Genomic DNA, 57671 nt, shown 5'->3' with positions numbered 1-57671 from the left:
TTTATTATTTTATTAATCATTAATCATTAGTCATTTGTCATTTAACTTTTTTGTGTTCACCTACTTAGAACGAGACTTGGGCCAAGCCCAGCGATCGCGTCCTAATACTCCAAAGACGGCGGCTCCTACCATGAGGGTAATCTCCCGCTTGAGAGCTTCTAAACCCCAATACAAATTACCTACCTCTACGACACTCAATGCGACAATAACCAATAACCAAACCGCGACGATAACCCCAGCCATCCGGGTGAAAAAACCAAACCCTAAGGCAACACCCAAGCCCAGCACAAGGCTTATAGGTAATGTTCGATTTAATGGGTTTGCCATCACCCCTTCGGTGAACAAAGCCGACACGATGAGTGTATAGCTCAGACTCAGCCGCAGTAACAGCAGCACCGTATCTCGACGTTGAAAATTCCCCTGACTATCCCAAGCAGCCGGACCGGTGAGGGCGATTGCCAAACAGAATCCGGCTAGGGCAATATCTCGACTGAGACTGATCGCCCCCACCACAGGGTTAGCGATCGTAAACGACCAAAACATAAACCCCATCATCAGTCCCAGCATCGGTGTGTGGACACCCCAAAAGAGGTTCATCCCTGCCATCACTATCTCTAACCCCCCTTGAATCTGGAGAAAACGACTGATCGAAATTCCCAACCGATTAACAATTTGATCGGCAAAAAATGCTGAAATGAAGCCAGTTTCTGGGTCAATATAACGTTGCACCAAGGCTTGGGGGTCAGCCGGAAATGCTAACTGAACGCCTCCCAACAACAACGCAGCGCTAATCCCCCAACGCAATGCGGACATGGCAAGCATCCAAATTGAGCGCCCTGACTGTGACCAATTCTGAGCTGGAGTCAGGTGTGACAGACGGCTAAAACGCTGTAAACCTAGGCTTAAAAACAGCGATCGCCACATCATCCAGATTGAGTATTGCCATTGGTTGAGAGTCTGAACCACCACGCTTGTCGGATTCATCCAGGGTTCTAACGGGAGGGTGGAGTGCGAGTGGTGATTGGGATGAGATGACTCATGGCTCAAGGGCTGATCGGGCAACTCATAAACCCAAGTTTCAACGGAACCCAGGTCATCATACTGTTCTACACCCCTTTGGAACTGAATTGTCTCTGGAAATTTCAGATCTTGAGCCGCAGCCGTGGTGAGGAGGATATACTGACGAGCCATGACCGAATTTTTCAGCAGGCGATGGACGATAATCACATCAAGACTCGACAACTCCTCAAAACGGTCAAGCTGATAGAATAGAGCCTCCCCACTATGAACCACAATCTTGAGTCGAAGGATGTCTAGATTGCTACAGGCGGGACAATCACAGGTATTTCGGCGATGCAGTTCTTTCAGTTTCGCCATGAACGCCGCCATAAACGTTAACAGTTTGGGTCCTAACTCTTGAATACCGATGGGTTCGCTGCTGTCTGTCCCCACGCGATCGCCTTGCTTGAGACAATACATAAACACAGCATCTCCCTCTAGCTTGGCAATCTCTATCGGGATTTTTGCCTCCTTTAAGATCGAGCGCATCAACTCACTGATAATGATTTGGCTATGAAGAAGTGCCTCGCGATTCGAGAGCATGAACCGAGTATAGCCGCTGATGTCTGCAATGATAAAAATTGTCGGTTGAGGGGTTGAGGATAGCTGTCCCTGGAGTTTTTGCATAGGCTTATCCGCTGAGAGCATGGGTTGTATAGGAGTTGGAGGTGAGATGCACTCAATTGTTGTTAAAGTGGCAACAGGGGTATTAAAGTCTGATGCTTCTTTTCTAATGATTCTTGGATTACAAGGATTTCATCATTCAGGGGTTGTTTGTAGGTTGGTGAAAATACACTTAACTATGTTAACTTAGGGAAATATTACTCAAATCCTAACAAATGACAAATGACAAATGACAAATGACGATATTCACCGTTAACTTTCATACTGTCTTCCTACTGATGCCTTTTCAAAAAAATCGCTACTTCTGGGTAATTGCCGCAATTAGTGTAATTGTGGATCAACTGACTAAATATTTAGTGGTACAAAATTTTGCCTTATACGAAAGTTTGCCTCTGATTCCTGATATTTTTCACTTAAGGTATGTACTCAATACTGGGGCAGCATTTAGTCTATTTAGTCAGGGCGGCGTTTGGCTGCGCTGGCTATCTCTAGCGGTGAGTCTGGGGTTAATGGGGTTGGCATGGTTTGGTTCCCGGCTGAAACCGATTGAGCAGTTAGGCTACGGCTTTATTTTAGGTGGTGCATTGGGGAATGGAATTGACCGCTTTTTTAATGATTGTATCGTTAATGGAAAAGAGTTAACCTGTGTGGTTGATTTTCTGGAATTTCCAATCGTCAAGTTCCCTATATTAGTCGATTTTCGTCATATTCAACTCGCGCCTTTTCCGGTGTTTAATTTTGCTGATGTTTTTATTAATCTAGGGATTATCTGTTTGTTAATTATCAGTTTTCGCCAAAGCCCATCGGCGGCTAACTCAAACAAGTAGTCTGAGTGTGCCGTTTTCAAAGGTCAACTTAAGCTAAGCTACAGCCCTCACCCCCAGCCCCTCTCCATCCCCTCACAAGGGTAAGTAGCGTGGCACAGCTAATTTGATGAATTAGAATTACGCCCGGAAACTGTAGGGGCGCAAAGACTTGCGCCCGATTCAATGGTAAGATCTAATCCATCATTGTAGCTGTATCAGTCCAGTAATGGCGTGGCACACCTAAGCAAGATAAATTAACCCCACGCCCGGAAAACCTATAAAATCAGGGGCTAAAGCCTCTACTACGAACCTGCTTTTGTATTGATGCTATTTATCGTAATACATTGTCACTAAATGTATTACAAGCGTATGTTGCTTTGTATGACAAGTTTCTAAGCTTTTGCTGGATAAGTCGCAATTTTACATAGAGACTTATTCGGCTAAACCTAATTTTTTAATCCTGTTAACGTAAAATATACTAACTTAAATAATGGGTTTTATTTTTTATTCATAAATTATAAACAATTGATAAACTTGTTGCCGAAACTCAATCCAGTGCAATAGCATAGGAATGATGTAGACAATGGTCTGATCGGATAAAAAAACTGGGTGTCTCTAGTCGTCTGGGTTAAACGCTCCTCTAGAATCTATGTCAATCAAAGCCAGTACCTCGTCAGGTTATTTGGCTTAAACCTTGCTCAAACCCAGCATTTTTGAACAGGCTGACTTTCGATTCTCAATTCAGCCAAAAACGATGATAAGCTCTCGTCCTACAGATTGGCTAAACCAGGGTTATCTATGATTATGAGCAAATTTGGATTCAACTGAACTAAACAGCAAGTATCCTGCGATGACCTACACCTTGACAGACTTACGATTTTGCCGCATACGTTTGGCTTATCCTTTAGGAAAAAAATGCCCTGAGTGAATTTATCGGTAAAGACGTAACCAATTTATCCCTGTGCTAAGACGGGTGAAACTCCATCCCCCCTAATCTGGCAAAACAGAGGACTAGGGAGGTTTCCAAGGAAAGAAATGAATGGACTGTATTTTTTCGCCTCCCATCTCCTCCAAGGGAGATGGATTTGTTCAACGGAATCTAGAGTGATAGGTAACCAGCCATGTGGGCAAAATTTCTCAAAAATTTATCGAACCAGAAAAAACTTCAGAATCAAATCTTATTGCTGCTATTTTTAAGCAGCCTTATTCCCGTCTCAATTGTCGGAATTTATGGGATATTTTCGTCCTCGACTGCCTTATCCGAAGTCTCGGAAACCAAACTGGAGGACAGGGTTGCTGATGATGCCGAAAATATTGATGCTGTCTTAGAGGGGATTAATGAGGATGTCTTATTCCTGAGCAAAATTCCCGCTATTCAAGGGATTATTCGCTCAGAAACGGCTTCCGAAGGCAATCAATCGACTGATGTTTGGGTAGACCAAGCCCAGACCATTTTTGAGAGTCTAATGCAGGCGAAGTCTCAATATATGCAGCTTCGGTTTCTTGACGAAAATGGTCAGGAAATGGTCAGGATTGATTCCGATGGGACAACGACGACAGTTATTCCCAAATCCGAGTTGCAAAATAAAGGCGATCGCGACTATTTTGTTGAAGCGATGAAACTGGAGCCAGGTGAGGTTTATGTCTCCCCGGTTAACTTGAACCAAGAACGCGGAGAAATCGAAACCCCGTTTAAACCCGTGATTCGCTACGCCACACCTGTGGCTGATGCAGCCGGGGAAAAACAGGGAATTGTGATTGCCAATGTTTTTGCCAACAAATTTCTCCGATATATCGAAGATGCCAATTTAAGCAAGGGCGAAACAGCCTTACTGATTAATGCCGATGGCTACTATCTCTCCCATCCCAACGATGAGAAAGAATGGGGATTTGATCTGGGCAATGATGAAACCTTGGCGAAGGATTATTCTGACCAAATTGTTGAGCAAATTCTGCAAGGTGAACAGGGATTAATTGGTACAGGAAGCAATGATCTAATCAGCTACGCTCAAGTTGATCCAGATCCCAATCAACCGGGTTTTTTGGTGGCTATCCGTACCGTTCCCAAAAGCACAATTTTTGCGTCTGTGACGGCGTTTAAAGTGGTAGCGACGCTGATTATTTTAGTCTCCCTCGCCGCCGTGCTACCCGTGGGCGTTTTCCGGACAAGCCAACTGGCGAATTTAGTTAAACAAATTGTGACTCGTATCTCCACCGCTAGCCAAGAGATTTTCTCCACCTTAGAAGAACAAGAACGGGTGGCGAGTCAGCAAGCGGCTTCAGTGAATGAAACGACTACCACCATGGATGAGTTAGAAGCCTCCTCCCGACAATCCGCCGAACAAGCCAAGGCTGCTGTATCCGCCGCCCAGAAAGCGTTGGAACTGACTCAGGGAGGAACCCAAGCGGTAGGTGAAACCCTGGAAGGGATGTACACCCTGGAGAATAAAGTCGGCGCGATCGCACAACAGATTGTTCGTCTTTCTGAACAGGCAAATCAAATTGGTAGTATTTCCCAGTTGGTGTCTGAATTAGCCAACAAAACCAACATGTTAGCGCTTAATTCCTCCGTAGAAGCGGTGCGTGCGGGAGAACATGGCAAAGGCTTCTCAGTAGTTGCCAATGAAATTCGCAAATTAGCCGATCAAAGTCAACAATCGGCTGACAAAATTGGTCTTCTGGTTTCCGAAATTCAAAGCGCGATAAACTCAACGGTAATGGTGACAGATGAAGGGACAAAAACCGTGGCATCCGGTGTTCAAATTGCCCAAAAAACTAATGAAGCGTTCACCGGGGTAGCCGATGCGGTGGACAAAGTGGTGTTAAATAACCAACAAATCTCCCTGAACTTAAAACAGCAAGTCGATGCGATTCAGCAAGTCGTGGAAGCGATGGAAACCATTAATAAGGGGGCAAAAGAAACCGCCACAGGTATCAATCAAACCAAGATCGGGACTCAGCAACTGAACGAAACCTCTCTGGAATTGCAAGAGATGGTTTAACTGTGCCGAGTTGATGTAGAGACGCGCCATGGCGCGTCTAGGGAGCTTGTAGAGATGTTCCGGTGGAACGTCTGGAAGCAGAGGGAGCAAATAACTAATGACAAATGAAGAATGACATAAGACGAATGACAAATGACAAATGACAAATGACATAAGACGAATGACGAATCATGATCATAGACGATGAAGAATTGCGAACGTTGTATAAAACGGCGGGTGAAGAACGTCTAGAGAAACTTACTGTCGGTTTGCACCATCTACAAAAAAATCCAGAGAATGAAACAACCTTAGAACAGTTGCTGCGAGATGTTCACAGCTTAAAAGGAGACTCCAAAAGCCTAGGGGTTAAAGCTGTAGAAACCCTTGCCGATCGCATGGAATGGACTCTGGGACGGATTAAACGCCAAAAGCTGGTTTTTTCGCCGTCAGTGAGTCAATGTCTTGATCATGGATTAGATGTAATTCGTCTTTTAATTGCTGAAGCAATAACAGGTAAACCAAGTGGCGTCAATTTAGCTGAAATACTGGATCAATTTCAACAACTCGCTAGTGAATCAGCAGAAAACGCCGCAGGTAGAGACATTCCACCAGAACCTCTAGAGAGAGAGGATATGAGCGCTGAATCATCTGAATTAGCCGAAAGCTATATCGACGATGATGAACTCCGAGACGTTTATCAACTGGCTAGTCGTGAACGGTTACAAAGCCTAGAAGCTGGGTTGCGTCATTTGACAGAAAATCCAGACGATGAAGCTATCTGGGAACAGTTGCGCCGAGAAGCCCATAGTATTAAGGGCGATTCTCGTAGCGTTGGCGTGGAAACCGTGGAAATTTTGGCTCATCCCCTAGAGGAAATTATCGAAAGCTGCAAATCCCAACCCACTAGGTTTACCCCAGAGGTTAGCCAAACCTTACATCAAGGAGTAGAGGCAATTAGTCAATTAGTCCAGGAAGCCGTTACCGGTCAACCCAGTGCGGTGGATACCACTGAGGTACTAGAACAATTTATGCTAGTGCTGGAAAATTGCCAATCATCGACGGTTGCGTCTCCCGTTCAAGAGGAACCAGGGCTTGTAGGGGCGGGTTTTACCGATAACCTTGAGCCGACAACCCCTAACGGAACCAAACCCGCCCCGCCTCAACCGTCTCCCACACCCCAACTCGCCGAAAGCTATATCGATGATGATGAATTACGAGAGGTGTATCAACTTACCAGTGGTGAACGATTGCACAGCCTGGAAACGGGGTTAAATGATTTAGCCCAAAATCCAGACAACGATGCTATCTGGGAGGAGTTACGCCGGGAAGTTCATAGTCTTAAAGGCGATTCTCGCAGCGTTGGCGTGGAATCGGTGGAAATTCTGGCTCATCCTCTAGAAGAAATTATCGAGAACCTTAAATCTCAACCCACAGCGTTTACCCCAGATGTTAACCAAACCTTACATCAAGGAGTAGAGGCAATTAGCAAATTAGTCCAAGAAGCGATAACCGGTCAACCCAGTGCGGTGGATACCACTGAGGTACTAGAACAATTTATGCTGGTGCTGGAAAATTGCCAACAGTCGGCTGTAGCATCGCCAATTCAAGCCGAACCCGGGCTTGTCGGGGCGGGTTTTACGGATAACCTGGAACCGACAATCGATAACGGAACCCAACCCACCTCGCCTCAACCGTCTCCCACACCCCAACTCGCCGAAAGCTATATCGATGATGATGAATTACGAGAGGTGTATCAACTCGCCAGTAGCGAACGGTTGCAGATTTTAGAAGCCGGGTTACTGCATTTAGAAAAATATCCCGATGATACAGCAACATTAGATCAATTATTGCGGGAAGCCCATAGTCTCAAAGGCGATTCTCGTAGCGTTGGCGTCGAATCAGTGGAAACCCTTGTCCATCATATCGAAGAAGTCTTTGATCGCATCAAACATCGACAACTTGGTTTTACGGTCAAAGTCAGTGAAAGCCTCTATGATGCATTAGAAGCCATTCGTGGCTTAGTCGATGAAGCGGTAACGGGTCAACTGCAGGGTGTGGATACGGCGCAAGTGCTGAACCAATTAATCGAAGCGATTGAAGCATCAGCCCAATCTCCCCCGGTGATACCTGTCTCCAAAACTCCCACGCCATTATCATCCAATCCCGTCTCTCGTCCGGATTCGGTAACGATTGTCGGGTTACCCAATGTCCCATCTTCACCCTCTCAACCTCCCCTCAGCGCCACGTTTATTGACGATGAGGAAATGCGGGATGTTTATAAACTCGCCAGCCTTGAACGCTTACAGAAGCTAGAAGCGGGATTACTGCAATTAGAAAAGCAGCCCGATGACTCAACTATCTTAGATGAGTTACTGCGCGAAGCCCATAGTTTAAAAGGCGACTCCAGAAGCGTCGGCGTCGAACCCGTGGAAGCCTTAATCCACCACGTTGAAGAGATTTTAGGCGGGATTAAACTCCAGCCTACTATCTTAACCCCAGATATTAGCGATCGCTTGTATCGAGGATTGGATGCGATGGGTAAGCTGGTACAGGAAGCGGTGACGGGTCAATATCAGGGTGTGAATACTACGGCGGTTCTGAACCAATTACTGGAAGTGTCTCTTCCCACCTTACCGGAGACAGTACCGACTCCCGCCCAACCGCCAGCGCCAGTACCCAAAACCCCAGCCCTGAGTGACACTTACCGAATTGATACAATTCGGGTTCCCACTCGTGATTTAGATGCATTAATGGCGCAAGCGGAAGAATTAAATGTGACGAAACTTCGCATCGCTTACGCCGCGTCAGAAATTGAGGAACTGGTGACACTTTGGCAAGACTGGAAAGCCTTTTATCGTCAATCCGGTGAGGCGACAGCTACAGAGGTTAACCCATTCCAAGAACGCTTAGATGAAAAGATTACCGCCTTACGCACCGCCACTCAGGAAAATACCTCTAACCTGGATTTAATTGCAGAGGATTTACGGGAGAGAATTCAAACCCTACGTCAATTACCTCTGTCTACTATCTTCCAGTTGTTTCCGCGTATGGTGCGGGATTTAGCCCGCAAACAGTCGAAACAGGTGGAGTTAATCATTGAAGGGGGAGATACGACGGCGGATAAAACTATTCTAGAAGATATTAAAGATTCTTTAACCCATCTGATTCGGAACGCGATCGATCATGGGATTGAGACACCCGCAGAACGGGAAAAATTAGGTAAACCGCCAGTGGCAAAAATTTGGCTGCGGGGTAGTTTAATTGGGAATACGATTATCATTGAAGTCGCTGATGATGGGCGAGGACTGGATATCGACCAAATTAAGCAAACGGCAATTAAACGGAAGCTTTACCAACCCGATGAACTAGAGAGGATGAATCCCAGTCAAATTTATGACCTAATTTTTGCCCCAGGATTCTCCACCCGCAGCTTTATTACCGAAATTTCGGGTCGCGGGATTGGCTTAGATGTAGTAAGAACAAACATTGAACGACTCAAAGGCGCGATCGCGATTGAATCAACTCCCAATCAAGGAAGTAAATTCCGCATCCAACTTCGCACCACCTTAGCCACCGTTAATGCCTTATTTGTCGAGGTTCAGGGAATTGTTCAAGCCATTCCGATTGAATTCGTCCAAACCAGTTTACTCCTTTCCCCCGATGAAATAGAAACCATTGATGGGCGAGAGACGTTAAACTGGCAAGGTCAAAGGGTTCCCGTCGCCAATCTTGTCAATGTCTTGGAACTCTCGAACTCCCCCGCCTACGCCCTGATCGCCAAAAAAGAAATACCGCTATCTGACTTGCGATCGTGTATTTTACTCAAGGTTGGTGATGAAGTTTCGGGATTTTTAGTCGATCGACTTTTGGATACCCAAGAAATCCCCCTCAAACCTCAAAGTACGTTATTAAAGCGGGTCAAAAATATTTTGGGTGCAACGATTCTCCCCACTGGGGACGTTTGTATGATTCTCAATCCGGCGGATTTAGTTAAGTCGGGACAACAACAAAATCCCGCAACAGTTTCGGTTAAAGCCAATACGGTTCTACAAACGAAACCGACAATTCTCTTAGTCGAAGATTCTCTCCCAGTGCGGACGCAAGAACGGCGACTTTTAGAAGGGGCGGGGTATGAAGTGGTAATTGCGGTTGATGGATTAGATGGCTATACCAAACTCAAAAGCCGTCATTTTGATGCCGTAGTTTCTGATGTGGAAATGCCTCATTTAGACGGGTTATCTCTAACCGCCACGATTCGCCAGCATTCCGAATATCAAGACTTACCAATTATTTTGGTTACCACCTTGGATTCAGAAGCTGATCAACAACGGGGTGCAGAAGCGGGGGCAGATGCTTACATTATTAAAGGTAAGTTCAACCAAGCGTTTCTATTAGAAACCATCAGCCGATTGGTTTAATTTAAGACAGAAGGGGAGCAATGTAGAGACGTGCCATGGCACGTCTGGGAGCAGAGGGAGAGTGTGTAGGGGCGGGTTTTACCGCTAATAGGAAGGTTTTCACCCTGATGTCATTAAACCCGCCCCGATTAAAGTGCAAGTCATTTTCAGCAAATGACATAAGACCAATGACCAATGACTAATAAAAAATGACGATTAAAGTTCTATTAGTTGAAGACTCCAAAATATCCCTAGTCATTCTCAGACGAATTATCAATGAATTCCCTCAATTTGAGGTTGTCGGAGAAGCGCAAAATGGTTTAGAAGCATTGAGCCTAATACATCAAGTTAAACCCGATGTGATTTGTACAGACTTACACATGCCACAGATGGATGGGTTGGAATTAACCACTGAAGTCATGAGTCATAATCCCATACCCATCTTGGTCTTGAGTGTATCAGTCCAACAGGAAGATACCCATCATATCTTTGATGTCCTCGAAGCGGGTGCCGTCGAGATTTGTCCCAAACCGCTAGCTGGCTTAACCACAGAAAACCAACAGTTTAAACGAGAATTAGTTAATAAAATTAGTGTCATTTCTGGGGTTAGAGTTTTCAAGCGAAAACGCAGATATTCGCTGCAACACCAAGCCGTTAATCTGAACAATCTGACCACGGCTCCCACCAAATCATACCCGAAGCCTAAAATAATTACCATTGGCACATCAACGGGCGGACCTCCAGCGTTGCAGGAAATTTTTTCCCAACTTCCCGCTAATTTTTCGGTTCCAATCCTTTGTGTGCAACACATTTGTAATGGATTTTTACAGGGCTTAATCGATTGGTTATCTTCCACCTGTAAATTGCCGATTAAAATTGCCGAGTCGGGAAAGAGACCGCAACCCGGAATCATCTATTTTCCTCCAGAACAACATCAGCTAAAATTAGATAAGCAGGGTAATTTTGTTTGTTCAGATACCGTACCTTTCGACGGACATTGCCCATCAGCAACGGTCACATTTGAGTCTGTCGCCAAAGTTTATGGTAAGAAAACAACCGCCATATTATTAACCGGAATGGGCAGAGACGGTGCCAAAGGAATGCTAACCGTTACCCAAGCGGGTGGTTTGACGATTGCTCAGGATGAAGCCACCTCAATCATCTTCGGAATGCCCAAAGAAGCCATTGAACTAGGGGGCGCTAGAGAAGTCTTACCTGTGGACGCGATCGCGCCAATGTTGCTAGAACTTTTACAAAAACAGTCGATTCTACAGTAAACCGATTAGGTAATAAATGTGTCAAAACCCAATGAGTTAAGTCCTAAAATAAAACAAGCCTTTATTCGCTTAATTGCTCAACATACGGGTTTGGTGATTCGAGAACGCGATCAAGCCAGCTTAACGGACAAACTATTCGCCCGAATGAAAGCAATTAAACTAACCTTTCCGGAAGATTATTATCTGCTGCTCAATTGTCAAACCAGAGAAGCCAAGCAAGAGTGGAAAAAATTGGTTGTCTTGCTGACGAATCTGGAAAGTTACTTTTTTCGGGATAAAGAACAATGTAAATTGCTCAAAACTAAAATATTACCCGAACTGATTCAGCGTCATCAGGTCGATAAAACCCTGCGGCTTTGTAGTGCGGGATGTTCAACCGGAGAGGAACCCTATTCCCTGGCGATTATGCTGAATGAACTGATTCCGGATATTGATAGCTGGAATTTAGTTGTTTTTGGCATCGATATTAATCAAGAGGCGCTAGACAAAGCCAAAAAAGGAATTTATCGGGCTTGGTCATTAAGAAGTATTGATCCCAAAATCAAACACGAGTATTTTAAACGTATTGATAATCACTACCACATTGATGACAAAGTTAAATCATTAGTCAAATGGCAACAGGTCAACTTAGTCAAAGATCCTTTCCCTCAAGCTCACTTAGATTTACAGGCGTTTGATTTAATTATTTGTCGAAATGTCTTTATCTACTTTGAATCTTCCGCCATTGCCCAAGCCTTGGATAAGTTTTACCACGCCCTCCAGCCTTTAGGCTATCTAATTACCGGGCATTCTGAACTGTATGGTCAACTTTTAAAGCAGTTTAAAACCAATATTTTTCCCGAATCCTTGGTGTATCAACGTCAAACTGAGAGTTTAGTCTATACCCCTTTAGGCGATGTCCCTAGTCCGTTGACTTGGGATACTGAAGACGAGTATACCTTAGCCTTTAATCCGGAAACACTCGAACATGACTTAGAGAAAAACACGATTAAAATGCAGCATGTGGCGTTGAATCTGCTCAAACAGTTACCGCCCAATACTCCCCTACAAAAATTAGGCAATTTGACGCCATCTGAACTGATTAAACAACTCCAATCCTCCTTAGACAACATTATCGAGCCAGACTCCCCATGACAGACAACTCCTATTTTAGTTTTGGTTTAAATGATCGGCTGTATGGTATCAGTACAGCTTACGTGGAGGAAGTTTTTCCTCTCCCCGAATTAATCTCCATTCCCGAAGCGCCGCGTGAAATGATTGGCGTGGTCAATTTGCGGGCAGAAATGATACCCGTTATCGATTTTAATCAGAGTCTTGGCTTACAATCATCCAACTACCGTTTAACCGACAGTATTATCGTTCTAAGACGAGAAAAAACCAAAGTTGGAATTATTGTGAATCAGGTTTGTGAAGTCCTGACAATCGCCCCAGATGAAATTACCACTGAACTTGAGCCGAATCAAACCGTTAGCGAAAACGGCGTCATTGGTGGACTCACCCGCCATGCAGGTGATATCGTTATTTTAAGTGATCCAGAAAATTGGTTAAACTCGATAGATAGCCACACCTTTAAATTAGTAGAGAACTATCTCAGCCAAGAACTTAACCGGAATCAATCGAGTGCAGACATTCCCGCCGAACAAGCCGTATTTGCGGCAAATGCGACACCCGAAGAACGAGACATTTTCCGAGAACGAGCGAATAATCTCAAGCTTCCCTTCGAGAGTCAAGACTTAACCAGTGTCAAACCGTTAACGATTATTGTCTTAAATCATCAGTTATTCGGGATTGATTTAGGAATGGTGCGGGAGTTTACCGATATCCAACAGGTGACACCGATTCCCTGTTGTCCCCCTCATATTGTGGGAAACATGAATCTGCGCGGCGAAATTGTCACCTTAGTCGATATTCGCCCGGTGTTGAAATTGCCCTTAACCGCGATAACCCGAAGTTCCAAAGCGCTGATTGTGGAGGTTGAGGAGATTTTGGCGGGTGTGATTGTGGATAATGTGCGTGAATCGATGTTTCTGCTGAATCCGCTTCAGATTATTGCCGTGACTCCTGAAACAACTAGCATGAATTCTGACTATTTGCAAGGAGAAGCCGTCTATGCTGACAAAATGATGAGCATTCTGGATATACCGAAAATTTTCTTGAATGGTGGCTTAATCGTGGAACAAGCGGTTTGATTGTCTTATGTCATTCGTCATTCGTCATTTGTCATTTGTCATTTGTCATACTCGCTCCCTTGAGAAGCAAGCTACGTCATTCGTCTTATGTAAAGTCGGGGCGGGTTTAGTTACATCTGGGTGTAACCAAAAAGATAATAGTGAAACCCGCCCCTACACAATTTCCCCCTTACTGTTCCCTGTTACACACCGAGCGAAGCCGAGGTGTTCCCTAATCTCCACCGTTAACTTTAATTGTCCCCACCTACTTATAAAGATTGCCAGCGACCCAGCCCATCGCTTACCCTTAAAAAAGTGAGCTTTAATCCGCTCAATCGGATGACTGGAGATAACGATATTGTCGAAAAAGACGGAAACTAAGGTCAAAAACAGCGAAACCCTAGAGCAGAAGTTGTGGAAGTCGGCAGATAAACTCCGCAAAAATATTGATGCTGCCGAATACAAGCATATTCTTTTGGGGTTAATTTTCCTCAAATACATTTCTGATGCCTTTGAAGCCCTACATCAAAAACTCATTGTGGGGAAAGGGGAATATGAAGGAGCAGACCCCGAAGATAAGGATGAATATAAAGCAGAAAACGTTTTCTTTGTGCCGCCAGAGGCGCGGTAGTCAACCCTACAAGCTCAAGCTAAACTACCCGATATTGGTCAGCGAGTTGATGAGGCGATGGAAGCCATAGAACAGGAAAATCCCAAACTGTTAAAAGGGATTTTACCTAAAGTTTACGGTCAACAAAAGCTTGATTCTGCCTCTTTAGGAGGACTGATTGACCTAATCGGCAGTGCCAAACTGATTGGGGAGACTAAGGCAAGTAGCGAACAGCTAGAACTTGATATAAACCAAAACGCCCAGAAGCTCCAACAAGCGGATATATTGGGGCAAGTGTACGAATACTTTTTAGGGCAGTTTGCCCTGGCAGAAGGCAAGAAAGGGGGACAATTCTACACCCCAGAAAGCGTAGTGCGGGTATTGGTGGAAATGCTAGAGCCGTATCAGGGGCGGGTGTTTGACCCTTGTTGTGGGTCGGGGGGAATGTTTGTTCAAAGTGAAAAGTTCATCGCGGCGCACCGGGGACGCATTGATGATATTTCCATCTACGGACAAGAAAGCAACGAAACCACTTATAAACTCTGTCGCATGAATTTGGCGATTCGGGGGATTGATGGCTCTAATATTAAGTGGAATCCGGAGGGGTCGTTTCTCAATGATGCTCACAAGGATTTAAAAGCCGATTTTGTGATTGCGAATCCGCCGTTTAATGATAGCGATTGGGGCGGGGAATTGCTGCGAAAAGATGGGCGCTGGCAGTATGGTGTACCCCCGGTGGGTAATGCTAACTTTGCCTGGGTGCAGCATTTCTTGTATCATTTGGCTCCTACGGGGGCGGCGGGGTTTGTGTTGTCCAATGGGTCGCTATCATCGAATACGGGGGGTGAGGGGGAGATTCGCCAAGCTTTGGTGGAGGCGGATTTGGTAGACTGTATTGTGATGTTGCCGACGCAGTTGTTTTATAACACGGGGATTCCGGCTTGTTTGTGGTTTCTCAGTCGTTATAAGAATGGCAATAAGAATCGCAATCGCCAGGAGGAGGTTTTATTTATTGATGGGTCGGAGTTGGGCTATATGGTCAACCGTCGCAATCGAGCTTTTGCCGATGAGGATATCGAGCAGATTGCCGGGACGTATCGGGCTTGGAAGCGGAAGCCCTCCCCTAGCCCCTCTCCCTCCCCTAGCCCCTCCCAAAGGGAGGGGAACAGGGGGGATTACAAAGATATTAAGGGGTTTTGTAAGTCGGCGACGTTGGCGGATATCCAGAAGCACAATTTTGTGTTAACGCCGGGGCGTTATGTGGGCATTCCGGAAGAAGAGGATGATGGTATTCCTTTTGAGGAAAAGATGGGAGTGTTAACTTCCCAGTTGGCGGCACAGATGCGGGAGGCGGCACAATTAGATAAGGAGATTAAAATTCAGTTGGCTAAGGTAGGGTTTGATTTGGAGGGGGGATTATGACGTTACAGGAAATTATTCAATCGCTGGATGAGTTATCGGTGGATGAGCAGACTTCACTGTTTAATGTGCTTCAACTTAGATTAGCTAAAACAACTCAGTCTAGCTCAAATGGGGAAACGTTTTGGGCAATGACTTTAAGGTTTCGAGAACGGATAGAGCGAGAAGGGATTGAGTTTACGGATGAAGATTTCGCGGATTTGCGAGACCGTAGTCCGGGGCGGGAGGTTGAGCTATGACAGCGCAATTTCTTCTAGATACCAATGTAATTTCTGAAGTTAACAAGAAGGTTCCTAACCAATCTGTAGTTGCCAAGATGGATTTGTATGAGGGCAAGGTGGCAACGGCATCTGTGGTAGTGCATGAGTTGCTCTACGGAACGCTGCGAATGCCGCCTGAGTCAGCAAAACGAACATTTTTGTTAGATTATCTAGCTGAGTTGCCCTCAAAAATGGTTGTTTTTGACTACAATCTCAATGCGGCTCGTTGGCACGCTGAGGAGCGAGCAAGACTTTCCAAGATTGGTAAAACGCCTGCATTTGTTGATGGGCAAATTGCCAGTATTGCGTTCTGTAATGGGTTGGTTTTAGTGACCCGGAATTAAACAGATTTTCAAGATTTTGAGGGTTTATCTGTTGAGAATTGGTTTGTTATGGAGGAGGAATGATGGCAGAGTTTACTGACTGCATTGTCATGGGGTTTGATTTGGAGAAGATGAACTAATGGACAAGCAACAGGTTCTCGATAAGTTAAGTGATCACAAAGAGCGCCTCGACAAATTCGCGGTCAAAGCGTTGTTTTTGTTTGGTTCGGTAGCGCGAGATGAGGCTAGCTCAGACAGTGATGTAGATTTTTTGGTGGAGTTTGAGCGCCCAGTTGGATTATTTACTTTATTGGGTCTGAAAGCTTATTTAGAGGAGCTTCTAGGCTGTTCAGTCGATGTAGGTACTCCTAGTTCACTACGTCCTCACCTGCGGGAAACTGTGCTAAAGGAGGCAATTCGTGCCGTCTAGGGAGTTTGAAGTACGAGTTGGGTTATGAGTAATTGGAAGAAGATGCAGCTAGGGGATTGTGTTCAAATATTATCTGGGGGTACACCGTCAAAGGTAAATAAAGATTATTGGAATGGTGATATTCCTTGGGTTAGCGCAAAAGATTTGAAAAGTTTTTTTCTACATGATACTCAAGATCATATATCTTTAGAGGCTGTAGAAAATGGCACAAAAATTGCTCCAAAAGGTTCTATTTTTGTGCTGGTAAGAGGAATGACACTACACAACGATCTGCCAATCGCTTACCCAACTAGAGATATGGCATTCAATCAGGATGTAAAAGCCTTAATTACCAATGAAAATTTAATTAATAATCAATATCTTATCTACTGGTTGTTGGCTCATAAACTTAAGTTGATGAGATTAGTTGAGTCTGCTTCTCACGGAACTGGGCGAATAAATACTGATGTGTTAAAGTCCATAATAATTTCATGCCCAGATTTAGAAGAACAAAGCAAAATCGCAAACTTGTTGGGAAATTTTGATCGCAAGATTGAAAACCTCAGAAGACAGAACGAGACACTAGAGGCGATCGCCGTATCCTCGCCCAACGACTCAAAGATCCAGAAGACAACCTGGAACTGGTGATTGTCTGCGATATGTGGCTGACGGGGTTTGATGCCCCCTGTCTCCACACTATGTATATAGACAAACCCATGAAAGGGCTTGACGCTCCCTCACGGAAAGTGAGGGATTCTGCGGACAGAGTTAAGTTGTGGCAACTTCCACAATCTAACTCTCGCTACGGTTGTCAAAGACCGTCTACCCAGTCGGTTTAGGTCAATACCTAACTTCCTGGCTACTTTTCTTAAAATGTTGGCGCTACCGTTCAAGTCAGCGTTAATCAACAAATTGTTTCTTGAACGGTAAAGCCCACGCTTTATTCGTCTTCCTGACGCTTTCCACCCGTCTGGCTTTTCGCCAAACTTAGGCAGGGAGTCTCCATCAAGATAACTAGCTTTACTGGTGTAGGCTTCTTCTGTTACTTCTAAGTGGATACCATAAATTTCACACAATTGCTCCAATCGGTCTTTTAGTTTACCCAAGGGTATCTGAACAAATTTCTGGTTGTTCAGTTTACCCATATTGGCGTTGTTCTTAAACCCTTCATTCCATCCCAGAACAATCGTGCTGATTCCGTATTTAAGGCAATGGTTAACAATTAATCTTGCCGCCTTGTTAATACCATCCCTCATCCGGTGATTACGTTGGCGAGTTACTCGGTCAAGCCATCCATCCCAATATCCTTGGGGCTTTCCTTCCTTTCTGGTAGCTACCTGCTTATTCCAGTATTGGTTAAAGGCTTTCATGGCACGGGCATCAATCAGGAAAGAGTTGCCCAAAGTATCGACACAAGCGGCTAGATTATCGGCTGTACCTAGGTCAATCGCTAATGCTTGGTCATCAATGCCTAGGAATGTTTCCTGTTTGGGTATTTCGTAGGAAGCTTCCAAGTAGAAAACACCATTTTTAGGTAAAATAGTCCATTCTTTGACCTTGGCAATATCAAGGTTACTTGGAGTGGGTAGCCTAAAGCTGTCGATTCCAAACCAACGCCTAACGGTTAGACAAGCGTGAGAACTGAAGTTGACCGCTAACCAGCTTGGGTTTCTGTCCCCCTGAATTGGGGTAAGCTACCTTAAATAGCCTTGACCCTTTTAAATAACCAGGTGGCTTAGGTCTATTCGGCAATTGCCCTTTAAACCAAGCCTGACGCAATCCCTTGTAGGACTTAAACACCTCAGCGACGCTGATCAAGGTTTGTTGAGCAGGTATAGAGGGCAGAGATTGGGCAATTTGACTCTTTCCTATGCTGGTTTCGTAAATCAGATCAAACTTTCCAGTCAGGAGTTTACCTGTCTTAAAAAACGTTTGACGGGCAAAATATACATCCATATTGTAGAGTTTCCCCGATTGTTCGCACAGGTACTCTAAAATGGCTTTTGTTTCCTTGTCTGGGTGTAGCAGCATTTGCTGTACTCCCCTAGGCTTTTTGGGTTTAACCATTGCTCGACCTCACAATGCACTTACTTAATCCAGTATACTGTATGTATTGCTATTCGACAGGACGAATCTATGAAGAATGAGAAAATCTTTTTAAGGGTTACTAAATACGAAAAGAACCAACTCAAGCAAGAGGCGGCTAAAAGAGGGATGACTCAATCTGAGTTAATCAGGAGTTTTATCGCTCAATTGCCGCCCCCTGTGTAGTTTGGGAATCTCCTTACCTCCGATTCCCCCGCCTTATATCCCGTCGCTAAAAGCGAAGGTTTTACGGCGGATCAAGATAACTGGTTAGTTCAAGGATGACGACTTTCAACCTTGTCAATCAAGTCCTCCGCCATCTCCACCGCCATCAGGATCAGTTTTTGTTCGAGCTGTCCTTGGTGTCCCTCATCACTGATTGTGGCGTAAATATGAGGATTAGCCAGCATCCCTGCGAGTAATTGGGATGCTATTTGTTTAACGTCATTCGTTTTTGAGTCCATGTTTAACACCTCTGGAATACAGTAACATTTTCGGGGGTTTGGTTACCAAACCCCTACCCAAATCCTCAAAACTCAAAACTATGGATCACCAATCCGGGTTAGGATCGATTTTACTTTGAAACTTTTATCTATGGTGAATGATGCTTATGAAGCGCTACTTATCCCGTCTTGTTGCCCTTGTCCTCGTGGTTGCGATCGCGCTAACGGGGTGTTCGTCCAGCAGTACTGGCTTGGTTGGCAATTATCGCCAAGACACCCTGACCGCCTTGGACTCCTTGAGAGCAGCTATTGAGTTACCTGAGGATGCGCCGAATAAGGCAGAGGCTCAGTCCCAAGCGCGTCAAAGCATTAATGAGTATATTTCTCGCTACCGTCGAGATGGCTCTGTCGCTAACCTGAGTTCGTTCTCCACGATGAGAACAGCCCTCAATTCTCTGGCAGGTTACTACAGCTCTTATCCCAATCGTCCCTTACCCCAAAAGCTCAAAGATCGTCTAGAGCAAGAATTCCGGCAAGTGGAACGAGCGATAAGACGCGGCGCTTAACCTGATGTGACATCCTCCCACGCCATAATCTGTGATTTGGCGTGGGCTTCCAACATCGCTGTTAGACATTGCTGCCCTGCGCCACTTATCTAGGGCCAACGCCCTTTCTCATCTATCAAGATAACCTGAGCGCCATTGTCCGGAAACAGGACATAATGCTCAGAACTACAAAAGAACGTCCTTAACTCTGTTTGGGATAATTTGTCGATTCGTTCGATTGTCTGTTAAGACTAAAGACACCCACTTCATCAACCCCGCCTTTGCTTCGGAGAAGATGGGGATACCCGCGATTAATGTTGTTGTTCTTTTGTGGTTTTTGTAGGAATGTCCAACGGTCTTGTCCCTATCCCTAGAGGATGGCATTGGCGCTATTATTATCGCTCACTGGTTGCTGCCTTGCTGACGAGTAGCATCATCACTCAGGGCTACGTGGCTAAAACGGCTCAAGCTCAAACGGCTGCCTATTGCCACTTTACGGATGATGCGATCGCGCAAAAAGAAAGCCTGCGCCAGGGTGCGATTAAAGGAAATCCAGATTTCAATAACCGCTATAAAGCGATCGTCAAGCAACATGCTGACGTTTTGCGCCAATGTCGCGATCGCACCTTCCCCCAAGACCAAGCGATCTGGCTACGCTTATATGCCTGTGATGTTCGCGCGGGTGCGATTGATGAGATTCTCGACCGGATTGTCAATCGAGGCTACAACAAGGTCTATGTTGAAGTCTTTTCCGATGGTCAAGTTTTACTCCCCGCCTCAGACAACCCCACCCCCTGGCCCCCCGTCGTGCGAACACCGGGATATGAACGGGTTGATTTATTAGCCCAGACGATTCAAAAAGGACATGAACGGGGATTGCGGGTTTATGCCTGGATGTTCTCGATGAACTTTGGCTACAGGTATGCTCAACGCAGCGATCGGCAAAGTGTTCTGGCTCGCAATGGTCGCGGTCAAACCAGTTTATCCTTTGTCCATGACCAGTCCCAAGCCTTTATTGATCCCTATAATAATCAAGCTAAAACTGATTACTACCAATTGGTTCAGGCGGTGACGAAACGTCGTCCTGATGGTGTTTTATTTGACTATATTCGTTATCCGCGTGGCAGTGGCTCAGATTCAGTTGTCACGAAGGTAAAAGATTTATGGATCTATAGTGATGCATCCCGACAAGCCTTATATAATCGCGCTCTCAATAATCAAGGGCGAGAACTGATTCAGCGCTATGTGCAGGATGGTTCGATTAGCGCTAGCGATGTAGAATCCGTCAAGACGCGCTATGCCAACGAATCCACCCCAATGTGGCAAGGGCGATCGCCCTCTGAGTCAGATAGTGCAGCATCCATAAACTGGCAACTGTGGCAGCTTAGTGTGGCTCATGCGGCTCAAGGGGTGTTAGATTTTCTTTCCATGGCAACATTACCCGTTCAACGGGCGGGAATCAAAGCCGGAGCCGTATTTTTTCCCGATGGTAATCAAGTGGTGGGACAAGGGGGGTATGATTCTCGACTACAACCTTGGGATCATTTTTCTCCATCCTTAGAGTGGCATCCCATGTCTTATGGTGTTTGCGGTCATACGGGTTGTATAGAGAGCTTAGTCCGACGAGTTGTGGATAAGGCACCCCTGAATACCCAAATCACACCAGCACTAGCTGGAACCTGGGGGAAATCTGTCAGCAATCGCCCCTCTCTAGAAAAGCAGATGCAGGCAATCCGCCAGCGAATTCCTAATGTCAGTGGTATCAGTCATTTTGCCTTTTCCTGGCAAGATCCTCAATTTGACCGCGATCGCAAGTTCTGTCGGTTACAGTAAAGTTTCATCAGAAACTTTGTCCAGGCGATTACTATGGGCGGAGTCGTTCGTAAGGCAAGTGAAACAATAATGGTAACGCTGCAATTGAAGCAAATTAGCGTACCGCCCGGACATCGGGTGCTGTTGTATGAGGTGGGGTGGTCGGAATTTGAAGCGATTTTAGCGGAATTGGGAGAGCATCGTGCTAGTCGAGTGGCTTATCTCGATCAAACGTTGGAGATTCGGATACCTTTGCCGGAACATGAAAAAGCCAAGGTTATTATTGGAGATTTGTTAAAGATATTACTAGATGAATTAGAAATTGATTGGGAACCCTTCGGCTCAACAACGTTTAAACGACAAGATATGATGGCGGGAATTGAACCCGACGATTGTTTTTATATCCAAAATGCAGCTCGGATGATTGGGCGAGAAAGTCTGGATTTAACCGTTGATCCGCCGCCTGATTTGGCAATAGAAATAGATGTAACGTCTAAGACTCAGTTAAGTGCTTATCAGGTGTTAGGGGTGCCGGAAATTTGGCGCTATCAGAATCGCCGATTGCAGGTTTATATGTTGCAGTTGGGAACGTATATCGAATCGGCGACGAGTTTGACGTTTCCTGATTTTCCAGTGATTGAGGAATTTTCTCGCTTTTTAGAGATGGCGCGACTATCGGGAACAAGTCAGGCTTTAAGGGCGTTTCGGCGATGGGTGAGGGACAGGGGAAATTAGGGGTTGCTGTAGGGAGTGTTGTGGTGGGGTTAGAGAGCTGGGGAAGCTGGGGGAGCTGGGGGAGCTGGGGGAGCAAAGGTACATGTCCTTGTGCGAGCATCTTGCTCGCTACTAATACCCAATTTAAATGCATGACAGTTTAGGACGAGCGTCTTACTGGCTATTTTGCATAGCTTTTTAACTATATATTGACAAATTCAATATACTATGCTTTTAACAGACTGGATTTTTCGGTAGCTTAAAATACAGACAGTCTGAAATCTCCACCGTTTCCCGATGTGCCATGGCACGTCTGGAACATCCTCTCCATGCACAGAGGTGTTGTAATGATATCCGAAACCGTCAAGGTTCTTTTCGTTGATGAAGATGAAACTCATTATAACCGAATCAATCGGTTACTCAAGAGCCTGGACACAATTCATGTTCAATTGGATTGGGTAACAACCCCGGAAACGGCGTTGACTCTAATTCGCGCTCAATCTCAACAGTATGATGCTTATTTAATCGATGTGGCGTTCACTGGAGTCGAGAGTGATGATAGGTTAATCGAAGAATTATCAGGGAATACATCTCCAGTCATTGTCCTGACTCCTTCCCCACAAATCGGTCTAACAGCATTGAAAAAAGGAGCAGCAGACTATTTAGTCTATGATCAACTCAGCGCTCCCCTAATCGAGCATTCCTTGCGCTTAACCCTTACTCATACCCAAACTCAGAGACAACTACAGACTTGGGCTTCAGAGTCTCAAGCGCAGACAGAGGCATTACATGAAATTATTCTCAGTGCCATTTCTGATGCCGTATTCATGACCGATGATTGGGGCAATTTTACGTTTGTTTGTCCCAATGTGAATGTTATTTTTGGCTATTCGCGGCTAGAGACCCAAAAACTGGGTAATATTCGCCACATTTTAGGAGAAAATTTAGTTGACATAAATCAACTTCAATCCGATAACGAAATCACCAACATTGAGTGGCAAATAACTGATAAATCCGGTAAGCTTCATGATTTGCTGGTTAATGTGAAGCAGGTTGCCATTAACGGCGGAACCATCCTTTATACCTGTCATGATATCAGCGAACGCAAACAGGCTGAAGTGAAAATCCGAGAACTGAATAACCAACTCGAACAACGGGTTAAGGAACGGACAACCGAATTACAACAGATTAATGCCCAATTAGTACAAGAAATTCGAGAACGTCGCCAGATTGAGCATATCTTGGCGGTTAGTGAGGAAAAATTTCGCGGTATTTTTAATCAAGCGGCGGTGGGTATTGCTCAAGCGACTCTGAATGGCTTGTTTATTGTGGTTAATCAAAAATTTGCGGATATTATTGGCTACACTCGTGAAGAAGTCTTAGCGAAAACCTGGCAAGATATAACCTATCCCGATGACGTGGAAGGGGATGAAGCGTATGTACGTCAGCTTTTAGCCAATGAAATTGACCGCTACTCTATGGAAAAGCGCTATATCCATAAAGATGGAAGAGTGGTTTGGGTTCAGGTTCATACCACACGATTACAGGAACCCTCCGGTGCGCCTCAAGCTTTAATTGGCGTCATTGAAGATATCACGCAACGTAAGCAATTTGAGTGCCAATTACAAGACTATCGCAATCATCTAGAAGACTTGGTTGAACAGCGTGCAGCAGAATTAGTCAGAACCAATCAACACCTTCAGCAAGAAATCAGCGAACGCCAACGGGCTGAATCTGCTATCTATTTTCAGGCACGTCTTTTAGATTTAGTGAATCATGCGGTTATCGCGACAGATTTATCCGGTATTATTACCTATTGGAATCGCTTCGCGGAAACTCTTTATGGGTGGTCAGCTACAGAAGTCATGGGTCGTTCAATTGTCGAGGTTCTCTGTCCTCAAACTGCCCCAGGAAAAGCTAGTGAAATTATAAGTTACTGGCAACGAGAAGACACTTGGTCAGGTGAATTTTGGGTACAACATCGAGACGACACAATCTTCCCGGCGCTGATAACCAATTCCCCTATTTACGATGAAACGGGAGAATTTATCGGCATTGTTGGCATTTCCTTTGATTTAACCGAACGCAAGCAGGTTGAAGCCGCACTGCAAAAGGCAAATGCAGAATTGGGAATTACGGTACAAGAAAAAAACCGCAGTTTAACCCGTGCAATTCAGCGATTACAGGAAGAGATTTGCTATCGAAAACAGGCACAAGACCAACTACAATTAATTACCGATGCTTTACCTGTTTGTATTTCTTATCTGGATACCGATTTATGCTATCAGTTTGCTAACAAAACCTATCAAGATTGGTTTGGACTATCACCAGAGATGATTTGTGGCAAGACTATTTCTGAGGTGATTGGAGAGGATGCCTATCAGCGGGTGCGTGGGTATTTAGAACGAGTGCTTCGGGGTGAATATGTGACGTATGAAACGGAGATTCCTTACAGTTCGGGTGGAACTCGTTATGTTATCGCGACTCTAATTCCCGCCTTTGGTGACTCCGTGAATTCAGACAACTCTCGCCCCATCCAAGGCTATTATGCCCTAATTACCGATATTAGCGATCGCAAGCGAATGGAAATGGCATTACGGGAAAGTCAACAGAAATATCAAACCCTGTTTGATATCTTACCGATTGGCTTTTCTATCACAGATGAAACGGGACATATTATTGAAGCGAATCCTGCCTCAGAAACCATTTTAGGCATCTCCCTTACTGAACAAACTCAACGCCAATATAATGCCCCGGAATGGCGAGGAATTCGACCCGATGGTACACCCATGCCTAGCCATGAATTTGCCAGTGTGATTGCCTTAACTGAAAATCGAGTGGTGAAAAACTCGGAAGCAGGAATCCATAAACCGGATGGTGAAATTGTCTGGTTATCGATTACGGCTGCCCCAATTTCTTTACCGGGTTATGGTGTAGCTATAGCTTATCTAGATATTACTGAACGCAAAACGGTGGAAATTGTCCTGCAACAAGCCAAAGAAGAAGCAGAAGCAGCGAATCTTGCCAAAAGCGAGTTTCTTGCTAATATGAGCCATGAATTGAGAACGCCTCTCAATGCTATTTTAGGGTTTAGCCAACTAATGAGCCACGAGGCGTCTCTTTCTCCTCAACATCACAACTATCTGGGTATTATTAATCGGTCTGGTGAGCATTTGCTGGCATTAATTAATGATATTTTGTCTATGTCCAAAATTGAAGCGGGGCGGATGGCAATAGAAGCCAATACCTTTGATTTGTATCAGTTAGTGAATACAATTAAGCAGATGTTTCAGGTTAAGTCTGCCCATAAATATTTAGAATTCATCACCCAACGCTCACCTCAGGTTCCTCGTTATGTGCAGACGGATGAAAATAAATTACGCCAGGTTTTAATTAATTTATTAGATAATGCAGTTAAATTTACGGATAAGGGGAGAATAACGCTAACCCTAGACATGGATGAGTTAAATAATCTACATGTTTCGGTTCGGGATACAGGTCAAGGGATTGATCTCGACGAACTCGATTCTTTATTTGAGCCATTTGTCCAAACAAAAGTGGGCAAAGACTCTCAAACTGGGACAGGTTTAGGGTTAGCGATTGTGCAGCGATTTATTCAGATGATGGGAGGAGAAATTACGGTCAATAGTAAACTGGGAGAAGGAACCCAGGTTGAGTTTTCGATTCCGATTACTCCTGCTGAAGCCACTGAAGTCATCTCTCAGTCTCACCCCAATCGCGTTCTCAGAATTGCACCGGAACAACCTAGCTACCGTATCTTAGTCGTAGAAGATAATCCCACCAGTTGTCAACTTTTGTGTGAACTGTTGGAGACTGTCGGATTTGAAGTGCAATCTGCGGAAAATGGTCAACAAGGCATCATGATATGGGACAGTTGGCATCCTCATCTAATCTGGATGGATATCCGAATGCCTGTCATGGATGGCAAGGAGGCTACCCGATGGATTCGTGACCAAGAAAGGCAGAAAGAGACAGGGCAAAATGACCGTTCAGCAACAGTGATTATTGCCATTACTGCCAGTGCTTTTACGGAGGAGATTCAGTCATTTTTAGATAGCGGTTGTGATGATTTTGTGATTAAACCGATTCAAGAACATATCATCTTTGACAAAATGGCACAACATTTAGGAGTGCGTTATCTCTACGACGATGCTACATCCGTTGTCTCATCGAACTCAGGTGATTCTCTGCCTATTTTGACCTCGGAATGGTTAGAATTAATGCCTGAAACGTGGCGGGTTCAACTCAATCAAGCCGCCAGCAGTCTTGATGAAGAACTAATGCGTCAACTGGTTCAGCAAATTCCTGATAATTATGGTAATTTGGCAACAGCTTTACTTCAATTAATCGATGAGTTTAAGTTTGATAAAATTATGAATTTGACTAAGCTAATTGGCGATTCATCATGATACGATCTAAGTATGTTAAGTAGGTTGATGGAAATAAACTCAACCATGTTAAGTTATGTTAACAAGCCTCAAACCCTTACAAATGACGAATGACGAATGACGAATGACGATCCCCACCGTTAACTTTAATTGTCCCCACCTACTTATTGCTGTCATCGCTTTGAGGAAAAGAATTTATCTTAGCAGGGGTTTGGGGAGTCGTAAGACCCACGCTGTAATCTGTGATGAGCGCGATGGGATACACGAGTGTTTGTTTGGATTACGTCCATTGTTGCTGACACCAGAACATTTAGCGATAATGCCAAGTGAGTGGATCATACAACTCCATCAAGCAGCTAGCAGTCTTGTCTGATGAACCAACTCATTGAGCAAATTCCGGCATCTAACGCTTCCTTAGCTGAAGCCCTTGCCCTTATAGTTAATGAGTTTCGGTGTGACACCCTACTGAACCTGACGCAACCCTTTTACCATGAGTAACCCAAAGAATCCCGGCTATGTCTTAATTGTTGATGATCAGCCTAACAATCTGCGTTTATTATCGACAACTCTAACCGAGGCAGGATATCGGGTAAGAAATGCCATTAGTGCGAAGATGGCATTAATGGGCATCGAAAAAGCTTTACCGCAGCTCATTTTGCTGGATATTATGATGCCTCAAATGGATGGGTATGAACTGTGCCAGCACTTAAAATCCGATGAACGCACCCAGCACATTCCCATCATTTTTTTGAGCGCATTGGATAATGAATGGGATAAAGTAAAAGCCTTTGAGGTAGGAGGAACCGACTATATTACTAAGCCCTTTCATGTAAAAGAAGTGTTATCGCGGGTGAATAATCAACTGATGGTTGTTCGCCAGCAACAGCAAATTGTCGAGCAAAATCGGCAATTGCAGTACCAAAACCAACAACTTCAGCAGCTTAACGCAGAGCTAATCCGCTCGAATCAAGACTTGGAAGAATTTGCCCGCATCGCCTCTCATGATTTGCGATCGCCCCTGCAAACAATGAAAGCGTTTGGTCAGCTTTTTTGCCAAAAATACCAGAGTTTGTTGGATGATAAAGCCGCTCACTACATGAAGCGAATTTTAGAAGCAGGCGATCGCATGGAACAGCTAATTCAAGATTTGCTGAATTATTCACGAGTCGAGACTCTGGGAGAAGAATTTGAACCCACCGACTGCAATCAGGTGGTTGAGTCTGTTTTGGCGAATTTAGACAGTGTAATTCAAGGGCAGGGTGCTGTGATTACCTGCGACCATTTACCCATCGTCATGGCAGATGGCATCCAACTGGTACAACTGTTTCAAAACTTAATCAGTAATGCCCTCAAATTCTGCTCCCCGGAGGTTGCACCGGAGATTAAAATTGCGGCAGAATTGCGCCAAAAAACCTTTTCATTGAGTGATGAATTCGCTATGGTATTGCCGAGTACGTCAGAACCCACTGCGGTGAATGAATGGGTGTTTCGGGTTGAGGATAATGGGATTGGTGTGGAAGCGGCGTATTTTGAACGAATTTTTAAGGTATTCCAACGTCTACACACTAATGAAGAATATCCAGGTACAGGGATTGGTTTATCGATTTGTCAGAAAATTGTGGAACATCACGGCGGACAAATTTGGGTTGAATCATCTCCGGGAGTTGGAACAACCTTTTATTTCACGATTCCAGCGTTATTAACTCCGGAGGCGGGGAAACAGGGGGAGTAGGTAGAGTCTGCTGAATAAGTGTTGTGGTGAGGGGGAGCGGGGGAAGCTGGGGAAGCTGGGGAAGCTGGGGGAGCAAGGGTACATTTTTCCTGAGCCAGGTGATGCCATACTTATGAAGGATGCTACCCGATTTCCTTGAATCAAACTACATACAACGATATACACTAGAACAATAAACCTGTTTCCGACAAGCCGATGATTCAGCGGTTTTGGCAGTGGCTAATGCGGCTAATTCAGCCAATCTTACCGCCCTTTCTCAAACCCAAAAAATACAGGCGGCTTCAAAAACGCCTCAGTGATGCAGAGTATCAGCAGCTATTTCGCCAACTGCTGATTGGGGTGAATCAGGGATGGAATCGGGAACAGATCTTGCAACATTTAGGATATCAGAGTAGCGATCGCTCTTTTAAAGTGTGGCTGTATGACTATGGACAGCAGTTACGGCAATTGCCAGAAGCGGATCATCAGTTGGCTTGGCAGTTATTACAGATGAGTGGTGTCGGCTGTGGAGAATTGGGGGAAATTGCCGCAGAAATTGGCAAGGATTTATTGGCGAAACCTGCGGGGAAAGAGGAAGCCTATCCAGGAGATCAAGGAGACGCGGATCAAGGTGAAACTGCCGAAAGTGATGCCGCCGAAACCTGGTTAAATCAAGGGAAACAGCAACTCGCCGACCAAGATTTTCTGGGTGCGATCGCGTCGTTTGATCAGGCGATTCAATGCCAACCCGACTACGCCGAAGCCTGGAATAATCGGGGGTTAGCCTTGGGGAAACTGGGAGACTATCAAGGTGCGATCGCATCCTATGAGAAAGCGATTCAATTTAAACCCGATTACCAATTAGCCTGGTACAACTGGGGTGTAGCGCTGGATAAGTTAAACGAAAAAGAAAGCGCGATCGCACCGATTGAATCCTCAAAAGACGCCAAGGGTATCCGCGATCCCACAAACCAACATCCATAGAAACCCTGTCTGGGCAATCCACAGGAATAAATATACCGTAGGGGCGACCCGCCTGCATCAATGAATACCACCTATCCACTCAATTGTATCGGGTCGCCCTTTACTCAAACTAAATTGTCCGTGATATGAAATCTAATGGTGCGTTACGCTTTGCTAACGCACCCTACAGTTTTGTAATAATTTGACGGCAATTGTGTGATAATTTGTCTGGTTGCAAATTGTATTTTTTTTAACGCAGAGGACGCAGAGGTTAACGCAGAGGTTCGCAGAGGAATTGGGGGTAGGTGTCTCTATTCTTCGTTTTCTGTCAAATCAAAAATGCCAATGTTGTACAAAATCGCTCAACTTCGGCTTCGGTGTTGTAATAATGAACTGAAGCCCTTAACACAGACGCCAATCCGCGTGCGTCCATATCTAATCGCGTACCTTGGGCGGAAGAAACTGATAGATTAATCTTTTTTTCACTCAGTAACTGCTTAATTTCACTGGGTTCTTTCCCCTCAACCGTAAAGCTAACAATCCCGCATTTTTTCTGCCCTAAATCCTGAACCTTCACCCCATCAATATCACTCAGTTGGTCACGCAATCGTTCCGCCAAATGACGAATCCGATGCTCAATCGCTGCTAGTCCCCAATTTAAGGCATAATCAACCGCCACCCCTAACCCAATTTTCCCGGCATAGTTGGTTTCCCAATTTTCAAACCGACGGGCATCTGCACGAATTTTAAATGTATCTTTACTCGCCCATTCAGCAGCCTGCATATCCAAAAAGGGCGGTTCTAATTGCTCAATCACCGCTTCTCTGACATACAAAAATCCAGTGCCTCTGGGTCCGCGTAAGTATTTACGCCCCGTCGCTGAGAGCAGATCGCAGCCAATTTTATTGACATTAATTGGCATTTGCCCTACCGATTGACAGGCGTCGAGTAAATATAAAATACCAGCGTCTTTTGCTACTTTCCCAATTGCTGCGGCTGGGTTCACTAATCCCCCATTCGTGGCAACATGGGTAATCGCAATTAACTTTACCCGCTGATCAATCGCTTGGCGTAATTTAGGAATAGAAATTTGCCCAAATTCATCATTGGGAATCACCTCAATGGTTGCCCCTGTCTTCCGAGCAACTTGCAGAAACGCAATGAAATTACTACCATATTCCGATACCCCGGTAAGGATGCGATCGCCTTTTTTCAGAGGTATGCTATAACACCCCATATCCCAAGCTCTGGTGGCATTTTCAATCAGGGCAACTTCCTGGCGCTGACAGCCTAACAGTGTCGCCACGGCATCATAGACCCGTTCCACTGCCTCAACTTGCTGTGCCGCCGCTTCATAGCCACCAATTTGGGCTTCTAACTGTAAATGCCCGACGACGGCATCTAAAACCGACTGCGGCATTAATGCTGCACCTGCATTATTAAAATGTAAAACCGTCTCACAGCCCGGTGTGTCTTGACGGGCGCGTTGCCAATCTAATGTCAAATCCCGACTCTTCCCCCTTGCCCATTGCCCATTGCCCATTCCCAACCGTCAACTTGAAATTTGTCCGACTGTTTATGTTACCTTAGAAAGGTTGTCAAAAATCGCACATTCAGGATTTCGGGTGTTTCCCACCAGGAAATCCGCCTGAATGGAGGATAAACCCGAATAAGGAGTTTAATATTAATTATGCCAGTCGTCTCTTTGGCTCAAATGATGGAAGCCGGGGTTCACTTTGGTCACCAGACCCGCCGCTGGAATCCCCGCATGGATCAGTACATTTATACTGCCCGGAATGGCGTTCATATCATTGACTTGGTGCAAACAGCACAGCTGATGGAAGAAGCCTACAGCTACATGCGAACCGCCACCGAACAAGGAAAACGCTGTCTGTTTGTCGGTACCAAGCGCCAAGCCGCCGGAATTATTGCTCAAGAAGCCAGTCGTTGTGGTGCGTACTACGTCAACCAACGCTGGTTGGGGGGAATGTTAACCAACTGGGAAACCATCAAAGGGCGGGTTGAACGATTAAAAGAACTGGAACGCCGGGAAGAAAGTGGTGCTCTTGACCTCTTGCCGAAAAAAGAAGCCGCCGTACTGCGCCGGGAATTGGGCAAGCTGCAAAAATATCTCGGTGGCATCAAAATGATGCGGCGCATTCCCGACATTGTGGTAATTATTGACCAGCGCCGGGAATACAATGCCATCAAAGAATGTGAAAAACTCAGCATTCCCGTCGTCTCGATGCTGGATACCAATTGTGACCCGGATGTGGTGGATATTCCGATTCCCGCCAATGACGATGCGATTCGGTCAATTAAACTAATCATTGGTAAGTTAGCCGATGCCATCTATGAAGGACGTCACGGGGAACTGGAAACAGAGGACGAGCAAGAGTTTGCCCAAGCCCTAGACGAGATGGAAGACGAGTACAGCGAGGAAGATATGGACTCCTTTGAGTCAGACATGGAGGAAAGCGCCGAAAGTGCTGAAGAAGGCGCCGAAAGTGCTGAGGAAAGCCAGAACAGCGCCGAGGCAAGTCAGGGCAGCGCCGAGGAAAGCCAGGGCAGCGCCGAGGCAAGTCAGGGCAGCGCCGAGGCAAGTCAGGGCAGCGCCGAGGAAAGCCAGAACAGCGCCGAGGAAAGCCAGGACAGCGCCGAGGAAAGCCAGGACAGTGAAGAATAAGCGGCGATGCATTTTCAGGCTCACCCGATACACTGGGGTTATCTGTCCGTTGTTCAGTGGCACTGAGTAGTTACCAAACCGGAGTAATGGTTAGACTTACCGATTTGCTCCGGTTTTTGTCCGATTTGTTCCAAGATAGTGCTAATCGTTAACACGACAAACAACAAAGGAGGAATAAAGGCAAGATGGCGGAAATATCAGCAAAACTCGTCAAAGAGTTACGGGAAAAAACTGGCGCAGGCATGATGGACTGCAAAAAAGCGCTCAAAGAAAATGAGGGCGATATGAACAAAGCCATCGAATGGCTGCGTCAGAAAGGAATTGCCTCAGCTGAGAAAAAATCCGGTCGGATGGCGGCTGAAGGAATTGTGGGTAGCTATATCCACACTGGGGGACGAGTTGGTGTCTTAGTGGAAGTCAACTGCGAGACGGATTTTGTGGCTCGTCGCGAGGAATTTCAAGCCTTAGTCAAGGATATTGCCATGCAAGTGGCAGCTTGTCCGAATGTCGAGTATGTGTCGGTGGACGATATTCCCGCTGCGATTACCCAACGGGAAAAAGAAATTGAAATGGGGCGCGATGACCTAGCGAAGAAACCGGACAATATTAAAGAGAAGATTGTTCAGGGGCGGATTGAGAAACGGTTGAAGGAATTATCATTAATGGATCAACCTTATATCCGAGATCAAAGCAAATCTGTGGAAGAGTTGGTCAAAGAAACCGTTGCGCTGTTAGGAGAAAATATCCAGGTGCGTCGCTTTACCCGCTATGTTCTGGGTGAGGGGATTGAATCGGAATCATCAGACTAAATGTCGCGTCGCTGAAGCCGTTTATTGTAGGGGCGCATGGCGTGCGCCCTTAGTTATCGGAGAAAATTCAACTTCCGATTTAAGAAAAATACACCCAAGAATTTTAACAGTGGTGGGTTACGGCAGATAGTTAATTAAATGGGTATCGCCTTAATGAAAGTCCGCCTAACCCACCCTACGTTTTTGGTAAAAAGGAGACCTATCGGGAGCAGTAGCAGATAATGGTGAGCGCAATTGAACGCATTGAGCAGGACTTAGGTAAGATGGAGGGAGCGATCGCACATCTGGCTTCCCAACTTCACGACAGTTACGCCACCTATTTGACCGTGTTGGGGCAAACCGTGCAAAAACAGTTAATGCTGGCAGGTTACCAGGTATGTACTCAAGGCTATCCCGACGCCTTTTTAAGTTTGTCCTTCAATCAGCGCCAAAATTTACAGCAAGCCTTGCGTCAGATTGGCAAGGAAGGACAAGATGAGTTACTTTTACACCTACAGCTTCCTCAAGACCTATCCTTAAGCCTGGACGATGAGCTAGAAGACGAGGATGAGGAGTTAGAACCGCTGGTAGAGTCCACAGAATCCTCGGCGGAAACAACGACGAACCCATCTCCCGATTCAGCCCTCACCCCACAAAAACCGATTCTGCCGGATCAACTGCTACAGTGGCAAGAGATGCTAGAAGACCAAATTGCTCTCACCTTGCAAACGGTTTCCGTGGAGACGAATCATCTTTTACAACAAGAGGGTATTATTCCTGATAAACTACCCCCAACTGTCCTGGAAGCGGCAACCAAAGCGGATGCGGCGGGTGAAAGCAGTCCGGGTTCAAATTTACTCAACCTTTTAGTCGAAACCCAAACGCCGGAGGATGACGATGATTCAACCTTAACCCGAATTATTGCCGTTAACCTGCGCCTATCCGAAATTGAGTTTACAGAACCGCAATTGGTCAAAGTGCGGAATCAAATCCGTAACCTGCTTGCCCATACCACTAAATTTCAGCGACAATATCGTAAAAAACAACGGGAGTGGGCAGTAGTTCAAGCCGAAGCCGCATGGCGGGCGAGTTGGTTTGAGGATTAGTTGTTCGTCATTCGTCATTCGTCATTTGTCATACTCGCTTCGCAAGAAGCAAGCTACGTCATTTGGGATTAGCCCTGGCTTGTCGTGAGTCGTTCGTTATTTGTCCTTACAGAATTCAGAGATTGTGAGTACAGAATTTCCAGATTGGACACGATTGCAAAAAGCGCTAGCGGTGGAAGCCGAAAATGGCTTTACTGATTTACAGGGAAATCAGTATCGTTTTAGTGAGTTTCTTTGCCTCAGTTTGGGCAAGACACCCAACGGACTTCTCCCGGTGGAACGGCGCAAATGGCAGTCAATTGCGGCTGAGTTTGAACGTTATCATCATCAGACGGTAGAAGCGCGTCAACATCTGGTGGTAGATACGCAACAGTTCCTCAACAAGCTGCAACAGGAACTTCAGCGCCGGGAACGGGAAAAGACTCATCCGCCTCAAACATCGACGGTTAAATCTCCCCAGACTACGCCTGTGGCTTCGCAAACCTCCAAGGTAAACGTTAATTTTACCCTGGATTCACCGTTGTCCGAGTTACCCGATATTGGTCGTCGTCGCAGTGATTATTTAGGGCGTTTGGGAGTATATACAGTGCGAGATATGCTCTACTATTATCCGAGGGATCATATTGATTATGCCCGTCAGGTGAATATTAAAGAGTTAGTCGCCGGGGAGACGGTAACGGTAGTGGGTACGGTGAAGCGTTGTAACTGTTTTACCAGTCCTCGGAATAAGAAGTTATCGATTTTTGAGTTATTAATTAAAGATAGTACGGGTCAACTAAAACTGAATCGCTTTTTTGCCGGGAATCGTTTCAATCATCGGGGGTGGCAAGAACAACAAAAACGTCGCTATCCAGCCGGGGCGATTGTGGCGGCGTCGGGGTTGGTGAAAAAGAATAAGTATGGGATTACTCTGGATACCCCAGAAATTGAGGTTTTAGACCATCTGGGGGGGAGTATTGACTCCTTAAAAATTGGTCGGGTGATGCCTGTTTATCCGTTGACCGAAGGGGTTCCCGCCGATTGGGTGAGACAGGCGGTGATGGCGGCTTTACCAGCAGTGAATCAACTGCAAGAGCCATTGCCGAAGGGGATGCGTCAGCAGTATGATTTGATGGGAGTGAGTGATGCGATCGCAAATCTCCATTTTCCCACGGATACGGATACCCTCAGCCGTGCCAGACGTCGTTTGGTGTTTGATGAGTTCTTCTATTTACAATTAGGGTTTCTTCAACGGCGGAAAATGCAGCAGCAAGTTCAATCCAGTGCTATTCTCGCGCCTACGGGGAAACTGGTTGATCAATTTTATCACCTACTGCCCTTTGAACTCACCTCTGCCCAAAAACGGGTTGTCAACGATATTCTCAACGATTTACAACAACCCACCCCGATGAATCGGTTAGTCCAAGGGGATGTAGGTTCCGGGAAAACGGTGGTGGCGGTGCTTGCTATTTTAGCGGCGATTCAATCCGGGTATCAAGCCGCGTTAATGGCACCGACAGAAGTATTAGCAGAACAGCATTATCGTAAGTTAGTCAGTTGGTTTAATTTACTCCATCTTCCCGTGGAATTACTAACGGGTTCGGTGAAGGTGAAGAAGCGGCGGGAAATTCATTCTCAGTTGGAAACTGGGGAATTACCGCTATTAGTGGGAACTCATGCGTTAATTCAAGATCCGGTGAATTTTCAGCGCTTAGGATTGGTAGTAATAGACGAACAGCATCGGTTTGGTGTAGAACAACGGGCGCAGTTACAACAAAAGGGACAATCCCCCCATGTATTAACCCTGACAGCTACACCGATTCCGCGAACCTTGGCGTTAACCTTACATGGGGATTTAGATGTGAGTCAAATTGATGAGTTACCACCAGGGCGTCAAAAAATTCACACGTCGGTATTAACCGGGAAGGAACGCCAAAACGCTTATGATTTGATGCGGCGGGAAATTGCCCAAGGGCGTCAAGCGTATATTGTCCTACCGTTAATTGAAGAATCAGAGAAATTAGATGTGCGATCGGCAGTAGAGGAACATCAGCGACTCTCTGAGAGTATTTTCCCACAATTTCAGGTGGGATTGTTACATGGGCGGATGAGTTCAGCAGAAAAGGATGAGGCGCTGAATGCGTTTCGGGATAATCAGATGCAAATTATTGTCTCTACCACGGTGATTGAGGTGGGGGTAGATGTTCCCAATGCGACGGTGATGATGATTGAAAACGCGGAACGGTTTGGCTTGTCGCAGTTGCACCAATTACGAGGGCGGGTGGGACGCGGTTCCCATCAATCCTATTGTTTATTAATGAGTGGGTCGAAAACCGATACAGCGCGTCAGCGTTTGGGGGTGTTGGAACAGTCCCAGGATGGCTTTTTTATCTCGGAAATGGATATGCGGTTTCGGGGTCCTGGGGAGGTATTGGGGCGGCGTCAGTCAGGATTGGCGGATTTTGCCTTAGCCAGTTTAGTAGAGGATCAAGAGGTGTTGAATTTGGCAAGAGATGCGGCGGAGAAGATTGTGCTGGAGGATAAGGCGTTGGAGAATTTGCCGTTGATGAAGGAAGAGTTGGACTATCGATATTCTAAGTTAATGGGTGGGGCAATTTTAACCTGAGTGAGGATGAATGCCCCGAACTTAAGGCAAAATTATTGAAGCTGGGTTTCGTTCTTTAACTGAGTCACACAGATGGCTTTCTTTCTTCCAGAACATCAACCGACTCCAGAACGGGCGATCTTCAGATTTCTCTTGAGCATCCTTTTTCCGAGAATCCGCTGACCACTCACAACCCTGTTCTAGTAGCTTATCTGGATCTAGATCTATCTCCCACTGAATCACCTTGTTGTCATCAATTGCCCAAGCCAAAAGCTGAGGAGCATCAGAATTGTTATCGGGGTCAGGCTTAAAATTCACTCCCCAGGGCAAATCTTCGGGTCCTGACAAGGTGTAAAGTAAGTCGCCTTGTTTGTCCCAGAGTTTGACAGTTCTGTCTTTACTCATGGTGGCAATCATCTCACCATCCTGTCTGAAAACTACGTTTGTAATCCCAGCGTGATGTCCGGCGAGTTCGCTCTTATGTTGGTACTCAGAATCATCTAACTCCCAGAGATTAACCTTACTATCTAAACTTGCTGTGGCAATTATTTTACCCTTGGGACTGAAATATACGCCGTTAACCTGATCTTGATGATTTTCTCCCAGATTATCCTGCATAAAAGAGTATTTTAAATTATCATTATCTCGCTTCCAGAGATTAACCTTATCCTCTAAACTTGTTGTAACAATTATCTCATCATTGGGACTGAAATATATGCCGTTCACAGGAGCTTGGTGATGGTTTTCCAAAGAATCTATCGGCTCGTCCTCAGAATTGCCTAGCTTCCATAGCTTAACAGTATTAGAATTATCGTACTGACTGGTAGCCAGAATCTGGTTGTCACTAATAGCTAAAGCGTTAAGGCGTTGTTCTGATTTTGAAAATGAAAGAGTATGCTCGGAAACATGACAGAATCGTTCTGAACTTAAAACACCTAAATTGTCCATTTTTGGAAAAGATAAATTGCAGAAGTTTCGGTTGATAGCTTGTTGCCTATAAATATTAGGTTGCTGTATTTTGATACGTTCGCCATCAGAATTCCAAATTTTAATCTTACCAGATTCACTTTCTGCAACAATCCTCTCTCCATCTGGACTGAAGGCAACTCTGTTTACTCCAGAGTCTATTTCAGGTTCAATCCCAGAACTATTCTGCTTCCCAAATCTCCAAAATTTAATACTTTTTTCTTCACCTACTGTCACAATATTTTTGCCGTCTGGACTAAATTTCAGACTTTCAACTCGTTCGTCATGCTCTAATATTTTTTTTTGTCGTCTGTTATCTTGCTTCCACAGTTTAACAATGCCATCTTCACCTCCTGTGGCAATGATTATATCTTTATTTTGTTTAGCATAAAAATCTACGCCATAGACTGTATAGGCATGTTCTTTTAAGGTTTGCTTTAGACTAAAATTATTGGTATTCCAAAGTTTTATTGTACCGTCTCTACTTGTTGTAGCAATCATCTTTCCATCAGGGCTGAAAGCGACTCTAGTGACTGCATCATTATGTCCTTTCAAAGATGCCAACAACTCATATTTTTTATTTGCAATATTCCATTTCCATATTTTGGCAGTTTTATCCTGATTTGCTGTGGCAATCATATTCATATTTCCATCTGGATGAAAAGCTACACCAAAAACTCGATTATTATCAGTGTTACCTTCATCATCTTCCAGCGTATCTATGGGGTCGCCATTTTGGGCATTCCACACTTTGACAGTTCCGTCCCAACTTGCTGAAGCAACTATCTTTCCATCTGGACTAAAAGCCACTCCATCGACAGTCTTTTTATGCTCATTATCCTTCTTCCATATCAATTCACCTTTAATATTCCAAATACTTACAGTTCCATCTTTACTTGCTAATGCAATACTGGGTTCGCTGTTTTTCGGTTTCGGGTTAAATTTTACCCCAAAAACATCAGAGCCATTTGGGATCTCCTTATAAAACTGAATCTCACCTTTTTTAACCTTCCAAAGTTTAACCGTGCCGTCAAAACTTGCCGTGGCAATCATTGTGCCATCTGGGCTAAAATCTACACTGTTTACTTGTTCTGCATGCTTTTTTTCTTCAGAATCATCAATAGAATCAATTTCTTTACCATTCTCAGCATTCCAAAGTTTAACTGTGTTGTCAAAACTTGCCGTAGCAATCATTGTGCCATCTGGACTAAAAACAACTCCAATTACGGGTTTATCGTGTCCCGATAAATTATTGTATTCTTTAAAATCTTTGATTCCATAAACATTTTTTTGTAAGATATCTATCGCTACTTTTTTGATCTCATCATATTTTTCTTTTTTTAAATCTATTTTTTCTAATACCTTAATTCCCTCTTTCAGTGCGTCTAAATTTTGATTAAAATTAAGGAATGCTTGAGACTTATTAATGCTATCTTGAATCTCTATTATTTTTTGTTGCTCCTTGTTTTTTGTAAAGGAGTTTATACCTAATAGCATAAGGAATAAACCACTTCCCAGAATGCTTCCCAGAATGAGTAATTTATTTAGGATTTGCTTTCGTATTTCTCTACTCTCATTTTGAATGTATCGATTAAAATCAGTTGGTTTTTGCTGAATTTTTTCTAATAATTTATTGTCTACTTTGTTTTGAATTATTTGGCGTATAAAACCAATAAGATAGTCATGAATTAGTTGATAATAATTATGATCATCATTTTTCTTGATATCAACTAATCCTGATCGATGTAAAATATACAAAATGTCTTGTATGTTTTCTGCTAATTGTAAATTTATTGGTACTGATTCTAGGCTTAAATCAATGACAAATTTATATTTACAGCAGTTCACCAAAGGTTTGTTTTTTATTTTATTAATTTCTCTTTCCTTTGTTAAGTTATCAAATCCCCGTAAAATTTCTTTCTTTATATCATTTTCACTTTTCCAAGGGCTGGTTGAACTCTCGTCAGTTAACAAAAATAAAACTAACCAAGCAATTTCTTGATAACCACAATCTTGAACAACAGTTTCTAAATAGCGTTGTACTAATTTTTCTCTGGCTTGAGAACCAAGTTCTCGATACTTTTCTGGCGTGGTAATGTCGTGAAGTTGCGCTCCAAGAATCTGCAACTCAATTGGACTGATCCCTGCTTTATCCTTCGCGAGTTTATCCACGATTTCATCAATCCAGTTTGATTCTAAAGTAAATGGATAGTCCTGAGTTAAACTGCTAATAACCTTTTTAGCCTGTTTACTAGATAAATGACCTAACCGATAAAGGCAATCTTTGCCAAGTATGTTTTTGTTGATTATTTTCATCGAGTCCAGGTCATTACAAGGCAATAAATAATGAATAAAATCTTCTCGAATTGAAAGAATAACTTTAACATAAGTTGTATTTAAAGATTGACCTATAAATTCCAAGAAAACACGCTGTTTAGAATAGTTATATTGGTTAAATAAAAATTCTTCCAACTGGTCAAAAATCAACACTGTTCGGAACTTACGTTTTTCATTTTTTTGTAATTCTTTAAGAATAGTTGCTGCCGAATCTGGTGGCTCTGGCAAGCTAATGCCGCGTTCCCAGAGTGCTTTATCTAAAGCTTGACCCAGCTCTTGCTCCCATTGGTTGTAACTTCGCACAAGAACGGGTAAAAAATCATAAATATAAATACTTTCATGTTTAAGTTGTGGAATTAAACCAGCATTTACCAGAGAGCTTTTGCCTACACCTGAAGCTCCACAAATTACTGTCAGTTTGTAGGAATTCTCTTTAAGACGGGCAATTAAGCGTTCAACATCCTTATCTCTGCCAGAAGCAATAATTTCTGGAACAACAAATTGCTTATTTTTTGAATAAACCAATCCTGACTGAGGTTGCAAAGGTGCTGGACCGATAAACCTGCGAAAGCCAAAATACTGTTCAATTGAGTGTAGATATTGTTTGACCTCAAACGCTTTTACATACTCCTGTTTATCCCAGTATATTGAACGTAGTTCTTCAAGAATTTTAATACAAACTTGAGGATTGCTCTCTTGTGTATTTTTTTTAACGAGGATACTATCACTTGAGTGTTTTTCCGGCTGAGGATAAATCCATTTTTGCGTTTTCAAAGGAGAAGTAAAAGCGCAGTTTATACCCATATGTAGTATTGCTTCTTCCAGTTTCTCACAGGCGGCTTGAACTTGACCCAGTTGTCGTAAGCTTTGTGCTAACAAGAGCAGGTATAAGCCTTTATACTGCGGCTGTTCACAAGAAAGAGTATCCAAAATTTTCAGTGCCTTTTCGGAAAGTTTTTTTGCCTCTCCAGCATTTTTTGGTGGTTCTCGATTGAGTTTCACTTCTGCCAAAAAGCCGTAATCTTGAGCCAGTTCTACACCCATGTCACAGTCTTGGTGGAGTGGCTGAAACTCGTTAGCCAATTTTTCCAATGCGTCCCACTGTTTAAGCCGTCGCAGTACCCGACCAAGTTGACTGCTAAACTTGGCTACTAAATCACGACGCTGTGCTTGCTCAAACCGTTCCAAGCACTTTTGAAAACAAGGCAAAGATTCCTGTAAATAGGTACAGTTTTCTGAACGATAACGATACAGTTTTCCTTTACGGTAATGACACAGACCAATATGAAATAGTAGCACTCCCTGTCGTTCTAATGAAAAATGCGGATATTTGTTATGAGCACTTTTCTGCCAAAATGTTAAACTTTGCTGATAGTAATTTAACGCCTGATCAAGCTGATTGATGACATAAGCGTCTCGACCTCGCAAAAATTGCAAACAGGCTTCTAATTCTGGTGTCAACTTTAAGCCATAGCGCTCTACATCTTTGAGGGCGAAATCAACTTCTGAGGGATAGCGCTCTCCCAAGATGTCTTTATTGGACAAAAAGTGATTAGCCCCCGCATTTAAAATTACCTGAAAAAGTTCTTCAGCTTCCCGATAAAGATTTTTCAGCAACTCTTCAGGAGTAGGTGCTAATTCAGTTAGGGTTCCCCAACTGTAAAAATCAGAAGCGAGTCGCATTAATTGCCGCACCATTAAATTATCAATGCATATCATCAAGGGAAAGTGAAAATGTTTACGAAACTCCTCTCGTACTGAATTTAGGGAAATCAGAAGTTCCTTGATATCTCGCACTGACTCTAACCCCAAGACTATTAATGCTTGAGGTTGTTCATTACCTAATTGCTCACGCAGAGTCGTGTAAAATTTATTCACCGATGGATCAAGAACAATGACTCTAATATCGGGGTAACGTTTCCGTAGTCGCCGCACCATCTGCTGTCGTAAGTCAGCGTAGTTACAGTGAACCCAAGTTAGGGAAAATTTGCCCTCGGACATAGCAATTGCCCAAGCCAGAGACTCTAGTGACTGCTTACGAGCAAGAATATTCTTTCGACAAGAGTTTGATTTTATCATCACTGCAATTCTTTGGCGTCTGCTAAGATTGGATTGATATCAAACCAAGGTCCTTCTTGGTCATGATACTCATAGACAAATCCGCCACCCACTAAAATATTATATGCCTCTGAACCCGCTACCTTTTTAGTCTGGGTAACCTTACGTAACAATTTCCACTCCTGATCATCTATACAGAGAACTGTATTATTGCGATATTTTTGAATGACCGCTTCTAGAGAGTCGCGACTAATCGGCAATCCTATCTGTTTTTTCAGCGAATCATTCAGCAGCCGTAGTAAGGTGCGAACATGACCGCCACTAATCTGACATAATCGCTTTAAGGTTTCGGGACTGTCAAAAATTTCTGTAATTCTGTTGAGACGTTCTTGCTCATCCAGATTGGGAAAAGCTCTTGCCAGTACCATCTGTTGAAGTAATTCCATTCCCTCAGAACATTCCTTATCATTTCGCAACTTTACGGATACCATGGGTAAGACTTGAGGCTGGACTAAAAAATTTTCAGTTATCCGGCGAAAATCATTAGAAAAGCGCAATCCTAAAGGCATAGTATAGATGACATGACAATTGAGTTGACGTAACTGTTGACCTCGTTCAACAAATAAATGTTTTTGTTGATTTTGTTGCGCCGGTTTATTTGTATTACTGATTTTTTCAAGATTATCAAAAATTACGACCAGTCCTTTTTTACGATTAGCTTCCAGCTTGTCTTGGCTAGGTTCTAATAATTCGGAGTTAATCGCCTCGATAATTCCCTGAGTCTGCGGTTCTAAATAATCTCTTAACTTATTACGCAATCCTTGCGAATCCTTGGCTTTAGCTGTAATTTTGCCAATTAAAGGCGCGACTAACGAAACTCCTGCCTCAGAGTCAACTGTAACTTGACCAATTCCAGGAATGCCAAAATCAACTGAGACCTTGCCATTATCATAAGTGTATTTGCCTACTCCGGGGACTGTTCCTTCTACAAATTCAATTTCTTTCTGCAACAATTTTCCCACTTTTTTAAGCGTTGTCTTAAGATCAGATGATTCCTCTAGTTTTAGTTGAGCGAGACTTTCACTAACATGGCGAGCAATCACTAGCAAAATATCACTAACATCAACATCATCTAATTCTAGGTGATCCAACGAATCAACGTAAACCACATGCAATTTTTCCGCTTCTAACTCTTTCCTCAGGCGCTGCAATTCCGTAGACTTACCACAGCCAACATGTCCGGTGAATAGCTGGCAGGTAGGGGTCTCCAGCGACAATAATGCGATCGTGCTCTTTAACTCATCAATGATCTGACCACCACGCACAGAAGAAAAATCGATGTAATACTGCTGGTCTTCTTCAGAATTTTCCACAAATAAAGTTCTATGGGGAAGTGTAGCTTGATAAAATTTCTGTAAATCCAACGTCATGACACTATCAAATTAACGTACTTGGGCATATCTGTGATGTGGCAATACATTGACATACTAACTGAAAGTTTAGTGTTCCGGATTATCTCTCATTTCTTTTAATAAAACTATATCAAAAATGAGTATACACAACAACTAAGTATATATACTCTTGAATTTTGTAGGTTGAGTTGAACATGTCCACCTACTTATGAGCCAATTAGAATCCCCTCTCTTGTAAGGAGGGGAGAAGTCAACTGGAGTACAGAGAGAACAAAAATTGAAGGAATTACCGCCATCAGTCAAGCAACAGTCATGGCTTTGTGCTTAAATCGATTCATTATTCCTTGCCCGCCAGCGCTGGGTTCAAGTTGGCTGGCATCCCCCCATAGATTAAGTAAAATGTTATGTCTAGTCTCAAAGATGCCCTGTTTGCCTTTATCCTGGTTGCACTCCTGATTCTGGTGGGGCGGTTCATTCACCAAAAAATCCGTTGGATACAAAAACTCTACATCCCCGAATCCATTGTCGCTGGCGTGGTGGCGCTGGTGTTGGGACCCCAGGTTCTGGGTGCGATCGCAAATCCAAATTCACCCCTGGCGAATGGTGTCTTCCCTGAATCCATTCGGGATGTGTGGTCACAGTCTCCTGGGGTATTTATCAATATCGTCTTCGCCGCCTTGTTTCTGGGTGAATCGATTCCCCATCCCAGGGATATCTGGAATAAGGCTGCACCTCAAGTTGTATTTGGTCAAAGTTTGGCGTGGGGACAATATGTGGTGGGGATTTTACTCACCTTGTTCATTCTGATTCCTGTCTTTGGAATCGATCCCACAGCAGCCGCTTTAATTGAAATTGCCTTTGAAGGGGGACATGGTACAGCCGCAGGGATGGCGGGAACGTTTCAAGAGTTGGGGTTTCCCGATGGTGCTGACTTGGCGGTAGGATTAGCTACGGTAGGGATTGTGTCGGGGATTGTCACGGGAACGGTACTGGCGAATTGGGGGAGACGCCAAGGCTATGTGCAAGGCGTTCAGCAAAATGTAGCTGAACCGGAATGGTTTGAGGATTACACCCACAGTGAAACCCCGCAAATCCGCAGGGCGCGATCGCGCTTGATGCGGAATATGTTAATTGATCCGCTGTCGCTGAACTTTGGCTTCGTCGGATTAGCGATCGCGATCGGGTGGCTGATTCTGCAAGGATTAGTCTGGATCGAGTCGGTGACATGGGGTGTAGGTGGATTTGAAATGATGACGTATGTCCCCCTCTTTCCCATGGCGCTAGTTGGCGGGATTATTGTCCAGTTGCTGATGGAACGGTTAGGACTCCATCCGCTAATTATTCGCCCTTTAATGAATAATATTGCTGGAGTCGCCTTAGATATTGTCGTCGTTACCGCCTTAGCCACTATTTCTCTAACTGTACTCGGAGAAAACTTTGGTTCCTTTCTGCTGCTGAGTGTCGCTGGGATAACTTGGAATATTTTTGCCTTCCTTTATCTCGCCCCTCGCGTGATTCCTTCCTACTGGTTTGAACGGGGGCTGGGTGATTTGGGACAATCGATGGGAGTCACTGCAACGGGTATTTTATTATTGCGAATGGTTGACCCAGACAATCATTCTGGTGCCTTTGAAAGTTTTGCATACAAACAGTTGTTTTTTGAACCCATTGTTGGCGGTGGATTATTCACCGCCGCCGCACCGAGTCTAATTGCTAGATTTGGTTTGGTTTCCATGTTGTTGATTACGGGAGGACTTCTAGCCGCTTGGCTGATTTTTGGATTTCTCGCATTTGGTAAACAAGCCAGACGAGCCAGAAAAGCGGAAAAGGGGATTGAGTAGGGACTAGGGGAGCTGGGGAAGCTGGGGAAGCTGGGGGAGCTGGGGAAGTTAACTCAAAACTCTACCTTACCTGTTCCCTGTTACATACACACCGAGCGTGTTACCGAGCGTGTTACTGAGCGTGTTGCCGAGCGTGTTACTGAGCGTGTTGCCGAGCGAAGTCGAGGCAAGCCGAAGTAAGTCGAGGCAAGCCGAAGTAAGTCGAGGTAAGCGTTCGACTGAACTTCGACAGGCTCAGGGGTCCGCGCTCACGCCGAAGTCCGAGGTGTTCCCTATTCCCTGTTCCCTCTTCTGGAGACAAATGACGTAGCTTGCTTCTTTTCGGGAGCGAGTATCTCCACCGTTAACTTTTATCGTACCTACCTTAAAATAAGCATATCGACGAATCAGAAGGTATCTAGTTGGCTTTTTATACCAAGTTGCATTCCAAAGATATAACTTTCCCTCCCCCTGCTTCCCCTACTTCCCCTGCTCCCCCGGCTTTTCCTATCTATTATGTTTGAGCGCAACTCGGTATAGTCCCGGATTGCGGTCACGGGGTTTGTAGGAAAGTATGCTATCCGTCTGCTTTTACATTTGTAAGATCCATGCTCACACATCACCGCTTACCTGTTTGTCTTTCGGTTGTATCCACTGATCTGCCGATTTGGTTCACCATCGAAACAGCAGCGACACTGTATCAAAAAGAACGCGATCGCTTTCATTTGCTCTTAAGAGAACCCCCTCTCCCAGAATGGGAATCCCGACACCCTCCCCAAACTAGCCCCACGGATGTCGTCAAGCGCACTCCCCAGCGACTTTTGTGGCTAGAAATTTCCCCCTATCGGATGATTATGACGATGCAGGCAAATGGTAATTTGAGTTATCGTCATCGTTGGGAGCGAGGGGTTTATGGTATCAGTCGCTATTGGCTTCATGAAAAGGCGACAAAGAAGCATCAGTCGTTGCAACTGCGAAACTATACGCGGATGCTGAAACTAGAGGGATACCCCTTACCCCAAAGCTTGGAACTTGACTATGAACTCTGGTCTGGCAAGGTGCGTCTGGGTCACTACCTTCTCCGGCTACAGATGTATCATTGAGTCATCATCAATTATAAGAGTTTACTGGTTGTTGCGGAAGTCTACCGTCAGCAAAACTGGACGTATGAGAAGAAAGCCCAGAAAATTTAAGAAAATCTTAAAAATACAGGGGTACGAATGAGGGAGCTAAATTGCTAAAACCCTTACGGAATAGGGGTTTAGCCCCCTGTAGTATATCTGGACAGCGGGAACTTCAGTCTAAGGAGCGTTTATCATAGTTTGTGCCAGTTTAGTTAATCAGTTTAATCAGGTCATCGAAGGAAGATTGTGGAGTTTAATTGCTATATTTACGCTTGTTAACGCTATAGTGGAGTGAATTGGCTGAAGCTGACTAGACCTAGGCGGCTGTTACTTCAGTCTAGGAAGCATTAGCGATTAAAATCCTTCTAGGAGTTTCACATGGATGAAAGTGACAGTAGTAATTCCTGTTTATAACGGGAGTAAATTTCTACAAAATGCTATAGATAGTGTAGTCAAGCAAAGTTATTCTGATGATATTTATATCATTGTTGTCAACGATGGGAGTACAGATAACACTGCCGGTATTCTTCGTAGCTATGAAAATCAGATTACAGTATTCACGAAAGAAAACGGAGGTACTTCAGATGCCTGGAACTATGTACTGCCACTTATTGAGACGGAATATGTCTTTGGTCTCGATGCTGACGATGAGTTTATACCTGAGACAGTTTCGCGAGTTATGCAGTGCTTATCAGAAAACCCTGAGTCTGATCTGATCTATTCAGATTTTGTTTTCATTGATGCCCAAGGACAAGAACAGAAAATAGTTCAAAATCCTGACTGTACTAGCCCTCAAGATGCTATACAGCGATTAATCAAATTATATGACAGACTTGGGCAAGCAAACAACTTCTTACCATTTGGTCATGTCCGATTATATAAAATAGCCTCTTTGCTTAAAATTAATGGCTACGACACAAGGTATAAATATGCAGAAGATTTTGATCTTGTACTGCGACTTGCAGAAGCCGGATTTATTTTTCAGAGAGTAAATGGCGTGCTTTATCGATATCGATGGCATACCACAAACAAAGGGATCACTAACCGCCTCCAACAAAAAGAGGAAGTACGATTCAGTGTAAAACTGTTCAGTCAAAGAAATAAAGAATCAATTCGTTATGATAGATACTGATTCTTGTGTGTGTTTTATTGTTCCACCAGTATGTGATAAGTATATCATTAGAGAATATGCTGGTGGACTTGGGTTTGAATCTACACAAAACAGGGACTGTTCGTACATACTTCCACCCCTCGATTTGTTGCAACTCGCTGCTTGTATTAAAAAACAATTCAAAGTTTTCCTATTGGATGCTCAAGCAGAAGATATTTCTGACGATGAAGTTTTAAGAAGAGTGCAACATTGCAATATTGACCTTGCAATTGTTGAGATATCGCTTCCCACTTTATCTACTGACATTGAATTTGGGAGAAAATTAACTAGTCTTGGCATCTCAGTTGTCGCAAAAATATATACGCATGATGTCTCCGTTCTGAAAAAGATATTTTCAACAGCAAATTTTAGCTTGTGTCTGATCTCAGAAGTTCATGATAACCTGGCAGATATTTTGCTGGGGCAAGATATTCGGGGTACAGCATCTTATGTAGATGGCGCTATTTTAATCAACCAGAAAGCAGGCATAGATAATTTAGAAGCTCTGCCTTTTCCCGAAAGACAGCTTGTAAAGGATCAAAAATATTATTATCCAAAGCTAGGAGAATGCACGACCATACTTTCTAGTAAAGGGTGTCCGTATGCCTGCTCATATTACTGTCCCTACCCTCTTGTGCAAGGAAAACAATGGAGAGCAAAATCAGTAGATTATGTAATAGCAGAAATTAAAGATGCTATTGCTTTAGGATATACACGTTTTTTATTTCGTGATCCAGTATTTTCTTTAGATAAAAATAGGGCATTAGAAATTGCTTATGCCATATCAAAACTTGCCGTCAAAATTGAATGGTGGTGTGAAACTCGGGCTGATCGATTAAGTCGTGATTTACTGCAAATAATGGCATTGTCTGGATGTAAAGGAGTAAATATTGGTGTTGAATCTGGAGACCCAGAATTACGCTTTACAAAATTAAAGCGCGGTGTTACCGATGCTGTACTCCTTAATATTAGTCAGTGGAGCAAAGAGTTTACAATCGCCATTGCTTTTCTATTAATGGTTGGTTTTCCTGGAGAAACACGCATGAGTATTTTTGCTACTGCCAATTTAATTTCTTTATGTCGTCCTCAAAGTATTGGTATTAACTTCCCAGTCCACTACTGGGGAACCCAGATGTACAAGGATGCCGTAGAACATAATTGGATTGTCTCTTCGGATTATGATCAGTTTGATGGGAGTAAGCCAGTAATTCAGACAAAAGGTCTAGATCAATTTGAAATGCAAGCGGCAAAAGAATATCTGCTGAGACTATTTGATGCGATTGCAACGGAGAATTTGTCTTTAGAAAAACAAATTTTAAATGAAATTAAGATCTGGTCTATTCAATGAGAATATTGTCTTTTTTAAATGTTAGCAATATATCTAATCTGGAAGCAGATAGTGGATATGTGTTCCAGAGATCACTTCTTCATAATCTTGCACAAAAAGATCATGAAGTAAGCTTAATTAGACCTCCTAAAATGCCTTATTTACCTGAGGTTATTAAGCCTATTTTTCTGCCTTTCTCAGATAGCAAATTTGGAGTTAGGATGAGCATAGAATGGGAAAAACTAAAACTACTTCTGACTCATACTAAACCTTTTGATATTGCTTTAATAAACCAAAGTGAATTAACACTTGCTTTGAAGCTTTTATTCTATGAAGTTTGGAATAAAAGCATTCCTTGCATTACTTATTATCATTACTTAGCTATTCAAGGCATTTCAGAAGAAGGAAATATAAAATTCGATCCCAGTCAAAACTTATTTGGTGCAGGGCAAGCTATATGGAAGAGGCAACTAGAGTCAGCACTTGTCTCTGATGCCAATATTATTGGTAGTCAATTTGGTAAACGTCTTTTCCTTACTGCTGCAGGTTCTCAAACCAAAGATATTTTTATGGAAGTTATTCCTCCTCCAGTACAAGACTATAAGCAATCTTGTATATTTTCTATTAGTAATTCTACCAAAAATATTAGAAAGCCGACTCTCCTTTACAATCATAGATTGTATACCCATTATGGTGGTTGTGAGATATTCGATTATCTTAAAGAACTAAACGATAAAATTCCGTTTATTCTTGTTGTCACTGATCCTACTGATAAGCGTTCTACCTTCAGAAATCAACTTGACCCAAGCCCAACCGATATACGCCAATATCTAGAAAGTTTGCCCTTTGTTAGGATTCGGCATTTCTCAACACAAGAAACCTATTACCAAGCTCTTACTCAAGTAGATATTGGAATTAGCCACTTGAGAAGTGGAGCGCTATGGTCGATGGCTATAGTTGACTTGATGTCGAGAGGAAAACCTGTAGTATGTTTCAACAGCGGTGCAATGCCTGAAATCGTTGAAGATAATGACTTACTTTTTTCCAATAAAGAAGACTTTCAACATATTATCATAAAGCTACTAATGGATAGCTCTTTTTATCTTGAGAAGTCCAAATCTGTAGCTAAAAGAGCTAATAGTTTTTTGCCAAAGAGTATCTCAGATAAATTTCACAACTTATTTTTAGATGTTATAAATTAGCATTATGAAAATCATTGGAATTAATGGTTGGGGAGATTGGTTTCACGATCCGGCTGCATGCCTAATTGTAGATGGTCAACTTGTAGCAGCAGTCGAAGAAGAGCGTTTTATTAGAGTAAAGCATGCACCACATACAGTTCCAGCTTTTGCTACACGATGGTGTTTGCAAACAGGTGGTATTGACTGGGGGGATTTGGATTATGTTGCTGTAGGATGGGATTTACCATATTTTGGTCAACTTGCATCTCCTAAAATTGGTGCTGTTGATTTCGCAAGAAAACTACTTACTGATCTTCATGCCCCTGATCTCTTTCCTTTGGAGAAAGTAGTATTTCTGGAGCATCACTTAGCACATGCTTATAGCGGGATTATATTAGAACCATTTCGGCAAAGTCTAGTTGTTGTTGTTGATGGTCAGGGTGAAAAAGACTCAATAAGTATTTTTCGCCACAAAGATAATTCTCTTGAGAAGCTAGATGCTTTCGACTCTCGACATTCTCTTGGTTACTACTATGAAGCAGCTACTAGTTATGTTGGATTTGGTTTGTCGGGAACGGGTAAGTTCATGGGACTCTCCTCCTACGGAAAGCCTACTATAGACTATTGGAAGAGCAACAACGCAAGAAATTTTTCTAGCCCAGTACCATCGAATCAGATAGGAATTGATTATGAAAATTTAGATGATGCTGTGTCAATAGTTGATAAATTCTGGATTCCTCAGTTTAAAGCCTCTTGCCCCAATCTACAAATTGCTGGATCTACTAAAGCCCACAAAGAGATTGATTTTCTTAAGCGGGATAAACTCCATTTAAACTCTGATGCTATTAATTTTTCGGCATCTGTACAACATAGCTTGGAGGAGGCAATAGAGTCTCTGGTTCGTACTTACCTTAGTCAAAAAGACGAAGTGATTATCATAACTGGCGGGGTTGGCTTAAACTGTAAAAGTAATGGTTCTTTACTACAAAAGTTTCCAGCTAAGAAAATCGTTGTACAACCCGTGTCACATGATGCTGGTGTTGCTCTGGGTGCTGCAGTATACTTTACTAAGCAAAACGGTTTTAGCCAGATAGAGTTAACAGATTTTCCATATGTTGGTCCCTCTTATAACAATAAATATATTAGAAAAGCCTTGGAGAGCAAAAATATTCACTTTCAATACTTAGAAAAGCCTGAACTTGTTGCAGCACAGTACATTGCAAATAATAAAGTCATTGGTTGGTTTCAAGGAAAAGCTGAGATTGGACCTAGGGCGCTTGGCGCAAGAAGTATATTAGCCCGTCCTGACTCTATCAAAATTCGTGATCGAGTTAACCAGCAGATTAAACTACGAGAAATATGGCGTCCTTTTTCTCCTGTAGTTTTAGAGGAGTTCTCTCAGGTTTTCTTCAAAAATTGCAAAGAGAGTTTATTTATGCTGTTTGGTTTTCCCATTGTATCTAATGCTAGTAAATTATTTTTTGCTGGAACTATTCATGTGGATGGCACATCTCGTGTACAAACCATTCACCAAGGAAGAACACCTGAGCATTTTCTTAAGCTAGTGAGAGAGTTTTATACATTAACAGGAATCCCTGGTTTAATGAATACCTCTTTCAATGGATCTCAAGAGCCAATCGTAAATACACCAGAAGATGCTATAGATACCTTCAGAGAAACTAATTTAGATGCTATTTTCATAGGTAATTATGTCATTCAATCAGACAATCTAAACTCATGAATAAGTCAAACATAGTAATTATCGGCGGAAGTGACTGGCTTGGAAAAAGTCTAGCGCACTATTTCGCACCACATGCTGAGTGTATGGTACTTTTAGCACGTACAGAAGAGAAGCTTCGACAAGTGCAGTTAAATGTACAGAGCTACTGTCAAACTTATATTGTTGTGTGCGATTTAGCAGAAATGAATCAAGTACAGCTAGCGGTTAAAGAAATTCAACTATACTTAAACTCCGTCGATTTAATTCTTAATGTTGCTGGTGGTTCATACGTTGGAACAACGTATGACTGCCAAACAGAGGATTTCTTTTTTATGATTGATGCATATGTTAAAGGACAAGCTTTCTTAATTAAAAGTTTAATTCCTCTAATTCGACGTTCTAAAAAAACTGTGTTAGTTAACTTTTTGGCTGACTGGGTTAATAGAAAATCCGGTATGGAAGCCGGAAATGCTTTATACACTATGACAAAAGCTGCTATGGAGGCTTTTGCAAACTCCTTAGCTTCAGAAGAGCATATGAATGGACTTCAAGTAAGTAACTTATATTTAGGTCAAATTGCAGAATCCGAAAATGAAAATACTATTATTAAAGATGCAAAAGGAAATTTAGATATGCTTCTGATGAGCGATATTTGCGAGTTTGTGTTGAATTTTATGCATCTTTCTTCTCTGCATGTGTTTGAGGCAACTTTAGTCACAAAGTCACCTAGTTATGCACGTACCCGTTTGCACACTAATACTGTTAATTGGGATATAGGGGGACAATGATATCGGTTATTATGCCTACTTTTATGCACGATCAATTTATCGCTCGTGCTATTCAGAGTGTACAGTGTCAGACATATAAAAACTGGGAACTTATTGTTGTGAATGATGGCTCATCAGATGCTACTGAGAGCATAGTCAGTCAATTTATTATAGACTCCAGAATTCATTACATCTATCAAGACAATTCTGGTTCAAGCTGCGCTCGTAATAAAGGTTTAGAACACTCAAAAGGTGACTATATTGCTTATTTAGATTCTGATGATATATATCTTGCAAATCATCTTGAGGTTCGCCATAATATTATTAAAGAACATGAGGTCGATCTTGTGTTTGGTCCTGTATGGGACATCAAACCTTCATCACGTAAAATATATCATGGTGAGTTGGCAGATACCGATACAGGATGCGTGTTACCACTTATGGTAATGCATAAGAGGTTTTGTCTTTCTGTTGGTTTGTTTGATTCAAATATTGTCTTTGAAGAAGATCTAGATTTGTTTTTGCGGATGAATAAGTGCTATAAGGTTTATCAATTCTTTGATCCAGTTACGGCTGAATACTATGTTCATAATCATAGCATTCATCGAATGTATGAGAAAGGTGGACATAAGTATATTGAAGATTACAGAAATTATCACAAAAGGACATGACAATGAAAAAATTTTTTTTAACATCACTCGAAGTGGAATTTGAGCTTTGCAATCTACGTTGTCAATATTGCTGGTTGACATTGGGAAACTTAGAAACCTTTCGCAGAGGCGACAAAATTTTTTCACGACAGAAGAGTCAAACAATACACTTTGATTATACTGTCAGTGATCTAAGGCAAAATATTTCCCACATCTTAGAAAAATCTGACTCATATCTGTTGAAAGTTTCAGGTGGAGAGATTTTTCTTTTACCTGAAGTCATTGATGAATTGATTTTAGCTTCAGAAAGGTTTGAAAAAGTCCTTATTGTATCTAATGGCACTCTCATAGAACGAGAGAACTTAGAAAAGCTTGATCCAAATAAGTTCTGTTTTCAAATTTCACTTGACGGATACATAGATCAAGCGAATGCTTTGCGCTATAAGGAAGCTACTCGAAACACTGAGAAGGTTCTAAGAACTGTAGGCTGGTTGTATGAACAAGGATTCAAATTTGAGATAAGCTGTGTACTCACCGATCATAATATTCGGTATTTAACAGAGTTTTTTCAATATTTTTTTCAGCATTTTCCTCAAGTTACTATCATTCCTTTTCCAGTCAGATTTTCTGACTACTACCTATCTAATACTGAGGCTAATATCGCCATATTATCTCACTTAAAAGATGCTTTTCCTTTAGGAACAATTCCTCCAAAAGGATATATGGAAGCTCTCATAGAGACTGTAAAGGGTCGAAAAAATAACACATGCTTTTTACCTATCATAGGTCTGTATGGATGCGAGGATGGTAGTCGCCCACTGTGTCCTTGTGGGATAATTGATAATCACCAGAACATTTTTGAAAGAGACTGTGTATTACCACCAGATTTAGCTCATCCTTCTGTGAGAAAGGTTCTTAGAAGAGAAGAACAAAAATGTTTTTCTTGCTTTACTCATTTTGACATTATTAACCTCTTTATTGAAGGACACATATCTTTAGAAGAAATGCATAAAACTGGAATATTCCAAGATTTAAAACTTTTGTCTCATTTAGTACAATACAGAAGCTACGTTTTATCGCAATTACGCTCATCATGAAAAAATATGCAACAACTTTTGGTGGCTCTGAATTCACGGTAGATGATCCTGTTTATCAGGATGGCATTAAGCTGGGTAAGTACCTTGCTAGCAAAGGTTATACAGTGAAAAACGGAGGGTACTATGGTTTGATGGAAGCAGTTTCTAAAGGGGTTGTAGAATCTGGAGGTCAATGTATTGGCATTACCAACGCCTCATTTGATCCAAAACCAGCGCACCAATTCATTACTGAAGAAATCAAAGCTAAAGATCTGTTTGATAGACTTAGGCTTTTAATACAGAGCAGTGAATTGTTTGTTGTTCAAAATGGAAGTATTGGTACAGTTGACGAACTATGTGTTACTTGGTGCCTACGTTATACACTGACAATGCCAAGTATTCGTATTTGTCTGATCGGAGGTTTTTGGAGCCAAGTATTATATGGTCTGCGGAATTTGGCAATCAAAAAAGAAGAATTTGATATTCTAGAGGTCTATAAAGATATAGAACACTTTTCAGATTGCTTTAGATGTTAACTATACAAAATTATTAGTGTATTCATTAAAAATCCCCAGAGGGTGGAAGTGAGCGCGATAATAATGGGACTGTGTTTATTAGTGTACAACCTCGCCCAAATAAAATTGAGACAAGAATTAGCCGCTGCCAATTGAACCCTGTCAAACGATCGCATTAGTCGGGCGATCGGGTTCAGGGAAATCTACGTTGGTTAAACTCTTGTTTCGGTATTTTGAACCGGATCAAGGTAGCATTTTGATTGATGGTATCGACATCCGCCAGTTAGATGTTACCGGGTATCGTCAACGTTTAGCGATCGTTCACCAGGATGTTGATGTATTTAACGGAACGTTGTTAGATAATCTGACTTACGGTAATCCTAAAGTTAGCTTTGAGAAAGTGCAAGAGGCTTGTCACCCCTTCAGGTCCTAACCTTAATGCGTAGTGCTATAACTACCCCCTTTTTGCTATAGCAATAGACACATCGATTAGGACAAATGAACTGTTGTAGAGACGTTGCATGCAACGTCTCTACCAAATGATGTATCCTAACCGCTACAGCGTTATTATTAAATTTTTCGTTTAGGAATCGCCGATCTGATTCCACCTTTTTTACCTCTAACATCTCCCTGGTAACGCGGGATAACATGAATACTCGTGTGCATCATCTTTTGTCCAGCTTCTCGATTCACATTGAATCCCACATTAAACCCATCGGGATGAAATTGCTCCGTTAAAAACTCTTGGACTTTGTTAACCATGAACCAGCAAGCAGATTGTTCTTTAAAGTCCAAATCAAAATAATTGGCAACATGACGTTTAGGAATCACCAGAACATGACCTTTACTGGCTGGATACCCATCAAACATGGCATAAGCTGTGGCTGACTCGGTTAGGACTCGCAGACTTCTGCGCGGGTTACAAAAGATGCACTTATTTTGAGAATGTCTTTGATAGTTATAATGAACGTATTCGTAAATTTCGCAATACTCGTCTAGATGAATGGATTGGAAGGGAAGTTTGACGACGCACTGATACGTCGGTTTTTTATGAATATAATGTTCTCGAAATCCTTCTCTTTTCAGATCTCGCCTCACCGCATAATAGGCTTTTCCACCGGGTTTTAATAAATGTGAAACGTTCATCAGAACAGTTGCCTGTTCTTCAGCAAAGAGAACATTTAACACATAAAAACAGAGGATAGTATCAAATTTAACAGTGGGATATTCGGGGAAATAGTAAGGGTCATATCCGGTGATATCAAAGCCTTTTTGCCGCAGACGTTTGACATCATTACCCAAACCACAACCAAAGTCGAGAATTTTACCCTGAAGCCGCTTTTGTTCGAGGAGAAGCTGTCCGGGAAAGGAGAGATAAACTCTGTCTTTAGCGGTGAGATGACTAAATTTATTGGCTTGCTTTTTCATCAGACAGGAATAGAGTTTGTAGTAAGCGCTAAAGCGCTTCTGGCACTAAAGTGCCTACTACGAACCCAGCTTAAGTCAGCAACATTCGTATTAGGTTGGGTTGAGCGAAGTCGAAACAAATGAGCGGATTAGCGATTAATCGATGATCGCATTCACCAAGACTTCGGATAGTGTCATATCCGCCATATCGTCTAAGGTAGCGGTATCCGCAATATCAAACTTAGCACCTGCTTCTTGCAGTTCATCATCCAGAATATTGAGAAATCGCATGGCTGTGGGATCATTCCCGACTTGCATCAACGAAATCCCCAATTCTTCATCCCGATCCATTTGACGCGATGCTTCAATAATTACCCGCATCACCGCTTTGCGATCGTCGGGTTCGCCATCAGTAACCACCAAAATTATTTCCCCATCGGGTTTGGCTTCTCCAGCCGCTTTGCGCTGAAAGTAGTTATCTGTGGCATCTTTGAGAACAGAGGCTAAATCTGTACGCCCCATCGGGTCATTTTCTTGAAAGATTTGAGTCACTTTATCCGAGGTGACATTATCATACCGTTTAAAGCGACTGGAAAACAGATAAATGGTGATACCATTCGCATCTAACTGTTCGCATTTTCGGGCGACAGCTAAGGTAGATTCCTGAACTGTTTCCCAACGGGTTTTTCCACCAGGTTGATCCGGTGTGGACATGCTGCCGCTTTTGTCGATAATTAACGTGTAATCTCGATCTGGCATAACAAAAACTGATAAAGGGAACAGGGAACGGGGAACAGGGAACAGGGAAAACCAATGTTGCGCCCCTCTTGCTACCCTCTCTCCTTTATTCCCCCCTTTCAAAGGGGGTCTAGGGGGGATGGAGAGGGGCTGTGGGTGAGGGGTGTAGCTTAAGTTGACACGGATGGTTTGACTGATAACACTATTACTCAAACCGATAACTGGACTAAACCCACCCCGCTTAACGTTTAATCCTGAATCGCGTTCAGCAAGATTTCGGGTAACGTCATATCTGCCATATCATCTAGGGTAACGGTGTCAACGATATCAAATTTGGCACCCGCCCCTTGCAACTCATCATCGAGAATCTTGAGAAATCGCGTGGCTGTGGGATCGTTACCCACTTGAATCAGGGAAATTGCCAATTCTTCATCTCGATCAATATGGCGTGATGCTTCCACAATGACTCGCATCACCGCTTTGCGATCATCCGGTTCCCCATCTGTGATGACTAAAATGGTTTCGCCTTCGGGTTTGGTTTGTCCCGCCGATTTGCGCTGAAAGTAGCTATTGAGTGCATCCTGAAGTACACTAGCCAAGTCAGTCCGTCCCATCGGGTCATTTTCTAAGAAGATTTGTCCCACTTTGTCTGAGGTAACGTTGTCGTACCGTTTAAAGCGACTGGAAAAGAGGTAAACGGTGATACCATCGGGGTCAAACTGTTCACATTTTCGGGCGAGGGCGAGCGTTGATTCTTGGGCGGTATACCAACGGGTTTGTCCACCCGGTTGATCCGGTGTTGACATGCTGCCGCTTTTATCGATGATTAGGGTATAGTCGCGATTTTCCATAATTGAATCTGCCATAAGCTTTGTTATTGGTCATTTGTCTATTTGTCTATTTGTCCTTTGTCGTTGATGCAACCCACTAAAGACTTGAGACAAAGGAGTGTGGGTCAGTTCGGAGGCGCGATCGCAAAACTATTGTTATTCAATAGCGTACCGTCTACCAACCATTTATGGAGGTCAATACCAGTGGGAAACTTAATCTTGTCGGATGGGTTATCCTGATTGTGGTCTAATATCTGCTTAGTTAATCCCAGTCCCCGTTTGAGTCGAGTAGGGAATTGCTTCCCTACCCTCTCCTTCAAAACCGTGCTTGTGACTTTCGCCACACACGGCTCCTCAATGATTTGGTGCTTGTTATGCATACCTTATGCTTTTAGAACGGGTTGTTATCCCAGT

Annotated in this window: 42 protein-coding genes and 5 pseudogenes (1 of these 47 running past the window's edge); 36 read left to right on the top strand and 11 right to left on the bottom strand. The window is 43.4% G+C overall.

Going from position 1 to position 57671, the window contains the following annotated elements:
* On the top strand, positions 1-16 hold the end of the coding sequence (locus tag RIG66_RS01560; RefSeq protein ID WP_446374552.1) for a biotin transporter BioY. Its footprint begins 569 nt before the window's first position; 16 of the gene's 585 nt are visible here — the last part of the coding sequence; the start codon falls outside the window, past its left edge; the stop codon is at positions 14-16.
* Between the two features lie 44 nt (positions 17-60).
* Here the strand turns inward: RIG66_RS01560 and RIG66_RS01555 are convergent, their stop codons facing one another.
* Positions 61-1686, bottom strand: coding sequence for a DUF2652 domain-containing protein (locus RIG66_RS01555; protein WP_446374550.1), 1626 nt, complete (start codon positions 1684-1686; stop codon positions 61-63).
* Positions 1687-1961: 275 nt separating this feature from the next.
* On the opposite strand from RIG66_RS01555, the gene lspA reads away from it, so the two are divergent.
* The 3 genes from lspA to RIG66_RS01540 all read left to right on the top strand — a co-directional run bounded on the left by lspA (position 1962) and on the right by RIG66_RS01540 (position 9888).
* Positions 1962-2510, top strand: a complete 549-nt coding sequence (gene lspA, locus RIG66_RS01550) for a signal peptidase II (RefSeq protein ID WP_446374578.1) — start codon at positions 1962-1964, stop codon at positions 2508-2510.
* A 1100-nt stretch (positions 2511-3610) separates the two neighbouring features.
* Positions 3611-5491, top strand: a complete 1881-nt coding sequence (locus RIG66_RS01545) for a methyl-accepting chemotaxis protein (protein ID WP_446374548.1) — start codon at positions 3611-3613, stop codon at positions 5489-5491.
* A 170-nt stretch (positions 5492-5661) separates the two neighbouring features.
* Entirely contained in the window at positions 5662-9888 is a 4227-nt protein-coding gene (locus tag RIG66_RS01540) for an Hpt domain-containing protein (RefSeq protein ID WP_446374546.1), read from the top strand.
* 1 nt (position 9889) lies between these two features.
* Here RIG66_RS01540 and RIG66_RS01535 read toward each other — a convergent pair whose 3' ends face one another.
* Positions 9890-10048 (bottom strand): hypothetical protein, encoded by a 159-nt coding sequence (locus RIG66_RS01535; protein WP_446374544.1) that lies wholly within the window; start codon positions 10046-10048, stop codon positions 9890-9892.
* 28 nt (positions 10049-10076) lie between these two features.
* Between RIG66_RS01535 and cheB the strand changes: the two genes are divergently transcribed.
* The 9 genes and pseudogenes from cheB to RIG66_RS01490 form a co-directional block, all read left to right on the top strand.
* Positions 10077-11144 (top strand): chemotaxis-specific protein-glutamate methyltransferase CheB, encoded by a 1068-nt coding sequence (cheB, locus tag RIG66_RS01530; RefSeq protein ID WP_446374542.1) that lies wholly within the window; start codon positions 10077-10079, stop codon positions 11142-11144.
* Between the two features lie 18 nt (positions 11145-11162).
* On the top strand, positions 11163-12278 hold the full coding sequence (locus RIG66_RS01525) for a CheR family methyltransferase (RefSeq protein WP_446374540.1): 1116 nt from the start codon (positions 11163-11165) through the stop codon (positions 12276-12278).
* Positions 12275-13333 (top strand): chemotaxis protein CheW, encoded by a 1059-nt coding sequence (locus RIG66_RS01520; RefSeq protein WP_446374538.1) that lies wholly within the window; start codon positions 12275-12277, stop codon positions 13331-13333. Before RIG66_RS01525 ends, RIG66_RS01520 begins: the two co-directional genes overlap by 4 nt.
* Positions 13334-13667: 334 nt before the next feature.
* A pseudogene (locus RIG66_RS01515) lies at positions 13668-15344 on the top strand (class I SAM-dependent DNA methyltransferase).
* Positions 15341-15580, top strand: a complete 240-nt coding sequence (locus tag RIG66_RS01510) for a hypothetical protein (protein ID WP_446374536.1) — start codon at positions 15341-15343, stop codon at positions 15578-15580. Before RIG66_RS01515 ends, RIG66_RS01510 begins: the two are co-directional and overlap by 4 nt.
* On the top strand, positions 15577-15945 hold the full coding sequence (locus tag RIG66_RS01505) for a PIN domain-containing protein (RefSeq protein ID WP_446374534.1): 369 nt from the start codon (positions 15577-15579) through the stop codon (positions 15943-15945). Before RIG66_RS01510 ends, RIG66_RS01505 begins: the two co-directional genes overlap by 4 nt.
* Positions 15946-16063: 118 nt before the next feature.
* The gene (locus RIG66_RS01500) at positions 16064-16354 is read left to right on the top strand and encodes a nucleotidyltransferase family protein (protein WP_446374532.1); all 291 of its coding nucleotides are present in this window, start codon (positions 16064-16066) and stop codon (positions 16352-16354) included.
* A gap of 24 nt (positions 16355-16378) precedes the next feature.
* On the top strand, positions 16379-16981 hold the full coding sequence (locus tag RIG66_RS01495; RefSeq protein ID WP_446374530.1) for a restriction endonuclease subunit S: 603 nt from the start codon (positions 16379-16381) through the stop codon (positions 16979-16981).
* Positions 16915-17058 (top strand): annotated as a pseudogene (locus tag RIG66_RS01490) (type I restriction enzyme subunit R domain-containing protein); the annotation flags it as partial. The gene RIG66_RS01495 and the pseudogene RIG66_RS01490, both read left to right, overlap by 67 nt.
* A 48-nt stretch (positions 17059-17106) precedes the next feature.
* On the opposite strand, the pseudogene RIG66_RS01485 reads toward RIG66_RS01490, so the two are convergent.
* Positions 17107-18400, bottom strand: a pseudogene (locus tag RIG66_RS01485) (RNA-guided endonuclease InsQ/TnpB family protein); the annotation flags it as partial.
* Positions 18401-18469: 69 nt separating this feature from the next.
* Between RIG66_RS01485 and RIG66_RS01480 the strand changes: the two are divergent.
* On the top strand, positions 18470-18604 hold the full coding sequence (locus RIG66_RS01480; RefSeq protein WP_446341029.1) for a plasmid mobilization protein: 135 nt from the start codon (positions 18470-18472) through the stop codon (positions 18602-18604).
* 89 nt (positions 18605-18693) lie between these two features.
* On the opposite strand, the gene RIG66_RS01475 is transcribed toward RIG66_RS01480, so the two are convergent.
* The gene (locus RIG66_RS01475) at positions 18694-18882 is read right to left on the bottom strand and encodes a hypothetical protein (protein ID WP_006103047.1); all 189 of its coding nucleotides are present in this window, start codon (positions 18880-18882) and stop codon (positions 18694-18696) included.
* A gap of 146 nt (positions 18883-19028) precedes the next feature.
* Between RIG66_RS01475 and psb27 the strand changes: the two genes are divergently transcribed.
* From psb27 to RIG66_RS01440, 7 genes are all read left to right on the top strand, one after another.
* A complete protein-coding gene (gene psb27, locus RIG66_RS01470; RefSeq protein WP_446374528.1) occupies positions 19029-19427 on the top strand; it encodes a photosystem II protein Psb27 in 399 nt (132 codons plus the stop codon).
* Positions 19428-19751: 324 nt separating this feature from the next.
* A complete protein-coding gene (locus tag RIG66_RS01465) occupies positions 19752-21239 on the top strand; it encodes a family 10 glycosylhydrolase (RefSeq protein ID WP_446374526.1) in 1488 nt (495 codons plus the stop codon).
* A gap of 69 nt (positions 21240-21308) precedes the next feature.
* Entirely contained in the window at positions 21309-21953 is a 645-nt protein-coding gene (locus tag RIG66_RS01460) for a Uma2 family endonuclease (RefSeq protein WP_446374576.1), read from the top strand.
* A gap of 326 nt (positions 21954-22279) precedes the next feature.
* Entirely contained in the window at positions 22280-26362 is a 4083-nt protein-coding gene (locus RIG66_RS01455; protein WP_446374524.1) for a PAS domain S-box protein, read from the top strand.
* Positions 26363-26713: 351 nt separating this feature from the next.
* A complete protein-coding gene (locus tag RIG66_RS01450) occupies positions 26714-26839 on the top strand; it encodes a hypothetical protein (RefSeq protein WP_446374522.1) in 126 nt (41 codons plus the stop codon).
* Complete coding sequence (locus RIG66_RS01445) at positions 26832-28073, top strand: sensor histidine kinase (protein WP_446374520.1); 1242 nt, start codon at positions 26832-26834, stop codon at positions 28071-28073. The genes RIG66_RS01450 and RIG66_RS01445 overlap by 8 nt, the downstream gene beginning before the upstream one ends.
* A gap of 195 nt (positions 28074-28268) precedes the next feature.
* On the top strand, positions 28269-29036 hold the full coding sequence (locus RIG66_RS01440) for a tetratricopeptide repeat protein (RefSeq protein ID WP_446374518.1): 768 nt from the start codon (positions 28269-28271) through the stop codon (positions 29034-29036).
* Between the two features lie 307 nt (positions 29037-29343).
* Here RIG66_RS01440 and RIG66_RS01435 read toward each other — a convergent pair whose 3' ends face one another.
* Positions 29344-30558, bottom strand: coding sequence for an aminotransferase class V-fold PLP-dependent enzyme (locus RIG66_RS01435; protein WP_446374516.1), 1215 nt, complete (start codon positions 30556-30558; stop codon positions 29344-29346).
* A 147-nt stretch (positions 30559-30705) separates the two neighbouring features.
* On the opposite strand from RIG66_RS01435, the gene rpsB reads away from it, so the two are divergent.
* The 4 genes from rpsB to recG all read left to right on the top strand — a co-directional run bounded on the left by rpsB (position 30706) and on the right by recG (position 36200).
* The gene (gene rpsB / locus RIG66_RS01430) at positions 30706-31701 is read left to right on the top strand and encodes a 30S ribosomal protein S2 (protein ID WP_446374514.1); all 996 of its coding nucleotides are present in this window, start codon (positions 30706-30708) and stop codon (positions 31699-31701) included.
* Between the two features lie 185 nt (positions 31702-31886).
* On the top strand, positions 31887-32510 hold the full coding sequence (gene tsf, locus RIG66_RS01425; protein ID WP_446374512.1) for a translation elongation factor Ts: 624 nt from the start codon (positions 31887-31889) through the stop codon (positions 32508-32510).
* Between the two features lie 221 nt (positions 32511-32731).
* Positions 32732-33595: a hypothetical protein gene (locus tag RIG66_RS01420; protein ID WP_446374510.1), complete on the top strand. Its 864-nt coding sequence runs from the start codon at positions 32732-32734 to the stop codon at positions 33593-33595.
* 124 nt (positions 33596-33719) lie between these two features.
* On the top strand, positions 33720-36200 hold the full coding sequence (recG, locus tag RIG66_RS01415) for an ATP-dependent DNA helicase RecG (RefSeq protein WP_446374508.1): 2481 nt from the start codon (positions 33720-33722) through the stop codon (positions 36198-36200).
* A gap of 21 nt (positions 36201-36221) precedes the next feature.
* On the opposite strand, the gene RIG66_RS01410 is transcribed toward recG, so the two are convergent.
* Positions 36222-41561, bottom strand: a complete 5340-nt coding sequence (locus RIG66_RS01410) for a WD40 domain-containing protein (RefSeq protein ID WP_446374506.1) — start codon at positions 41559-41561, stop codon at positions 36222-36224.
* Positions 41561-42913 (bottom strand): ATP-binding protein, encoded by a 1353-nt coding sequence (locus tag RIG66_RS01405; protein ID WP_446374504.1) that lies wholly within the window; start codon positions 42911-42913, stop codon positions 41561-41563. The genes RIG66_RS01410 and RIG66_RS01405 overlap by 1 nt, the downstream gene beginning before the upstream one ends.
* 443 nt (positions 42914-43356) lie before the next feature.
* Between RIG66_RS01405 and RIG66_RS01400 the strand changes: the two genes are divergently transcribed.
* The 11 genes and pseudogenes from RIG66_RS01400 to RIG66_RS01350 all read left to right on the top strand — a co-directional run.
* Entirely contained in the window at positions 43357-44793 is a 1437-nt protein-coding gene (locus tag RIG66_RS01400; protein WP_446374502.1) for a sodium/glutamate symporter, read from the top strand.
* A gap of 587 nt (positions 44794-45380) precedes the next feature.
* Positions 45381-45875, top strand: a complete 495-nt coding sequence (locus tag RIG66_RS01395) for a hypothetical protein (RefSeq protein WP_006102841.1) — start codon at positions 45381-45383, stop codon at positions 45873-45875.
* 403 nt (positions 45876-46278) lie between these two features.
* A complete protein-coding gene (locus RIG66_RS01390; protein ID WP_446374500.1) occupies positions 46279-47028 on the top strand; it encodes a glycosyltransferase in 750 nt (249 codons plus the stop codon).
* Positions 47015-48394, top strand: a complete 1380-nt coding sequence (locus RIG66_RS01385) for a radical SAM protein (RefSeq protein WP_446374498.1) — start codon at positions 47015-47017, stop codon at positions 48392-48394. The genes RIG66_RS01390 and RIG66_RS01385 overlap by 14 nt, the downstream gene beginning before the upstream one ends.
* The gene (locus tag RIG66_RS01380; protein ID WP_446374496.1) at positions 48391-49575 is read left to right on the top strand and encodes a glycosyltransferase; all 1185 of its coding nucleotides are present in this window, start codon (positions 48391-48393) and stop codon (positions 49573-49575) included. Before RIG66_RS01385 ends, RIG66_RS01380 begins: the two co-directional genes overlap by 4 nt.
* 4 nt (positions 49576-49579) lie before the next feature.
* Positions 49580-51295 carry a carbamoyltransferase family protein gene (locus RIG66_RS01375; protein ID WP_446374494.1) on the top strand — a complete coding sequence of 572 codons (1716 nt, stop codon included), beginning with the start codon at positions 49580-49582 and terminating at the stop codon, positions 51293-51295.
* Positions 51292-52062 (top strand): SDR family NAD(P)-dependent oxidoreductase, encoded by a 771-nt coding sequence (locus tag RIG66_RS01370; RefSeq protein WP_446374492.1) that lies wholly within the window; start codon positions 51292-51294, stop codon positions 52060-52062. The genes RIG66_RS01375 and RIG66_RS01370 overlap by 4 nt, the downstream gene beginning before the upstream one ends.
* Entirely contained in the window at positions 52059-52712 is a 654-nt protein-coding gene (locus RIG66_RS01365) for a glycosyltransferase family 2 protein (RefSeq protein WP_446374490.1), read from the top strand. Before RIG66_RS01370 ends, RIG66_RS01365 begins: the two co-directional genes overlap by 4 nt.
* Before the next feature lie 2 nt (positions 52713-52714).
* Positions 52715-53788, top strand: coding sequence for a radical SAM protein (locus RIG66_RS01360; protein ID WP_446374488.1), 1074 nt, complete (start codon positions 52715-52717; stop codon positions 53786-53788).
* Positions 53785-54303 (top strand): LOG family protein, encoded by a 519-nt coding sequence (locus tag RIG66_RS01355; protein ID WP_446374486.1) that lies wholly within the window; start codon positions 53785-53787, stop codon positions 54301-54303. The genes RIG66_RS01360 and RIG66_RS01355 overlap by 4 nt, the downstream gene beginning before the upstream one ends.
* Before the next feature lie 124 nt (positions 54304-54427).
* A pseudogene (locus RIG66_RS01350) lies at positions 54428-54697 on the top strand (ATP-binding cassette domain-containing protein); the annotation flags it as partial.
* A 155-nt stretch (positions 54698-54852) separates the two neighbouring features.
* Here the strand turns inward: RIG66_RS01350 and RIG66_RS01345 are convergent.
* The 4 genes and pseudogenes from RIG66_RS01345 to RIG66_RS01330 all read right to left on the bottom strand — a co-directional run.
* Positions 54853-55710 carry a bifunctional class I SAM-dependent methyltransferase/HIT family protein gene (locus RIG66_RS01345; protein ID WP_446374484.1) on the bottom strand — a complete coding sequence of 286 codons (858 nt, stop codon included), beginning with the start codon at positions 55708-55710 and terminating at the stop codon, positions 54853-54855.
* A 135-nt stretch (positions 55711-55845) separates the two neighbouring features.
* Positions 55846-56448 carry a vWA domain-containing protein gene (locus RIG66_RS01340; RefSeq protein WP_446374482.1) on the bottom strand — a complete coding sequence of 201 codons (603 nt, stop codon included), beginning with the start codon at positions 56446-56448 and terminating at the stop codon, positions 55846-55848.
* Between the two features lie 227 nt (positions 56449-56675).
* Positions 56676-57293 carry a vWA domain-containing protein gene (locus tag RIG66_RS01335; protein ID WP_446351687.1) on the bottom strand — a complete coding sequence of 206 codons (618 nt, stop codon included), beginning with the start codon at positions 57291-57293 and terminating at the stop codon, positions 56676-56678.
* A gap of 140 nt (positions 57294-57433) precedes the next feature.
* Positions 57434-57532 (bottom strand): annotated as a pseudogene (locus RIG66_RS01330) (RNA-guided endonuclease InsQ/TnpB family protein); the annotation flags it as partial.
* Positions 57533-57671 lie beyond the last annotated feature (139 nt).

It is taken from the genome of Coleofasciculus sp. E2-BRE-01 (assembly GCF_040221695.1).
Lineage (GTDB): Bacteria > Cyanobacteriota > Cyanobacteriia > Cyanobacteriales > Coleofasciculaceae > Coleofasciculus.
Note: the sequence above shows the minus strand (reverse complement) of the source record. Positions and strands in the feature narration are given on the sequence as shown.

Excerpts from the sequence above, each read along its gene's own strand:
- RIG66_RS01555 (WP_446374550.1), bottom strand. The coding sequence starts at position 1,686 with ATGCAAAAACTCCAGGGACAGCTATCCTCAACCCCTCAACCGACAATT.
- lspA (WP_446374578.1), top strand. The coding sequence starts at position 1,962 with ATGCCTTTTCAAAAAAATCGCTACTTCTGGGTAATTGCCGCAATTAGT.
- RIG66_RS01545 (WP_446374548.1), top strand. The coding sequence starts at position 3,611 with ATGTGGGCAAAATTTCTCAAAAATTTATCGAACCAGAAAAAACTTCAG.
- RIG66_RS01540 (WP_446374546.1), top strand. The coding sequence starts at position 5,662 with ATGATCATAGACGATGAAGAATTGCGAACGTTGTATAAAACGGCGGGT.
- RIG66_RS01535 (WP_446374544.1), bottom strand. The coding sequence starts at position 10,048 with ATGTCATTTGCTGAAAATGACTTGCACTTTAATCGGGGCGGGTTTAAT.
- cheB (WP_446374542.1), top strand. The coding sequence starts at position 10,077 with ATGACGATTAAAGTTCTATTAGTTGAAGACTCCAAAATATCCCTAGTC.
- RIG66_RS01520 (WP_446374538.1), top strand. The coding sequence starts at position 12,275 with ATGACAGACAACTCCTATTTTAGTTTTGGTTTAAATGATCGGCTGTAT.
- RIG66_RS01510 (WP_446374536.1), top strand. The coding sequence starts at position 15,341 with ATGACGTTACAGGAAATTATTCAATCGCTGGATGAGTTATCGGTGGAT.
- RIG66_RS01505 (WP_446374534.1), top strand. The coding sequence starts at position 15,577 with ATGACAGCGCAATTTCTTCTAGATACCAATGTAATTTCTGAAGTTAAC.
- RIG66_RS01500 (WP_446374532.1), top strand. The coding sequence starts at position 16,064 with ATGGACAAGCAACAGGTTCTCGATAAGTTAAGTGATCACAAAGAGCGC.
- RIG66_RS01495 (WP_446374530.1), top strand. The coding sequence starts at position 16,379 with ATGAGTAATTGGAAGAAGATGCAGCTAGGGGATTGTGTTCAAATATTA.
- RIG66_RS01480 (WP_446341029.1), top strand. The coding sequence starts at position 18,470 with ATGAAGAATGAGAAAATCTTTTTAAGGGTTACTAAATACGAAAAGAAC.
- RIG66_RS01475 (WP_006103047.1), bottom strand. The coding sequence starts at position 18,882 with ATGGACTCAAAAACGAATGACGTTAAACAAATAGCATCCCAATTACTC.
- psb27 (WP_446374528.1), top strand. The coding sequence starts at position 19,029 with ATGAAGCGCTACTTATCCCGTCTTGTTGCCCTTGTCCTCGTGGTTGCG.
- RIG66_RS01465 (WP_446374526.1), top strand. The coding sequence starts at position 19,752 with ATGTCCAACGGTCTTGTCCCTATCCCTAGAGGATGGCATTGGCGCTAT.
- RIG66_RS01460 (WP_446374576.1), top strand. The coding sequence starts at position 21,309 with ATGGTAACGCTGCAATTGAAGCAAATTAGCGTACCGCCCGGACATCGG.
- RIG66_RS01455 (WP_446374524.1), top strand. The coding sequence starts at position 22,280 with ATGATATCCGAAACCGTCAAGGTTCTTTTCGTTGATGAAGATGAAACT.
- RIG66_RS01450 (WP_446374522.1), top strand. The coding sequence starts at position 26,714 with ATGAACCAACTCATTGAGCAAATTCCGGCATCTAACGCTTCCTTAGCT.
- RIG66_RS01445 (WP_446374520.1), top strand. The coding sequence starts at position 26,832 with ATGAGTAACCCAAAGAATCCCGGCTATGTCTTAATTGTTGATGATCAG.
- RIG66_RS01440 (WP_446374518.1), top strand. The coding sequence starts at position 28,269 with ATGATTCAGCGGTTTTGGCAGTGGCTAATGCGGCTAATTCAGCCAATC.
- RIG66_RS01435 (WP_446374516.1), bottom strand. The coding sequence starts at position 30,558 with ATGGGCAATGGGCAATGGGCAAGGGGGAAGAGTCGGGATTTGACATTA.
- rpsB (WP_446374514.1), top strand. The coding sequence starts at position 30,706 with ATGCCAGTCGTCTCTTTGGCTCAAATGATGGAAGCCGGGGTTCACTTT.
- tsf (WP_446374512.1), top strand. The coding sequence starts at position 31,887 with ATGGCGGAAATATCAGCAAAACTCGTCAAAGAGTTACGGGAAAAAACT.
- RIG66_RS01420 (WP_446374510.1), top strand. The coding sequence starts at position 32,732 with ATGGTGAGCGCAATTGAACGCATTGAGCAGGACTTAGGTAAGATGGAG.
- RIG66_RS01410 (WP_446374506.1), bottom strand. The coding sequence starts at position 41,561 with ATGATAAAATCAAACTCTTGTCGAAAGAATATTCTTGCTCGTAAGCAG.
- RIG66_RS01400 (WP_446374502.1), top strand. The coding sequence starts at position 43,357 with ATGTCTAGTCTCAAAGATGCCCTGTTTGCCTTTATCCTGGTTGCACTC.
- RIG66_RS01395 (WP_006102841.1), top strand. The coding sequence starts at position 45,381 with ATGCTCACACATCACCGCTTACCTGTTTGTCTTTCGGTTGTATCCACT.
- RIG66_RS01390 (WP_446374500.1), top strand. The coding sequence starts at position 46,279 with ATGAAAGTGACAGTAGTAATTCCTGTTTATAACGGGAGTAAATTTCTA.
- RIG66_RS01385 (WP_446374498.1), top strand. The coding sequence starts at position 47,015 with ATGATAGATACTGATTCTTGTGTGTGTTTTATTGTTCCACCAGTATGT.
- RIG66_RS01380 (WP_446374496.1), top strand. The coding sequence starts at position 48,391 with ATGAGAATATTGTCTTTTTTAAATGTTAGCAATATATCTAATCTGGAA.
- RIG66_RS01375 (WP_446374494.1), top strand. The coding sequence starts at position 49,580 with ATGAAAATCATTGGAATTAATGGTTGGGGAGATTGGTTTCACGATCCG.
- RIG66_RS01370 (WP_446374492.1), top strand. The coding sequence starts at position 51,292 with ATGAATAAGTCAAACATAGTAATTATCGGCGGAAGTGACTGGCTTGGA.
- RIG66_RS01365 (WP_446374490.1), top strand. The coding sequence starts at position 52,059 with ATGATATCGGTTATTATGCCTACTTTTATGCACGATCAATTTATCGCT.
- RIG66_RS01360 (WP_446374488.1), top strand. The coding sequence starts at position 52,715 with ATGAAAAAATTTTTTTTAACATCACTCGAAGTGGAATTTGAGCTTTGC.
- RIG66_RS01355 (WP_446374486.1), top strand. The coding sequence starts at position 53,785 with ATGAAAAAATATGCAACAACTTTTGGTGGCTCTGAATTCACGGTAGAT.
- RIG66_RS01345 (WP_446374484.1), bottom strand. The coding sequence starts at position 55,710 with ATGAAAAAGCAAGCCAATAAATTTAGTCATCTCACCGCTAAAGACAGA.
- RIG66_RS01340 (WP_446374482.1), bottom strand. The coding sequence starts at position 56,448 with ATGCCAGATCGAGATTACACGTTAATTATCGACAAAAGCGGCAGCATG.
- RIG66_RS01335 (WP_446351687.1), bottom strand. The coding sequence starts at position 57,293 with ATGGCAGATTCAATTATGGAAAATCGCGACTATACCCTAATCATCGAT.